The organism is Flavobacterium johnsoniae UW101 (genome assembly GCF_000016645.1).
Lineage (GTDB): Bacteria > Bacteroidota > Bacteroidia > Flavobacteriales > Flavobacteriaceae > Flavobacterium > Flavobacterium johnsoniae.
Genome location: NC_009441.1, coordinates 2709373 through 2767043, shown reverse-complemented (window position 1 = coordinate 2767043; position 57671 = coordinate 2709373). Strand labels below are relative to the sequence as shown.

General features: G+C 33.1%; 39 protein-coding genes and 1 pseudogene (2 of these 40 only partly in view). 18 read left to right on the top strand and 22 right to left on the bottom strand.

All coding sequences use genetic code 11. The features are described from left to right. From FJOH_RS11920 to FJOH_RS11900, 5 genes are all read left to right on the top strand, one after another. Positions 1 to 1286 carry the 3' portion of a hypothetical protein gene (locus FJOH_RS11920; RefSeq protein WP_012024356.1) on the top strand. It extends 169 nt beyond the left edge of the window, so the window shows 1286 of its 1455 coding nt (coding positions 170–1455); its start codon lies beyond the left edge, outside the window; the stop codon is at positions 1284 to 1286. 146 nt (positions 1287 to 1432) lie between these two features. After that, positions 1433 to 3739, top strand: coding sequence for a DNA topoisomerase 3 (locus FJOH_RS11915; RefSeq protein ID WP_012024355.1), 2307 nt, complete (start codon positions 1433 to 1435; stop codon positions 3737 to 3739). Positions 3740 to 4055: 316 nt separating this feature from the next. Then, entirely contained in the window at positions 4056 to 4535 is a 480-nt protein-coding gene (locus FJOH_RS11910) for a DUF6265 family protein (protein WP_012024354.1), read from the top strand. Positions 4536 to 4560: 25 nt separating this feature from the next. Beyond that, on the top strand, positions 4561 to 5286 hold the full coding sequence (locus FJOH_RS11905; RefSeq protein WP_012024353.1) for a hypothetical protein: 726 nt from the start codon (positions 4561 to 4563) through the stop codon (positions 5284 to 5286). Between the two features lie 63 nt (positions 5287 to 5349). Further along, the gene (locus tag FJOH_RS11900) at positions 5350 to 5859 is read left to right on the top strand and encodes a DUF6265 family protein (protein ID WP_012024352.1); all 510 of its coding nucleotides are present in this window, start codon (positions 5350 to 5352) and stop codon (positions 5857 to 5859) included. 58 nt (positions 5860 to 5917) lie between these two features. Here FJOH_RS11900 and FJOH_RS11895 read toward each other — a convergent pair whose 3' ends face one another. After that, on the bottom strand, positions 5918 to 7078 hold the full coding sequence (locus FJOH_RS11895; RefSeq protein ID WP_012024351.1) for an MFS transporter: 1161 nt from the start codon (positions 7076 to 7078) through the stop codon (positions 5918 to 5920). Positions 7079 to 7331: 253 nt separating this feature from the next. On the opposite strand from FJOH_RS11895, the gene FJOH_RS11890 reads away from it, so the two are divergent. The 6 genes from FJOH_RS11890 to FJOH_RS11865 all read left to right on the top strand — a co-directional run bounded on the left by FJOH_RS11890 (position 7332) and on the right by FJOH_RS11865 (position 17985). Continuing rightward, positions 7332 to 9635 carry a TonB-dependent receptor gene (locus FJOH_RS11890; RefSeq protein WP_012024350.1) on the top strand — a complete coding sequence of 768 codons (2304 nt, stop codon included), beginning with the start codon at positions 7332 to 7334 and terminating at the stop codon, positions 9633 to 9635. An 86-nt stretch (positions 9636 to 9721) separates the two neighbouring features. Further along, positions 9722 to 10870: a PepSY-associated TM helix domain-containing protein gene (locus FJOH_RS11885; protein WP_012024349.1), complete on the top strand. Its 1149-nt coding sequence runs from the start codon at positions 9722 to 9724 to the stop codon at positions 10868 to 10870. A gap of 104 nt (positions 10871 to 10974) precedes the next feature. Continuing rightward, complete coding sequence (locus FJOH_RS11880) at positions 10975 to 13404, top strand: TonB-dependent receptor (protein WP_012024348.1); 2430 nt, start codon at positions 10975 to 10977, stop codon at positions 13402 to 13404. Between the two features lie 138 nt (positions 13405 to 13542). Next, entirely contained in the window at positions 13543 to 14268 is a 726-nt protein-coding gene (locus tag FJOH_RS11875; RefSeq protein ID WP_012024347.1) for a DUF4198 domain-containing protein, read from the top strand. A gap of 236 nt (positions 14269 to 14504) precedes the next feature. Next, entirely contained in the window at positions 14505 to 16733 is a 2229-nt protein-coding gene (locus tag FJOH_RS11870; RefSeq protein ID WP_012024346.1) for a TonB-dependent siderophore receptor, read from the top strand. 103 nt (positions 16734 to 16836) lie between these two features. Next, the gene (locus FJOH_RS11865) at positions 16837 to 17985 is read left to right on the top strand and encodes an APC family permease (protein WP_012024345.1); all 1149 of its coding nucleotides are present in this window, start codon (positions 16837 to 16839) and stop codon (positions 17983 to 17985) included. A 165-nt stretch (positions 17986 to 18150) separates the two neighbouring features. Here FJOH_RS11865 and FJOH_RS11860 read toward each other — a convergent pair whose 3' ends face one another. Further along, positions 18151 to 20784 (bottom strand): valine--tRNA ligase, encoded by a 2634-nt coding sequence (locus tag FJOH_RS11860; protein ID WP_012024344.1) that lies wholly within the window; start codon positions 20782 to 20784, stop codon positions 18151 to 18153. A gap of 288 nt (positions 20785 to 21072) precedes the next feature. Here FJOH_RS11860 and FJOH_RS11855 point away from each other — a divergent pair, with 288 nt between their 5' ends. After that, entirely contained in the window at positions 21073 to 21453 is a 381-nt protein-coding gene (locus FJOH_RS11855; protein WP_044048295.1) for a DUF1573 domain-containing protein, read from the top strand. Between the two features lie 90 nt (positions 21454 to 21543). Here FJOH_RS11855 and FJOH_RS11850 read toward each other — a convergent pair whose 3' ends face one another. From FJOH_RS11850 to FJOH_RS11830, 5 genes are all read right to left on the bottom strand, one after another. Continuing rightward, complete coding sequence (locus tag FJOH_RS11850) at positions 21544 to 22029, bottom strand: hypothetical protein (protein ID WP_012024342.1); 486 nt, start codon at positions 22027 to 22029, stop codon at positions 21544 to 21546. Between the two features lie 144 nt (positions 22030 to 22173). After that, positions 22174 to 24303, bottom strand: a complete 2130-nt coding sequence (locus FJOH_RS11845) for an OmpA family protein (protein WP_052295222.1) — start codon at positions 24301 to 24303, stop codon at positions 22174 to 22176. Positions 24304 to 24313: 10 nt separating this feature from the next. Then, positions 24314 to 25240 (bottom strand): PorP/SprF family type IX secretion system membrane protein, encoded by a 927-nt coding sequence (locus FJOH_RS11840; RefSeq protein ID WP_012024340.1) that lies wholly within the window; start codon positions 25238 to 25240, stop codon positions 24314 to 24316. Positions 25241 to 25274: 34 nt separating this feature from the next. Then, positions 25275 to 27890 carry a gliding motility-associated C-terminal domain-containing protein gene (locus tag FJOH_RS11835; RefSeq protein ID WP_012024339.1) on the bottom strand — a complete coding sequence of 872 codons (2616 nt, stop codon included), beginning with the start codon at positions 27888 to 27890 and terminating at the stop codon, positions 25275 to 25277. Positions 27891 to 28025: 135 nt separating this feature from the next. Then, positions 28026 to 29360, bottom strand: coding sequence for a PDZ domain-containing protein (locus FJOH_RS11830; RefSeq protein WP_012024338.1), 1335 nt, complete (start codon positions 29358 to 29360; stop codon positions 28026 to 28028). Positions 29361 to 29483: 123 nt separating this feature from the next. Between FJOH_RS11830 and FJOH_RS11825 the strand changes: the two genes are divergently transcribed. The 6 genes from FJOH_RS11825 (at position 29484) to lgt (ending at position 34764) form a co-directional block, all read left to right on the top strand. Beyond that, entirely contained in the window at positions 29484 to 30680 is a 1197-nt protein-coding gene (locus FJOH_RS11825; protein WP_012024337.1) for a pyridoxal phosphate-dependent aminotransferase, read from the top strand. Between the two features lie 186 nt (positions 30681 to 30866). Beyond that, positions 30867 to 31538, top strand: a complete 672-nt coding sequence (gene folE, locus FJOH_RS11820; protein WP_012024336.1) for a GTP cyclohydrolase I FolE — start codon at positions 30867 to 30869, stop codon at positions 31536 to 31538. A gap of 36 nt (positions 31539 to 31574) precedes the next feature. Further along, positions 31575 to 31964, top strand: coding sequence for a four helix bundle protein (locus tag FJOH_RS11815; RefSeq protein WP_012024335.1), 390 nt, complete (start codon positions 31575 to 31577; stop codon positions 31962 to 31964). A 58-nt stretch (positions 31965 to 32022) separates the two neighbouring features. Continuing rightward, the gene (cysS, locus tag FJOH_RS11810; protein WP_012024334.1) at positions 32023 to 33501 is read left to right on the top strand and encodes a cysteine--tRNA ligase; all 1479 of its coding nucleotides are present in this window, start codon (positions 32023 to 32025) and stop codon (positions 33499 to 33501) included. Positions 33502 to 33523: 22 nt separating this feature from the next. Further along, on the top strand, positions 33524 to 33763 hold the full coding sequence (gene yidD / locus FJOH_RS11805) for a membrane protein insertion efficiency factor YidD (RefSeq protein WP_012024333.1): 240 nt from the start codon (positions 33524 to 33526) through the stop codon (positions 33761 to 33763). Positions 33764 to 33831: 68 nt separating this feature from the next. Further along, positions 33832 to 34764, top strand: coding sequence for a prolipoprotein diacylglyceryl transferase (gene lgt, locus FJOH_RS11800; protein ID WP_012024332.1), 933 nt, complete (start codon positions 33832 to 33834; stop codon positions 34762 to 34764). 192 nt (positions 34765 to 34956) lie between these two features. On the opposite strand, the pseudogene FJOH_RS11795 reads toward lgt, so the two are convergent. The 15 genes and pseudogenes from FJOH_RS11795 to asnB (FJOH_RS11725) all read right to left on the bottom strand — a co-directional run. Beyond that, positions 34957 to 35189 (bottom strand): annotated as a pseudogene (locus FJOH_RS11795) (hypothetical protein). Between the two features lie 492 nt (positions 35190 to 35681). After that, entirely contained in the window at positions 35682 to 36851 is a 1170-nt protein-coding gene (locus tag FJOH_RS11790; RefSeq protein WP_012024331.1) for a hypothetical protein, read from the bottom strand. A gap of 3 nt (positions 36852 to 36854) precedes the next feature. Further along, the gene (locus FJOH_RS11785; RefSeq protein WP_235023083.1) at positions 36855 to 38117 is read right to left on the bottom strand and encodes a hypothetical protein; all 1263 of its coding nucleotides are present in this window, start codon (positions 38115 to 38117) and stop codon (positions 36855 to 36857) included. A gap of 55 nt (positions 38118 to 38172) precedes the next feature. After that, the gene (locus FJOH_RS11780; RefSeq protein ID WP_012024329.1) at positions 38173 to 39366 is read right to left on the bottom strand and encodes a hypothetical protein; all 1194 of its coding nucleotides are present in this window, start codon (positions 39364 to 39366) and stop codon (positions 38173 to 38175) included. Next, positions 39353 to 41716, bottom strand: a complete 2364-nt coding sequence (locus tag FJOH_RS26810) for a peptidoglycan DD-metalloendopeptidase family protein (protein WP_012024328.1) — start codon at positions 41714 to 41716, stop codon at positions 39353 to 39355. Before FJOH_RS26810 ends, FJOH_RS11780 begins: the two co-directional genes overlap by 14 nt. Before the next feature lie 17 nt (positions 41717 to 41733). Then, a complete protein-coding gene (locus tag FJOH_RS11770) occupies positions 41734 to 42213 on the bottom strand; it encodes a DUF4280 domain-containing protein (protein ID WP_012024327.1) in 480 nt (159 codons plus the stop codon). A gap of 18 nt (positions 42214 to 42231) precedes the next feature. Beyond that, positions 42232 to 43095, bottom strand: a complete 864-nt coding sequence (locus FJOH_RS11765) for a hypothetical protein (RefSeq protein ID WP_012024326.1) — start codon at positions 43093 to 43095, stop codon at positions 42232 to 42234. A gap of 47 nt (positions 43096 to 43142) precedes the next feature. Beyond that, the gene (locus FJOH_RS11760; protein ID WP_012024325.1) at positions 43143 to 44141 is read right to left on the bottom strand and encodes a TssN family type VI secretion system protein; all 999 of its coding nucleotides are present in this window, start codon (positions 44139 to 44141) and stop codon (positions 43143 to 43145) included. A gap of 241 nt (positions 44142 to 44382) precedes the next feature. Then, positions 44383 to 44994 (bottom strand): acyloxyacyl hydrolase, encoded by a 612-nt coding sequence (locus FJOH_RS11755; protein WP_012024324.1) that lies wholly within the window; start codon positions 44992 to 44994, stop codon positions 44383 to 44385. An 85-nt stretch (positions 44995 to 45079) separates the two neighbouring features. Then, positions 45080 to 48055 carry a protein translocase subunit SecDF gene (secDF, locus tag FJOH_RS11750; RefSeq protein ID WP_012024323.1) on the bottom strand — a complete coding sequence of 992 codons (2976 nt, stop codon included), beginning with the start codon at positions 48053 to 48055 and terminating at the stop codon, positions 45080 to 45082. Between the two features lie 228 nt (positions 48056 to 48283). Then, positions 48284 to 49219, bottom strand: a complete 936-nt coding sequence (gene mdh / locus FJOH_RS11745) for a malate dehydrogenase (RefSeq protein ID WP_012024322.1) — start codon at positions 49217 to 49219, stop codon at positions 48284 to 48286. 108 nt (positions 49220 to 49327) lie between these two features. Continuing rightward, a complete protein-coding gene (gene gyrB, locus FJOH_RS11740; protein ID WP_012024321.1) occupies positions 49328 to 51268 on the bottom strand; it encodes a DNA topoisomerase (ATP-hydrolyzing) subunit B in 1941 nt (646 codons plus the stop codon). A 300-nt stretch (positions 51269 to 51568) separates the two neighbouring features. Then, positions 51569 to 54307 carry a M16 family metallopeptidase gene (locus FJOH_RS11735; RefSeq protein ID WP_012024320.1) on the bottom strand — a complete coding sequence of 913 codons (2739 nt, stop codon included), beginning with the start codon at positions 54305 to 54307 and terminating at the stop codon, positions 51569 to 51571. Positions 54308 to 54509: 202 nt separating this feature from the next. Further along, positions 54510 to 56123, bottom strand: a complete 1614-nt coding sequence (gene asnB / locus FJOH_RS11730; protein WP_012024319.1) for an asparagine synthase B — start codon at positions 56121 to 56123, stop codon at positions 54510 to 54512. Between the two features lie 314 nt (positions 56124 to 56437). Then, a protein-coding gene (gene asnB, locus FJOH_RS11725; RefSeq protein ID WP_012024318.1) for an asparagine synthase B crosses the window boundary here: on the bottom strand, positions 56438 to 57671 show its 3' portion. 443 nt of this gene lie beyond the right edge of the window; 1234 of the gene's 1677 nt are visible here — the last part of the coding sequence; the start codon falls outside the window, past its right edge; it ends in the stop codon at positions 56438 to 56440.

Here is a 57671-nt window from a genome sequence, read left to right as displayed (position 1 = left end):
AGACTCCTCCGCCAAATGAAGGACCAACAAGCGTATTTGCCAACAATGCTACGGTAACGAATTGTGACTTTCATCAGTGGTCATGGCAAAAATTTCTATGGCTGACTAATGAAGTTAATGGAAAACCTTTATTTATGACCAATCTAATTCAGGTGAACGCAGCAGGCCAGAAATTAGACCCAAGCAACGGAATTGTTTTAACAGATACTGCTCAGGCAAGTTCTAATACTGATATTTTACAAACTCCTAAATACCAATCAGGTGTTCCTAAACAAACTACAGTCTATTATTCTATATTTATGGACAAGCTTCTTTACGACACTATGATAAAATATGGCCCAATTGCCAAAAATGATCCTACAAAAGTAAAAGACATCACTTTTCCTGTAGGAGCATTAGAACTAAAAACTTCATGGATTGATGCGAGTGCTCTTAAAGATACTTCTACTTATTTTGTTACTCAGGGCGTAATAAACGGAGTAAAAACAAAAGTAGCACTTTTAGGAATGCATGTCGTGGGAATTGTAGAAAATCATCCCGAATTTGTATGGGCAACTTTTGAACATGAAAACCTTGCGCCTGCTTATGACTGGACTAAAGCTACGCCAACAGCTGATGCTCCAGTAACAAGTACAGTTGATTATCCGTTTTTTAATAAAAACAGCACAGCAACGGTTCAGAATATAACTACAGGAAATGGAAATTACACTGATGTCTTTTCTGTCTACAAATATGGCGTTCCTGTAGAAAAAGCAATGAAAGGTTCTTTTAATGTGCAGCTTTATATGGATACAAGCCAAAATGGTTCTGAAAACTTCAATAACATTCGTACTATTAACCAAAGCGTTAAAACACAGCTGAAAGGTATTTGGAACAATTATTTCTACAATGGTTCATTATGGATAAATACTGCAGGATACAACAGCACTCCGGCACAAGCGGCTTTATTAGATTCGTTGAGCTATAATCTTTCAAATTCTTCACCGGGAGATCTAACCAGAGGTTCTACTGCAGCTTACAATATTACTATGGAAACCTATGTTCAGGTAGGATTTGGTCCATCATCTATACATGGAAATACTGTAGACAATCTTGTTAATTGTTTCTCCTGCCACAATGCATCTAACAATTCTGCTGAATCGCCTCTTTTTATAAGCCATGTTTTTACAGGATATGTACAAAATCTACAGGGTTTGAACAGAAAACAAATCAAAGATGCACATGTTAAAGAAATCGTCAAACAATTCAATATACGTCTAAAATTAAAGCAGGCAAAAGCAAAATAACAACCGCTTTACTTTTAAATATATAAACATAAAAACCACAAGCTCTTGTTTGTGGTTTTTATGTTTTATTGCCCCTTTGTAACTAAGAACCTTTGTCCCTTTCTCATAAAAATCCTAACTTCGCTCTTCAATAAGAAAAGGAGAAAATGAAGGTATGTATTGCTGAGAAACCAAGTGTAGCACGTGAAATCGCATCTGTTTTGGGCGCCAATACCAAGCACGACGGATATTACGAAGGGAACGGATATGCCGTAACCTACACTTTTGGGCATTTATGCACCTTAAAAGAACCTAACGATTACAAACCGCACTGGAAAAGCTGGGATTTAAACAATCTGCCCATGCTTCCTGAAAAATTCGAAACCAAAGTTGTTCAGAATTCGGGAATCCAGAAACAGTTTAAAATCATCAAAACACTTTTTGATAAAGCCGAATTAGTCATAAACTGCGGGGATGCCGGGCAAGAAGGAGAATTAATCCAGCGCTGGGTAATGAACGAAGCGCATTACAAAGGCGAAATAAAACGTTTATGGATTTCTTCCTTAACCACCGAAGCCATAAAAGAAGGTTTTGACAACCTGAAACCTTCTGAAAACTATGATAATTTATTCTACGCCGGATTTTCGAGAGCCATTGGCGACTGGCTTCTAGGGATGAATGCAACTCGTTTGTATACCGTAAAACATGGCGGTTACAAACAAGTTTTGTCTATTGGACGCGTACAAACACCAACACTGGCAATGGTTGTAGACCGATTTAAAGAAATCGAAAACTTTAAACCGCAGCCGTATTGGGAATTGCAGACTTTATACAGAGAAACGCTTTTTAGTTATGAAGAAGGGCGTTTTCTAAAAAAAGAAGACGGAGAAATTCTGGCTGAAAAAGTAAAGGAAAGTGATTTTGAAATTGTTTCTGTTGATAAAAAAAACGGAAACGAATATGCTCCAAAACTATTTGACTTGACAGGTTTACAGGTGTATTGCAACCAAAAATTTGGATTTTCGGCAGAAGAAACGCTTAAAATTGCGCAGACTTTATACGAACAAAAAGCCATTACTTATCCCAGAGTTGATACCACTTTTCTGCCTGGAGATATTTATCCAAAAGTACCAGGGATTCTGCAAAAACTGACTAATTATAGTCATTTAACAGAACCGCTTTTAGGAAAAAAAATTAAAAAATCGCCTAAAGTTTTCAACGACAAAAAAGTAACAGATCACCATGCAATTATTCCAACCGGAATAGAAATTAATCTGCCTTATAATCAGCAGCAAGTTTACGATATAATTGTAAAACGTTTTCTTGCTGTATTTTACGACGATTGTCTTGTTGCCAACACAACTGTAATTGGAAAAGCTGCCGACGTAACTTTTAAAGCGACAGGAAAAGAAATCTTAAAGAAAGGTTTCCGTGTGGTTTTTGAAGATCCGAATGCGAAAGAAAAAGAACCGGATTTACTGCCGAGTTTTGTTGTGGGGGAAAAAGGACCGCATGAACCTTCATTTCTTCAAAAAGAAACCAAACCGCCTAATCATTTTACCGAAGCAACTTTGCTGCGTGCCATGGAAACCGCAGGAAAACAAGTAGACGACGAAGATTTACGCGAATTGATGAAAGAAAACGGAATTGGTCGTCCGTCTACACGAGCGAACATTATCGAAACGCTTTTTAAACGTCAGTATATTGTTCGAAATAAAAAACAGGTTTTACCAACTACAACAGGAATTCAGTTGATTGATACGATTCAGAATGAATTGATAAAATCGGCTGAGCTTACAGGTTCGTGGGAAAAGCAATTGAAAGATATCGAAAAAGGTACTTTTACAGCAGCTGCTTTTATCAGAAACATGAAACGCATGGTCGAAGCTTTGGTTACCGAAGTACGAAGTGAAACCAGACACGCCAATATTTCGCATGCTGCAACGATCCAGAAACCAGCTGTAAAAGCGGAGAAAAAGAAAGCCGCAGGAATTTTGGCAGAAACTTGTCCGAAATGCCAGAAAGGAAATTTTATAAAAGGGAAATCGGCTTTTGGGTGTTCTGAATATAAATCGGGATGCGATTTTGTACTTCCTTATGGTTTTCATGATAAAAAAATTACCGAAAGCCAATATTTACGATTAGTTCAAAAAGGCTCAACCGTAAACATAAAAGGTTTTAAAACCGATGCCGGAACAGTTGAAGGTTTAATTCGTTTTGAAGAGAATTACAAACTTAAACTTGAGCCTAAAAAAACGTATATAAAAAAGACAACTAAGGAAACAGCATCAGATTCTTTATCCTGCCCAAAATGCAAAAAAGGAAACATCTTAAAAGGAAAAACCGCTTACGGATGTTCTGAATATAAATCGGGTTGTGATTTTAAAGTTACTTTTGATGAAGTCCGCGCAAAACTTCAAGATCAAAAACCAACAAAGGAATTGGTCTACTCTATTTTAGAGGGAAGCGTTTAGTTTTTCTTGTCACAGATTAAAGGGATTAAAATGATTTTTGACTGTGTTTTTTTGCCACTAATTATACGAATTCTCACTAATTCATTTTTACACGCAGATTTTGCAGATTTAATTTATATTAGAATTAAAAAAATCAGCCTAATCTGCTAAATCTGCGAGAGACAAAAATACTTTTCACAGTCAATACCACATTTCTTTATCCACAAATTATTTCTGGAATTTTTTATAATTACTTCGTCAATTCCCTTCGGTCGAGTCGCAGCAAACATTTTTTTCATACTTTAGTAGCACATTACAAAACCAAATCTTATAAAATATGTTCCAGAAAATTACTCTTTTAACGCTTGTATTAGCTGCTGTTTCTTGCCAGAAGAAAGAATCTGTTGAAAAAGATAAAATTAAAATCGCCGACTGGATTATCGGAAACTGGGAAAACAAATCGGCTGAAGGTATTTTAACTGAAAACTGGCAGAAACTAAACGACAGTACTTTTAATGCGTCTTCATATTACATAAAAGGAAAAGATACACTGCATTTTGAAACAATAGTTCTGGCTCAAAAAGGCGAAACCCTAACCTATTTTGCAACCGTAAAAGGACAAAATGAAGATAAAGCCGTTGCTTTTGCATCAACCGCAGAATCTGACAAACAATTGGTTTTTGAAAATCCAAAACACGATTATCCGCAAAAAATCACTTATACCAAAAACGCTGATAATACTTTAACTGCTGAAATCTCTGGAAATTTACAAGGAAAACCTAGTTCAGAAAAGTTTGTAATGACAAAAATAAAGTAATATATAACTTTTTACATTTAATAAAATGAAATATAAATTACTCTTAATTACGTTTATTACTTCCATTTTTGTATCTTTTTCTTTTTCTAACCTTCAATCAAATAAAGATAACATTCAAAAATTATTAGAAATTAAAAAAAATGATTCGATTCAAAACAGAGAAATAATAGAATTAAAGGATAAAATTAAAGTTTACGAGTATAAAGATTCAGTATTTTCAAATCAATTGACAATATTAACTGCTATTTTCTCAACAATCGTAGCAATTTCTATTTTTTTAATCGGTTTTTTAATTCCAAAACTTTATAATAAAAAGAATAAAAATGAATTAAAAAAACTTCTTAATCAATTCAAAACCATCAGAGATGAAATAGAAATTAGCAGACAAAAACATATTGCTTTAGAAGCAAAAAATAATTTAAATCATTCAAAAACAATGTTTTTTAGCTGTCTAGATTCTAAACATAATAATGGAGCATTCCTTTGGTCTCTTAGACATGCTAAAGATATTTATGATTTTTGTCAGCTTTCTAGTAACGAAGATGTTGAATTCTACATAGATACAGCATTAAATATTGTTAATGAAATGACAACTGAAAATAATTTAAAAGAATCTGTAGATGAAGTCAATTCTTTAACATCAGAATTAATAAAAATTTATTCTGATTCAATAGAAGGGGTAAAAGAAAAATTAATTTCAATAAAAGAAAAATACAATATAATTGCTTGGTCACAAGAACTTGCAAAATAGTTTTAAAATTTATTTGTAAAAACAATAAGCATATCAAGGCTTGAATCCAAACACAAACTAATCATGAAATCAAAACACATTCTATTTCCCTCAATTTTGATTTTAACTTTTGCAATTCTAACCTCTTGCAAAAAAGAAACTAAACCAGAAACTCCCGCAAAAATCTATTCTAAACTTGCAAAAGCCGAATGGTTTATTGGCGAATGGAGAAATAAATCGGCAGATGGTGAACTTACGGAACGATGGAAAAAAGAAAATGATTCGGTTTATTTAGGAGAATCCTATTTTGTTGTGGGACAAAATGATACCGTTTTTGCAGAACACGTACGTCTTGAGGAAGCAAACGGAAAATTAGCTTATATAGTAACAGTTCCGGGGCAGAATCAAGAATTGCCCGTAAGTTTTGAAATGACCTCGGCTGCAGATAATCAGATTGTTTTTGAAAACCCAAAACACGATTATCCAAATAAAATCATTTACAATCTGGTTGAGAAAGATTCGCTAATAGCAGAAATTTCAGGTTTGAAAAAAGGCAAACCTTATACCGAGAAATTTATTATGAAAAAGCGATAAGATAGATTTACAAGCAAAGAAACTTAGAACCTCAGTAACTTAGCGACTTTAAAAAAAATCACTCATTCTCCCCTATCTTATTCACCATAAAAATCATCACAATTCCTAAAAGCGCCATAATCAAAAACGCCCATTTCATACTTAGATATTCTGATATAAAACCAACCATTGGCGGTACTAGTAAAAAACCAAGATAACCAATTGTAGATATAGAAGTCAAAGCAGATCCGCTGCTTAATTTTGAAGATCTTCCGGCAATACTAAACACCAGCGGCACCACACAAGAAACTCCAAACCCTATTAAAACATAACCAAAAATAGTTGGGTAAGCATACGGCAGGATAAAACAAAGACCAAAACCAGCAGTGATTAAAATTCCGCTGTAAAGCAGGATTTTTTTAGTTCCAAATTTCATTACGCCATAATCGCCAAATATACGTCCTAAAGTTACTGCCGATGCAAAAAACACAAAAGCAGCACTTGTTAATTTTGGAGAAGCCTTTAAGATATTCTCAAAATAAATACCGCTCCAGTCATACATCGTATTTTCACAGGCCATAGACACGAAACAAATCAAGGCAAACTTTATAAGATTCTTTTCCGGCATCGAGAAAAACTTCTTTTTAACCGGAACAGGTTCATTATGAATACTCATTGGGTAAAAACAAGCTGTAAGAGCCAGCATAAAAATACTTACTCCCAGTAAATGATGTGATGGAGCAATTTTCTGCGTTACCATTACATAACCTAAACCGGCTCCAGAGAAAACAGCAATACTCCAAACTGCATGAAAACGGGTAATAATCGATTTTGGATAGAGTTTCTGCACTTCAAGAGACTGCGCATTGATTGACAAATTGAAAATATTACGCGAAGCTCCAAAAAACAAAAGTATAATTACCAGCTGCCAGACAAATGCGGCTAAACCAGGCAAAGACAAAGCCACATTAAACATAACTGCTCCAAGCAGCATAATATAACGGCTGCTGTACTTGTTTAACAGCTTTCCGGTAAACGGCATTGTAAGCATTAAACCTATTGGAAAAGCAAATAAAACAGCTCCAAATTCAGCTTCAGATAAATGCAGCTGTGCTTGGATATGCGGAATTCTGGAAACCCATGAAGAATAACCAAAACCAGAAAGAAAGAAAAATACAGTATTTGCTATTCGATACCCTCTAGGCGTGTTTTGAATCTTTTTGAAAAAAGGTAAAATCATGAAGTCTTTTATTTCAGACTGCAAAAATAAAGCTTTTAAAACGAATTATTGTCGGTTTTACACTTTAATAAATACATACAATTTTTCGGTTTTATTTCAGAAAAAACAAAAGACTTTTCTTTCTTATTTAGTCTCAAAAAGCCTATAAACAAATGAATTTAAATATTATTTGTTAAAAAAACAATAATTTTTACATTTGCACTGTTTTTATTTATTCTAAATAAATTTTAATTACAAACCAATTTTTAAACCAATGAAATATTTTAAGCCGAAAACATTACGTTTTCTAATGACAATTAGTTTTGTCTTTACGTTCTTAACCATGTCTGCACAGCAAAATGGAAAAATTAAAGGAACCATCACAACTTCAGATGGTGAACAAGCTGCCGGAGTAAATATCATATTAAAAAACTCAAAATACTGGGCAGTTTCTGATGAGAGCGGAAATTTTGAATTTAACAGAATAAAACCCAACACTTATACTTTACAAGTTTCTTTAACAGGATACGAAACCCTGGAAAGTGAAGTAATTGTTGCCGAAAGCGAAACAACTACTGTAAATCTGCAGTTAAAAGTTTCTAACAAAGAATTAAAAGAGGTTGTCATAAACAACAAAAAAAGCATTTTGTCTAAAAAAACAGATTATGTTGCCAGAATGCCTTTAACAAATCTGGAAAATCCACAAGTTTATAACGTTATACATAAAGAACTTCTTTTAGAGCAGGTTTCTGTAGATATTAAAAGTGCAGTACAGAACTCACCCGGAGCAGTTCCTGTTACGTATCCTTCAGGAGGTGTTGCTGTAACTTTTAGAGGATTTACTACTGGAATTAATGCCAGAAATGGTATGGAAACCTCAACTAACCGTTCTTCTACTGATCTTGCTAACGTAGAAAGAATTGAGATTTTAAAAGGTCCATCCGGAACTTTATTTGGTTCTACTATTTCATCTTTTGGAGGTGTTGTAAACCTTGTTACCAAAAAACCTTTTGAAACAACTGCAACAGAGGTTTCTTATACTACGGGAAGTTTTAACTTAAATCGCTTTACTGCAGATATTAACACACCTTTAAATGAAGAAAAAACGGTATTATTTAGAATAAATGCTGCAGTTAACAGAGAAAAAAGCTTTTTAGATTATGGCTTCAATAATACGGTTGCCGTTACTCCAAGTTTAACTTTTAAAGCAAACGAAAAACTTACTTTTAATATCGATGCTGAATACATCAGTTCAAACAATACCAGACGTACTTATCATAGATATGATGCTGCTTCCGGAATTACAAACCCTGGTGATTTGAAAATTGACTACAAAAAATCATTATTCTATGATGATAATGATGCTAAAACTTCTGCAAATAAAGTTTTCGCTCAGGCAGAATATCAAATATCAGAAAATTGGAAATCTACTACTCTATTCTCTTTTATGGGAGAAAACGTAGATCGTAGTTATCAGACTTATACGCTTTGGTTAAACCCATACCAAGCGGCAAGAAGAGTTGGAAACTGGGGACCTATTTATGACAATTACACTAATATTCAGCAAAATATTAACGGCCAGTTTGCAACAGGCAGTATTAAACATAAACTATTAGTTGGTGCAAATTACAATTTTAATAAAAGCGGATTCTCTTCTGGAGCAACAGCGTATATTGATACTATAGACGTGAGAACTCCTTTTGATCCTATGAGAAGAAAAACGGTAGATGCTACATTAAAACAAACTGCATATCCAGTTACTACCAATAAGACTTTTAGCGTTTACGCTTCGGATGTTATTAATTTTACTGAAAGATTATCAGCAATGCTTAGTTTACGTTTAGACAACTATAAACTAGATACTGTTGAAGGTACAGAAGGTTACAATCAAACGGCATTATCTCCAAAATTAGGATTAGTGTATCAGGTTGTTAAAGATCAGGTTTCGATCTTTGGAAATTACATGAACGGATTTCAAAATTCGCCTCCTGCTACACAACCAGATGCTACTAGATTGATTTTAGATCCAGTATATGCCGTACAATATGAAGCTGGTGTTAAGGTTGAAGCATTCAATAAAAAATTAAGTACTACTTTAAGTTATTATAATATCAAAATTGACAATGCAGTACAATATGACAATAATGGTTTTGCTTATCAAAATGGAGAACAAGTCAGTAAAGGTTTTGACTTTGAATTAATTGCTAATCCAATTAACGGTTTTAACATTATTGTCGGATATGCTTTTAATGACAATACAATTCCTGCTACTGGCAAAAAAGCTGTTGGAGCTCCAGAAAACGTTGCAAATTTCTGGACAACTTATACCTTACAAAACACTGTAAAAGGTTTAGGAGCTGGATTTGGAATTAATTATGTTGGAAAAAGTTATATGTTTGATGACAATGTTTTTTACATTCCTTCTTATACTACGGCAAATGCTACTGTATTTTACGATCAGCCTACCTGGAGAGTCGGACTTAAATTCAACAATCTTTCAAACGAAAAATACTGGGATTTTTATGGAAACTCTCAAGCTCCAACAAACTTCTTAGTGAATTTGACATTAAAATTCTAAAGTCATTTTTTTTCTTAAAACAACACCTCTGTAATACAACGGAGGTGTTTCTTTTTGTTAAACATTTTATTTATAAATCTTAGTAAATGACTTTTAAAAAATTAATTCTAAAAATCCATTTATGGCTGGGATTATCTTCCGGTTTAATTGTAGTTATATTGGGTATTACAGGATGCCTATATTGCTTTGAAGAAGAATTACGTCCTATTGTTCATGATTATTATTACGTAGATCAAATAAAGGACAAAAAATTACCTTTAAGCCAATTAATTGAAATTGCAAAAAATGCAAATTCTGATTATCCTAAACAATCTTTTTCAGGATGCAGGACGTTTAGCGATGATGATCGTACTGTAGTTATCTGGTTTTATAAAGAATTAGACAAAGATGCGTTTTGGTACTGGAATCAATATCATAATACTTATCTCTATCTGGATCCTTTTACCGGAAATGTAAAAAAACAAGAAGATTATAATTTCGAGTTTTTTGTTTTTGTTCGAATGCTGCATCAAACATTATGTCTCAACAGCGATATTGGAGATCCAATTGTAGGAACGGCAACTATTGTATTTATTATTTCGCTTATTACCGGTCTTATACTTTGGTGGCCCAAAAACAAGCAGGCGGCTAAACAACGTTTTTCGTTTAAATGGAAAAACAGTACTAAATGGAAACGCAAGAACTACGATTTACATAATATTCTCGGATTCTATTCGATGCTTTTTGCTTTACTAATCGCCTTGACAGGATTAGTCTGGGCATTTCAGTCTTATGATAAAGGGGTACAATGGCTGCTTAATGGTGGGAAAACATTTGAAAACGAGAGATTCGTTTCTGATACTACTCAATACACTAAAAAAATGCCCACTGATAAGATTTACGCTTCCATTAGACAATCGCAGCCTAAAGCAAAAAGTTTTTATTTGTTTGTACCTGAAGAAAAAGATTCGCTGGCAACATTTAGCACATTTATAAGATACAATAATCGTTTTGATGATATCTCCATTGAATTTGATCGTTATACAGCCAAACCTTTAAAAATTGAGACTTATCACGAGAAGAATAATGGTGAGAAGTTTCGGTTTATTAATTACGATTTGCATGTTGGAAGTATCCTTGGATTTCCGGGAAAAGTACTCGCCTTTTTTGCCAGCCTGATTTGTGCAAGTTTACCAGTTACCGGTTTTTTAATCTGGTGGGGAAGAAATAACAAAAAAACTAACAAAACGAAGTAATTATAAGGGTTCACAGTATTGTTAAAAAAATTATAATTTCTACATTTGCGGTGTTTTTACCAATCTTACACATCCCCCGTAATCCACTTAAAAAGAAAAAAATCATGAATTATTTTAACCGCAGCATGAAGCGTTTTATGTACTTAACAGCACTGCTTTTTATTTTTACAAGCACTGTAAACGCTCAACAGACTGACGGAAAAATTAAAGGAAACATTACAACCTCTGATGGCGAACCTGCAATTGGCGTAAATATCATTCTAAAAAACTCAAAATACGGAACTGTTTCTGAAGAAGATGGTTCTTTTGAATTCAACCGAGTAAAACCAAATACTTATACTGTTCAGGTTTCATTATCAGGTTACGAAACTCTGGAACAAGATGTTACTGTTTCTGCAAGCGAAACATCGTCATTAAACTTACAGCTGAAAGTTTCAAATAAACAGTTAAAAGAAATTATTGTTACCAATTCCAGAGGCAAAGCATTTCCAAAACAAAGCAGCTTTGTATCAAAAATGCCTCTAAAAAACGTTGAAAATCCTCAGGTTTACAATATTGTTTCATCTGAATTAATGAAAGAACAGGTAATTACAAATTATGATGATGCTTTAAAAAATGTTCCGGGAATTCAAAAATTATGGCAGTCTACAGGACGTGGCGGTGATGGAGGTTCATTTTATTCATTACGTGGTTTTGAAGTTCAGGCCAATGTTGTAAACGGACTGCCTGGATTAACAAGAGGAAGTTTAGATCCGGCAAATATTGAACGTATCGAAGTCATCAAAGGACCATCTGGAACTTTATTTGGAAGCAGTTTAGTAAGCTACGGCGGTCTTATTAATACTGTTACTAAAAAACCATACAGCGGTTTTGGCGGTGAAGTTTCATATATAGCAGGAAGCTTTGGCTTAAACAGAGTTACTGCAGATGTTAATACACCGCTTGACGATAATGATAATGCAGCTTTTAGAATTAATGCGGCTTACCAGACAGAAAACAGTTTTCAGGACGCTGGGTATAGAACTTCAATTTTTGTTGCTCCTTCCCTTTCTTATAAAGTAAATGAGAAATTGTCTTTCTTGATTAATACTGAATTTATGGCTGAAGAAAAAGCAGCATCACCTATATTGTTTTTAGGCCAGTACTCAAAACTTCAGTATGCTGATTTAAATGATTTAAATTACAATACAAAATTATCTTTTTACAGCAACGATTTACCAATGAAAAATCCGAGATTTAATCTGCAGGCTCAGATGAATTACAAGATTTCTGACCAATGGACTTCGCAGACTATTCTTTCAAGAACTTCAACTAAATCAAAAGGATATTACTCTTACATGTCTGACAATGAAGACGGGAATAGAGATTTTGCTTTCTGGATCACAAAAGAAAATTCTCAAACTGCAACAACTGATATCCAGCAGAATTTTATTGGAGATTTCAAAATTGGAAAAATGAGAAATCGTCTTGTGGCCGGTTTAGATTATTTTGAAAGAAATTTAATGTTTGGAGGTTCAGGTTATGCACACCTTTATAACGTTACACCTCAGGGTGAAGTAAGACAGCTGGATCCAGCAAATTCTTACAATTTAAGCCAGACATCAGTAGATAAATTATTAGCTTCTGCACCGGGACCGGATTATAATTCCAAAGATGCAGCTTACAGCGCTTATGTTTCAGATGTTTTAAACATTACGCCTGCTTTGTTAGTAATGGCGAGTTTAAGAGTAGATTATTTTGATAATGAAGGAAATATCAAAAAAGATACAGATAATTATAATCAAACAGCACTTTCTCCAAAATTTGGAGTAGTTTATCAGCCAATTCAGGATCAATTATCTGTTTTTGCAAATTACATGAATGGTTTTAGAAATATTGCACCAGGATTGGTTTATGACGGAAGCGGAAATGTAATTGGAACAAAAACTTTTGAACCAGAACATGCTGATCAATTAGAAGCTGGTATTAAAGCTGATTTATTTTCAGATAAAGTAACTGCTGCCGCTAGTTATTATGATATTAATGTTGCTAATTTAGTTACCAGCAATCCAATGTATAGTTCACAAGGCGGTGAAGCAAGAAGTCAGGGATTTGAATTTGATTTGAATGCTGCAGTATCAAAAAATTTCAGCATTATTGCCGGATACAGCTACAATCAAAGTAAAATTACCAAAGGAGACATAAACAACGTTTGGTTAGATGAAGGAAAAAGACCTTTCTGGGCAGGGCCAAAAAACCTGGTAAATCTTTGGGCTACTTATAAATTTGATGAAGGTGCATTAGAAAACTTCGGACTTGGATTTGGTGGAAATTATGCCAGTGATAATGCTGTTTTAGACAGTGATGTTACAGGAAAATTTGTTCTTCCTGCTTACACTGTTATCAACGGATCTGTTTTCTATAACTCAAATAAATTCCGCGTAAGCTTAAATGTAAATAATATTACCAATAAAGATTACTTTAACGGAGGATGGTCTACAGTAAATCCGCAGAAACCAAGAAACGTTGCTGCTAGTTTTACTTATAAATTCTAAATAAGCTTAAAAATTTTAAAAGCCCCAAACCATATAATTATATGGTTTGGGGCTTTTTTTATTGTTTTATTTTTAATTATTCTAAATAAGACGTATGTTTGTGAAAAATATCATTTTAATAATTTTAAACCTGATCTTATGAAATCAAAAACTTTTAAATTAATAACATTTGCTTTTTTAATGTTTTTTACTGCACCTCAGCTTTTTGCACACGCACTTTGGATCGAAACTAAAGCAACAGGAACAAAAGGAAAAGCTCAGGAAATTTCTATTTACTTTGGCGAATTCTCAGATAATGATATTACAAAAGCAGATAAATGGTTCTCTGATTTAAAAGATTTCTCTTTGGTAGTAATTTCTCCTTCAAAAAAAGAAACAAAACTTACTTCTAAAGCTTTAGATAATAAATACCAGGCTTTCTTTACACCAACTGAAGACGGTGTTTACACAATTGTAATGCAGCACACAGTTAAAGATGTTTACGGTACAATGAAATTAGATTACAACTCAAGTGCAACGGTTGTTGTTGGAAACAAAGCATCTGGAAATAATATTACAGCAAACACTAATAAAATTGCTGTTTTCTCAGAAAATGCAGATACAGCAAAAAAAGATGCTAAAGTAACTGGAGTTGCTTCTTATGACGGAGCTATTGCTAAAGAGGCAAAAATCAAAGTTATCGCTCCAAATGGATGGGAAAAAGAATTATGGACAAACGATAAAGGAGAATTTTCTTTTACTCCAATCTGGTCTGGAAACTACATGGTAGAATATGCTCACACTGATAAATCAGCTGGTGAACATAACGGAAAAAAATATGATGAAATCTGGAAAATGGCTACTTACCAAATTGTGGTAAAGTAATCTTTTAAAACATATAATTAGATTTTCAATTAAAAAACCTTGCTTTCCGGCAAGGTTTTTTTTGCTTGAAATCCAACATTAATACAAAATTAAAATAGAATTAGAAAATTCTTAAGTGAATCTTAAGAAAAGACTAAGTAAGGTTTAAGGAAGAAAAGCACTTCTTAATTTCCTGTTAAAGAAGATGTGTATTTATATTTGCATTCGATAATTTTTATTGAATCTAAATAAATACCATGAAATATAATTTACTATTTGTCTTAGGATTATTAAGTTTCGTCTCTTACGGCCAGAGTTATTCAAATAATGAATCTGGAGCTTCTGTTACAGATACTGTAAAGGGCAAAAAAGGAGAAATATTAAACGAAGTAATTGTTACTAAAAACAAAGAGCCAAAACCGGTAACAGCAGTTCGCTCTGGATTAAAACCAATGGATAATCCGCAAACCATACAAGTTATTGGTTCTGAAGTTATCGAACAACAGCAGGCTATCAGATTAAGTGAAGTTCTTAAAAATGCCAACGGTGTTTATGTTGGTTCTGCGCGAGGCGGTGCTCAGGAATCTTTCTTTTCTAGAGGTTATGATTTATCTGCCAATAATATGTTTAAAAACGGATTCCGTTACAATTCTGGATCAATTCCTGATGTTTCTGGTTTAGACAAAGTAGAATTTCTAAAAGGAGGTTCTGCCCTATTATTTGGAAATGTTGCTCCGGGAGGAATCGTTAACCTGGTAACCAAAACTCCTCAATTTAAAAGTGGCGGCGAAGTATCGATGCAGATAGGAAGTTTTGCGTATTACAAACCTGCTTTTGATTTTTACGGTGGTTTAAGTAAATCAGTCGCTTTTAGAATTAATGGTTCTTACGAAAATTCAGAAAGCTTTAGAGATGTAGTAAAAAACGAACGTTTATACATTAACCCATCGCTGCTTTTTGTAATTAATCCTAAAACACAAATTACGCTTCAGGGAGATTATTTATCAGCAGACTGGACTCCTGATTTCGGAACAGGAATTATTGGAACAAAAATTCTAGATTTACCTCGTAATACTTTTTACGGATCACTTTGGTCAAATGGTACTACTAAATCTTCCAGCGCTTCTGTATTATTAAATCATGATTTTAATAAAAACTGGAAACTTAATTTCAATAGTTCTTTCCAAAATTACGATAGAGCTTCAAAATCTACAGCACAATTATCATCTGTTAAAGATAATGGAGAATGGACTAGACCATTGGTTCAAAACGAAAACCTGGAACAAATATTAGGAGATCAGATAAGTCTTCAGGGGAACTTTAACACTGGATCTGTAAAGCATCAGATATTTACAGGTGCTGACTGGGAAAACTCATTTGCAACAGCTTATACTTTTGCATTTGACCCTGCAAATTATGACACTATTAATCTTTTCAATTTTGATCCGTCAACGCAAAAAAATACTATTCCGGATGCCAGAACAACTCAAATTGCAAAAACAGAAACAAATCGTTTTGGGGTTTATTTTCAGGATTTGATTTCTATTACAGACAAATTCAAAGTATTGGCAGGTGTAAGATGGTCATGGCAGGAAGCTGAAGTTACGACTTACAAAGAAGTTTATGCCAATAAAGTGCAAAACGTTAAACCTGAAAATGCAGTTCAAACAGTTGGTGCTAAAAAATTAGACAACGCATTTTCTCCAAAATTTGGATTAATTTATCAGCCAAGAAAAGATATTTCTATCTTTGGAAGTTATTCTACTTCATTTACTCCAAACACGGGAACTACAGCTGATTTAAAACCAATTGAGCCATCTATTATTGATCAGTATGAAGCTGGTATTAAAACTGATTTCTTAGAAGGAATGCTAAGCACCAATGTTACAGTTTATCAAATCGTAAACAGCAATCTGGCGCAAACAGCTGAATTTAAAGCTGACGGAAGTTTAAACTCAGATACTAACGTAAAAGTATTAAGCGGAGAAACTAAAAGTAAAGGTATTGAAGTAGACGTTACTGCAAGACCAATTGAAGGACTTAGCATTATTGCTGGTTACAGTTACAATGATATGCGTTATACTAAAACATCTGGTTTAAACGGAAGTTTTATAGAAGGTGACCGTCTTGTTAGAACTCCTGCCAATACTGCAAATTTAAGTTTCTATTACCTAGTTCCTGAAGGTTTCTTTAAAGGAGTTTCTATAGGAGCGATTGGAAACTATATTGGTGACCGTTTTGGAGGCTGGAATGATCAATACAGCACAGATCTTGTCAAATATCCTGATGGTATCTACCACAGAGAAATACCTATTGATGGTTACACAACTATTGATGTTTCAGCTGGATATACATGGAGAAAATTCTCTATTCTTTGCAAACTATCAAACATTACAAACGAGTTAAATTATACTGTTCACGAAAACTACAGTGTAAACCCAATTGCTCCTCGCCAAGTTATGACAAGCCTGCGATACAAGTTCTAAAATATTGAATTAGAGTTTTGATTTTATCCCAAGATTTTCAGTTTCACTAGAAAATCTTGGGATTTTTATTTTAAGCTCAATTATAATTCAATTAACACTATTTTTGCCTGAAAATATCATCCTAAAAAACAAATTCAAGAAATGTCAGATTCTCCAAAAAATCAATGGCGGATCTTATAATTATATTAAAAGAGCTTTGGGTGATTATGCCGGATTTCTTTCAGGATGGTACGATTATATTGTAAATGCCATCCCTCCTGCTTTTTACTGTATTGTAATCAGCGAATACACCATTATTTTATTTCCGCAATTAGCACATTATTCTACCGTATTATCTATTTCTTTATTGGTTGCATTTGTATTATTGCATTTAAGCGGCGTAAAAAACGGAAGCGTCATTCAGCAGATTACCAGTTTCTTAAAAGTAATTTGCTTTGTAGCTTTGGTTACGGCTTGTTTTATGTATTCTGGAGTTGAAGTTCCGCCAATCAAAACAGATAATTCAATTTTTCAAATCGGACTTATTTTCGGATTCTTCAAATCTTTACAGCTTATTATTGGGACTTACAACGGCTGGAACGGTGTTTGTTTTTTTGCTGAAGAAAATGAAAATCCAAGCAAAAATATTCCGAAATCTTTGTACAGCGGCGTTCTGCTTGTTGTAGCCATTTATATTTTGGTAAATGCAGCTTTTTTTCACGTTCTCCCAATCGAAACTATAGCAAAATCGAATCTGGCTGCTGCCGATGTTGCAAAAATTCTTTTCGGTGACAGCGGAGCTAAAATCGTTACCATAATTTCTATTTTCTCCTTAATTAGTATTTTGAATGCGTTTATGATGATTCCGCCAAGAATTTTGTACGGATTAAGTCGTGACGGATTTTTTATCGAAAAAGGAACTCAAGTCAATAAAGGCGGAACACCAATTGTTGCGCTTTTGGTTTCATCATTTTTCAGTTTGTTTTTAATCTGCATTGGTTCTTTTGAAGTCTTATTTTCTTTTGCAGCTTTTATCTCGATAATCGTTTGGGGACTGGCCTATTATTCACTTTTAAAACTAAGAACTACAGAACCGGATCTACCAAGACCCTATCGTTCTTTTTGGTATCCGTGGACAACTATAATAGCGATTATATTTTCTATCGCATTACTTGCTGGATTCATTTACAGCGACCCTAAAAGCTTTATTATTATTGTTGGAATTGCAATTGTTTCTTATCCTTTGTTTTTGGTTTTGAAGAAACAAAAATAACATAATTTTGTCATTCCGAGGAACGAGGAATCACACATAAAACTCTGTACAGTGATTCTCCAATCTTTGTCGATTTCCGAGTGTGATTCCTCGTTCCTCGGAATGACAAAAACAAAAAAAGCTGTCCAACGTGGACAGCTTTTCTATTTTAAATCAATCTGATTCTTATTTCAAACCAGCTAAACTCTGCTCAATTGTAGCAATTTTTGCTAAAGCATCTGCTTGTTTTTGTTTTTCTAAGTTAAGGACTTTCTCTGGAGCTCCGTTTACGAATTTCTCATTTGAAAGTTTCGCTTCTACAGATTTCAAGAATCCTTTTGTGTAATTTAGTTCTTCTGTCAGTTTTGCAATTTCAGCCTCAACGTCGATGTTTCCTGTAATCGGAATGAAATATTCATTCGATTTTACACGGAAAGACAATGCCCCGTCTACTTTTTCTGAAACATATTCGAAAGCAGAAACGTTTCCTAATTTTGTTATAATTGAATCAAAATAAGTAGAAACATTTTCGCTGTTGATTCCTTTTAATTCGATCGCATCTTTAAACGGAATATTTTTGTCTTTTCTGATTGTTCTAATTCCAGAAATTACTTCAATTGAATTTTCAAAATCAGCAATTAATTTAGCATCAAATGGTTTTACTTCTGGCCAAGTCGAAACAATTAAAGCTTCTTCCGGAGTTCTTTCAGCAATTAACTGCCAGATTTCCTCTGTCAAGAATGGCATAAATGGGTGCAATAACTTCAAGTTGTTTTCTAACATTTCGATCGCTTTCGCAAAAGTTACGCTGTCAATTGGCTGTTGGTATGCAGGTTTAATCATTTCTAAGAACCAAGAACAGAAATCATCCCAAACCAATTTATAGATCGCCATCAATGAATCTGAAATTCTGTATTTCTCGAAATTATCTTCAATATCAACTAAAGTCTGCTGCAATTTAGCTTCATACCATTCGATTGCCACTTTTGATGATTCTGGCTGTGCGATAGTTTCTGAAACTTCCCATCCTTTAATCAATTTGAAAGCATTCCAGATTTTGTTTGAAAACGCTTTTCCCTGACTGCACAATTCCTCATCAAACATAATATCGTTTCCTGCAGAAGCACTTAAAAGCAATCCTACACGAACACCGTCTGCACTAAATTTATCGATCAAGTCTAAAGGATCAGGAGAGTTTCCTAATGATTTAGACATTTTACGACGTTTTTTATCACGAACCAAACCAGTCAAATATACATTTGTAAATGGTTTTTCGCCTGCATATTCGTAACCTGCAATAATCATTCTTGCAACCCAGAAAAATAAAATATCCGGACCTGTTACCAAGTCATTTGTTGGATAGTAATATTTAAAATCTGGACTTTCTGGATCCATAATTCCACCAAAAACTGACATTGGCCATAACCAAGATGAAAACCAAGTATCTAATGCATCAACATCTTGTTTTAAGTTGTCGGTTGTTAGTTGTTTGTTGTTGGTTTTAGCTTGTGCTAATTTTAATGCGTCTTCGATATTTTCAGCAACTACGAAATCTTCCTTTCCGTCTCCGTAATAGTATGCCGGAATTTGTTGTCCCCACCATAACTGACGAGAAATATTCCAGTCACGAATGTTGTTTAACCAATGCGCATACGTATTTTCGAAACGTTTTGGATGCAATTTAATTTCTCCTGTTTCTAAAACCGACTTAATTGCTGGTTTTACTAATTCTTCCATTTTCAAGAACCATTGGTCTGATAATCTTGGTTCGATTACCGCTTTTGTTCTTTCAGAAGTTCCTACTTTATTTAAGTGTGTTTCTGTTTTTGCTAAAGCGCCAATTTCTTCTAGTTCTTTTGCAATTTCTGTACGAACTACAAAACGGTCTTTTCCTTGATAATGTAATCCGAAACTATTTAAAGTTGCGTCTTCATTAAAAATATCAACGATTTCAAGATTGTGTTTTTCACCCAAAGTTTTATCGTTCATATCGTGAGCAGGCGTTACTTTTAAACATCCCGTTCCAAATTCAACATCTACATATTCATCTTCAATAATCGGAATTACTCTTCCGCAAATTGGAACGATTGCTTTTTTACCTTTTAAATGTGTAAAACGCTCGTCGTTTGGATTGATACAGATTGCCGTATCTCCAAAAATAGTTTCTGGACGTGTTGTTGCAATGGTCAAGAAATCTTCTGAACCTTCGATTTTATATTTTAAGAAAAATAATTTTCCTTGTTGTTCTTCATAAATTACCTCTTCGTCTGAAAGCGTAGTTTTTGCTTCCGGATCCCAGTTTACCATACGGTATCCTCTGTAGATTAATCCTTTGTTGTATAAATCTACAAACGATTTAATTACAGATGCAGACATATCTGGATCCATAGTAAATTTGGTGCGTTCCCAATCGCAGGAAGCTCCTAATTTCTTAAGCTGTTCTAAGATTGTTCCACCGTATTTATCGGTCCATTCCCAAGCATGTTTTAGGAATTCTTCACGGGTTAAATCGTTTTTATTGATTCCTTCTGCTTTTAATTTTGCTACTACTTTTGCTTCTGTAGCAATCGATGCGTGATCTGTTCCCGGAACCCAGCAAGCGTTGAATCCTTTTAGACGCGCTCTACGAATTAAAACATCCTGAATCGTATTATTCAACATATGTCCCATGTGAAGGACTCCAGTGACGTTTGGCGGCGGGATTACAATGGTGTACGGTGTTCTATGATCTGGTTCTGAATGAAAATAGTTGTTTTTCATCCAGTAATCATACCATTTACTCTCAATCGTCTTAGCGTCAAATTGTGCTGGAATTGTCATTTACTAGGGTTGTTTAATCGTTAATTTTGTTTAACCGTTATCGGTTTTGATCATCAAATTTCAAATTGATTTGTTTTCTTATTTCTGTTTAAAAAAATCATTTATAAATCAATCTCAACGATTAAACAAATAAACGATTAAACAGTTAAACAAAAAAACTGGTTCAATTTTTGTATTTATAACTGACAGCAAAAGTAAATAATTAAGTAGACTATAAAAAACGAATTAATAATTTGTGTGTTAATTAAAACAATGTATATTTACTTACAACTTAAAAACAATTTCAAAATGAAAAATGTTGCCTCTTTTATTGCTGTCGTATTGTTTAGCGCAATAGGTTATGCACAAAATGGCCCAAAGATTGAATTTGCAGCCCCGGACAATACGATTGATTATGGAAAAATTTCAAAGACTGATAATGGAGTACGCTCCTTTGAATTTACAAACACCGGCGATGCACCGCTTTTAATTGTTGGTGCGGAATCGACATTAAGTTCAATCGTTGTTACTAAACCTGCCGCAGCTATTATGCCGGGTAAAAAAGGAAAAATTGATGTAAAATACAACATGGCAAGTGGTCCAATTCGTAAAACAATTACGGTTGAAACCAATGCTGTCAATTATCCTGACGGGCGTGTAGCTCTAAAAATTAAAGGTGAAGTTTTATAAAAAAATAAAATCTAAAAATAGTAAAAGCCGTTTCTGAATTAGAAACGGCTTTTTTTATGATTATAAGTTAAACTTGGCAGGTTTAATATCTTATTTTTTGTCGGCACATTCTGCGCTGTCGAATTTATATTTTACACGATCAAAATCGATAGGTTTATCTTTTACTAAATAAGTAACTCCCATTGTAGTCTGCATGGTGCCGTTTCCTAAAATAAGCTGTTTATCTCGTTTTAAAAATGCCATTGGGTTTTTAAATGTTTTGTCTTTATTTACATTATCCTTAAAGGTGTAATCTATAAATAAGGTATCACCATGAAATTCTCCTGCAACTTCACCAGTTCTAACTGTAGAAGGAGCAACTTTCATAATCATATTACCGCTTAGTTTTCCGTTTTTTAAAGTATTCAGTTTTAAGGCAATTGTATCTTTTTCGTACACAGCTTGATAACACTCACTGCTCACAACTGTTTCTGCATCTGCTTTAGCTGCAGCTTCTTCTTTTTGTTTTTCGTCATTTTTACAGCTTTGAAATCCAATGCAGATTACTAGCAGACATGGTAAAACTAGATTTTTCATATTTGAACAATTTTTATTTCATGGTTATTCTATAAAATTAATAAAAAAGAACTCAAGAAAAAGATTTTTAAAAAATATTGATTACAAAATTAAACCCGACAGGTTTTTGAAACCTGTCGGGTTTATAATAGTATTTAAAAAGATCTATAAACTCTTAATCACAAATTCTGATCTTCGGTTTAATTCATGTTCTTCTTCAGAGCAGGCATCATCGGTTTTACATTTTATAATAGGAACTGATTCTCCGTAACCTTTTGCAGAAATCCTCTTAGCTTCAATTCCTGACTGGATTATAAATTCTCTGGTTGAATTAGCTCTTTTTTGAGATAAATCGGCATTGAATTTTTCATTTCCTCGTGAATCTGTGTGCGAGCCAATTTCGATTACCATTCCCGGATATTTTTTCATCAGCTCAACTACTCTGCCTAAAACCACTTTCGATTCTTTACGAATGTACCACAAATTATAGTCAAAATAAATAGGATCTGTTTTGATAATTAAACGGTCTTTATCTCTTATAACATCTTTTTCTTTCTCTAAAATTTCTTTTACTTTTTCATTCTTCCTAACCTCAGCAGCAGCGATTTCGGCTTCTTTGGCTTTTTTCTCTTTCTTTTTTAATTCAATAGCCGCAAGTTCTGTTTTCTTCTTATTTTCTTCTTCAATAATAATTTCCTGCTGCCTTTTCTTTTCGGCTTTTTCTTTTTCTTCTAATTTGATGACTTCTAAAGATTTTAATGCTAAAGAAGCATCATTGATCTTATCTCTCGTTTTATCTAAAGTTAAAGTTACAGACTCGTTTGTGTATTTCTCTTTAAAAGCCGAAACTTTATAAGATGTCTCACAAGCTGCTGTAAAACTAAATTTTCCATCGGCAGAAGTCGTAACAGTATTTAAGGTTTTATTTTCAGAATCCTGTAGAATTACGGTTGCACTTTCTAATGCCAGTTTAGTATCAATATCTGTAATAACCCCGGCAATAAACTGCTTACAGTCTTCTACAATTAGATCTTTGATTTCTTTAAATTGGTAAATATCGTCGTTCCCTTTTCCTCCTTCTCTATTGGATGCAAAATATCCTTCTTTGGTTTCTGAATTAATATTGAAAGCAAAATCATCTAAATTTGAATTTAAAGGCAAACCAATATTTACCGGCTTAGAATATTCGTTTCCGTTTATGTCAGAAACAAAAACATCTAAAGATCCGTACCCTAAATGTCCGTCTGAAGAAAAGTATAGTTTATTATCTGCAGAAGCAAAAGGAAATTGTTCTCTTTTATCTGTATTCACCAACGGCCCAAGGTTTTTTGGAGTATCAAATGCACCTTTATTAATATTTACAGAATAAATATCAAATGAACCGTAAGTTCCCGGCATATCTGAAGCAAAATACAACACTTTTTCATCGGCACTTAAAGCTGGATGTTCTACAGAATAATTTGGGCTGTTAAAAGGTAATGATGAAATATTAGTCCATTTTCCTTCTACCAATTCGGCTTTAAAAATCTGGAGGTTTGAAATCTTTTTATCATCTCTTTTTTTCGTTCCGTTTTTAGAATTGTTTCTGGTAAAGTACATTGTTTTGCCGTCTTTTGTAAAAACAGCATTTGATTCGTGCATTCCTGTTTTTAATTCTTTGGCAAAATAATGCACAATAGAATCTGCAGAATTGATGTTTTTGAGAGGGATTGTAACCAAATTTAAATACGTCGCATTATCCCATTTAAATTTTTTATCGAAAATTCCGGGTTTCAATTTAACGCCGGCAAAAACCAAATTACCTTTATATTCAACTGCTCCAAACTCTGAATTTGGTGTATTTATTGGCAGGTTTTTGATCTCGAATCGTTTACCAATTGCGGTTACATTTTCTAAAGTTTTAATGTCTTTTTCGAAATTGATAACATCTTCTGTATTTGAAGATTTTGCATAATATTCTTTTAAAACTTCATTTGCATCATCAAAACTATTGGTTGCTTTTAAAGTTTGAGCATATCTAAAATAGTATTCTCTGTCTAAATTGTTATTGTAGTTTTTTACTAAAAGTCGGTAATAACGCTGGGCTTTTACCAAATCATTGGTGTAAAAATACGAATCGGCTAAGTTTTTAATTACTTCCTGCGAAGGTCTGTCATCAGCCAGTTTTTGATACAAAAAGATTGCTTCGCTGTAGTAAGTTCTGTCAAAAAATTTCTTTGCTCTTATCAATTCCTGATCCTGAGCATTTATAAACTGTATTGAAAATACGAATATAATAACGAGTAGTTTTTTCATATTTTTCATTTTAAAAGAATCTTGGAGATTTATCAAACCCTTTTCCTAATAAATCAAGATCAAAGAGGAGCATAATTTCGTGAGTTCCTGAATTGAACTGACCAAAATTAGTAAGCGTATAATCGTAAGCATAACCTACTCTAAGCGAAGGAGTAACATTAATATTAAACAAAGCACTTACTGAATCATCTATTCTATATGCAGCTCCAAATTCAAATTTTTCATTATACAAAACATTTGCCGTAACGTCTAAAGTAATTGGAGCGCCTTTTACAAATTTTGACATAAAAGCAGGTTTAATTTTCCACATATTATTAACCTGAAAAACATATCCTGCGGTTAAAAAGGTATGTATTTCTTCGGCTCCAAAAGCATTAATTCCTGATTTTTCTTCAATGTATTTTGATTTCAATAAATTAGGAGCAGACAATCCTATGTAAAGATTGTCTCTAAAATAATAAGCTCCAACTCCAATGTTTGGCTTTGTTGCATTTATATTTTCTGAAAAAGCAAAATCAGTTTGCGGATCTGTAAAACGAAATCCGTTAAAATTACTTTGTATAGACGAAAAACCTGCTTTTAATCCAAGAGATAGTTTATTTTTCCCTCCCAGATTTAAAACGTATGCAAAATCAGCATAAATGTTATTTTCTTTTTTAGCACCGTCACCTATATCATCTGAAATAAAAGATAAACCTGCTTCTATTTTATCTGTAATGGCAGTATGTCCAAAAAAAGTGAATGTTTTAGGAGCACCAACAGCGCCTACCCATTGAGTTCTGTATAAGGCTCCAAAATTCATCATAGCCGGAACTCCTGTTGCGTATGCCGGGTTTACAACGCTCATATTATACATATAATGTGTATACTCGGGATCTTGCTGCGCAGAAACTGATAAGTAAAAGAGGAAATTTATAAGGAGTAGTATTTTTTTCATTTGAAAATTATATTAAATAATATAAAAAAGAGATTTATCGATTTAAATAAAGACGGCCTTGTTTTGGCGGTTTGTTATCTTTATTAAAATGCAATACATAAAAATAAACTCCATTTGGCGCAACACCGCCGGCAATACCGCTCTTTTCGTAATTCATTCCGTCCCAGGCGGGTTTATTTTTATCTCCTTTATACATTCCGTTTCCGTATCTATTAAAAATTTCAAGTGTATAATTTGGATATAGAAATTCAATATCTTTAATAACAAATGAATCATTTATACCGTCTCCATTTGGTGAAAACCCATCGGGAATAAAAAAGTCGTTCGGCACATTGTCACAATCTGTTAATGCAACAGTAACTTCAATATATTCTGAAGAAAAACAAGCCGAATTTGGAAAGTTAAATCCATAATATCTTCCCTGCTCAGTCAAACGAGTTGAAGCTGAAAGCAGATTGCCGTTATCAGGTGCATCATACCAGACTACTGTTGCAGGTATGTTGGTATTGTTTGACAAATCTCCAATAGTTGGATTAGTTAATCCGCAGAAATTCTGCCCGTCTGAATTTAGTACAGGAACGGGAGAATCGTTTATTGTAACCGGAACTTCTGCAGGTTCAGATGTACATCCAGCCACTGAAGTTTCTCTAACATAGTAATTCCCAGATTGTAAAACTGTTGTACCTGCAAGGGGCGTTGTCGCTGTTGCTGAATCGTACCATTTATACTGGTTTCCTTTTGGAGTTAAGTTTTCTACCGCTACTTCATCGACTTTACAAAATGACAATGGACTAACAGTTGGTTTTACCGGAATTGGATGTATTATAAAACTATCTAAAACGTTGTTTAGATTGACATCGCAATTGGTAATATTATTTTTCAAATTCAAAACCGATATAATTGTCGATCCTGTGTTTAAAAGCAAGCTGGCAGGTATTACAAAATCGGCTTTTCCGTTAGTGACAGACAGGGCAACAGATTCTAAAGTACTTAAATTACTATCCTGAAGCATATAAGATACTGTAACATCGGTCAATGTTCCTAATCCCGAAACTGTTACCGTAACCGGATCGTTTAAACAATAATCATTTACAACAACATTTACTGTTGCAGCATTGGGCAAAGGATTAATAATTAAGTCTCCTCTAATTGTGGCAGTATTTGTACAGCCTGTTGCTGTGTTTGTAATATTCGTAATAGTAATAGTTGATACACCGCTTTTTATATTTAAACTTCCCGGAACTATAAAAGTTGAAATGCCGCCCGCAACTGTAATGTTTGCCGTTTGGCCTAATGCCGAATTATCTCCGGTTATATTATATCGAATATTATAATTTCCGTCTCCTAAGCGTAAGGCATTGGTAAGATGTACTAATGCATTTTTATTTTGGCATGTGGGTTCCGGAGTTAAAACAGCTCCGTCTAAATAAGGCAGTGTATGAATTTCTAAATCTGTAGTTAAATTATTTATGATGTTACGGCAGGCTCCTTTACTATCTACAGCAACAATACCAGTAACGGTTACATGAAAAACTCCAACCTGTCTAAAGTAAGCAGAATTTACAGGAAAACTGAGTTTACCGTTTACAAAAAATGCTTTTATTGTTTCTGTTCCGCCATTTGGTCCGGACACGTTAAATGTAACGTTGTACTCATTATCTGGTATTGCTTCTGCTCCCTGCGTAATTGTTGCAGTATAGGTTGCAGTGTTTATTTCATCTTCGCAAATATTTTTCTCAATTTCAATTTTGGCTCCGGTAAAATCTAATCTTTTTTCGAGTGTGATTATCATCGTTGTTGTTTTATCCGGGCAATTATCATTGTCTGATAAAACAGTATAATTATAAGCATACTCGCCAGGTCCGTATGTTGCAAATACTTGTTTAAGATTAACAACCGGATTTGAAGGAGAGGTTATGCCTCTGCCGCTCCATCTTCCATCAGGGTCCTGACCAGATAATAAAGTACTGACATCAAAAGCAGTATAACCATCTAAATCAGTCGTGCCGCACAAAAGTAAATCTCGACCTGTTCCCGGTTGCGGCGCCCTGATAACAGTAAGTGTTATTGAAGTTGTTAAAGGTGCTGTATCGCATCCGGGAACAGGCGGTACAGTATAAGAATATTGAAAATTACCATTCATGTTGGTTATAGTAAGCAATGGAGGAATAACATTACCTGAACTATCTCTCCATGTTCCATTAGTATGCGGACTGATTACTGTACTATTAAATGCAGAAAACAAATTATAGGTGTTTTCATCACTGCATTTTGTTGCATATGGAGCTGGAAATCCTTCGAATGCACCAATTGTAACCAAAACTTTTGCCGTATTAGCAGCACATCCCGCGCCAGGAGCTGTATATGTATATTGATAGGTTCCCCCAGCCCTAATAGCTTGGGCATTTAAGATTCCTGTTGTAGTACTCAAACCTCTGGAACCATCATCATCAGACCATGTTCCGCCGGGTACAGGGCTTCCTCCTAAAAAAGAAAATAAAGAAACTGATCTATTCGCAATATTTTCGACGTCACAAATTGTGACAGAACCTTCATTACCAGCACATTGCGAATAAACTTTTGGAGATAAAACCGTTAAAAAAACAAAAAACAATAAAAATTGTAAGAAATTAATGTAGTTTTTGGCCATAAATTATTATTTTGGTTAAACATAATAAAATATGTGCTTACTTTCTAAAAAAACTTAATTTTCTTATTAATTTTTTAAATATATAGATATTAAGATGTAAATATTTTTTCGTATTGAAAAATCATAAAAAAGAAACTACAATTCATCTTCAAGCTTAAATCTAAACTTTAAAATCAGACTGTTTCTTTCTACTTCTATCGTGATCCATATATCATGTTCAGATTTTAAAAGCTGGTTAATCTGCTGTAAAGAATATTTATAAGGTCTTTCGTTGTTAATACTTACAATAATATCACCTTTTTGTAAACCGCTTTTTTCAGCCGCAGAAAATTTTCTAATATTAACAATTTCATAAATTGGTTTTAAAGAAAATTTATATCTGAAATTTCCTCCGCTGCCATTATTATTTGCTGCCATTTCGGCCTCGCTCAATGATCCTGCAACCTTGACAGTTTCTAAATGAACTGTTTCCTGAACCCATTGCAAACCGTTGTGCTGAATTGTTATACCGCTTTTATTATAGGTAAAAGGTTCAGAGAATTTATTATTTTTTTTCAAATACAGCTTCTGGTTCTTGTAGTCTAAAACAACTGTAAATCGTTTTAATACTTCGCCCCCTACTGAACCTATTCTATCCGGTACCATTTTTACATTTCGAATTGATGATGAATCCGGAAATGCTACTATTGGTTTTTTAAAATCAAACTCATCAATTGAAAACATTTTTATTCTGGCACGATGTCCTTCAATATCACCGCTGAAACCTTTTCCTAAAAAATCTGGAAAGTTCTTTTTTGGAAGCTTTATTTTATTGTTTTCAAAAATCCAGAAAGCATCACTATTGCCTATATCAATGAGCAGTTTAGCTTTAATATCTACACTGTCAACTACAGCATTTGTATAAATATAAGGTTTCGATTTTTCGATTGTAATAGGAATAGATTTAAACTTATTGTTGAGTCTTCTCCTAATAGATTCATTGTCGGTATGAACCGTAATTTTCTTTTTTTCGTAATTAACTTCAATCAAATTATTCTTAAAAAATTTATAGCCTATAATACCGTTAACCGGAATACCAATATGAGATGAAAGATTAAAACTCTGATCTAAAATTACAAACAACATATGATTGTCTGATCTTAACCCATGCGTTTCAAAAGTATTTTTTGTTGATTTCAAACCTTCAATTTCATTTTCAGATCCTAACCCTCTAAGTTTGATTTTTTCGACATTATTGAATTTAACTTCCTGCATTTCATCCATACTAAACAAAATGGTTTCTTCGACACCTGAATCTAATAGAAAATTCAGTTCTATTCCGTTTACTTTTATCGGAATAAAAATGAGGTTGTTTATCAATTTAAAAGGGATTACAGCCTTTTTTTTATTGTTCTCAATAGTGAAACTATCTTGAGCTTTTAAGCAAAAAGGCAGCAATAAGCCAAAAAACAGGGCTATATATTTTTTCATTGGCAATATTTTATTATAAAATTAGCAAATATATTTATTATTGTTACATTTTTATAAGTACTCGTATTGTTTACGTTAATTTCGAAAAAAAAATGCAAATTTGCACTTCAATAATTTATACTCATGCCAACAATTTCTCAAAAGGGCAGAAACATGCCTGAATCACCGATACGCAAGCTGGCTCCTTATGCTGATTTAGCAAAGAAAAAAGGACACAAGGTGTATCACTTAAACATTGGTCAACCGGATATCAAGACACCGGAAGTGGCCATCGAGGCGGTAAAAAATATTGATTTGAGTATTATAGAATACAGTCCGTCTGCCGGATATGAAAGCTATAGAAAAAAATTAGCTCATTTTTACCAGCGCCAAAATGTAAACGTTAACACAGAAGACATCATTGTTACAACTGGTGGTTCTGAAGCCTTACTTTTTGCACTGGCCACAATTACAGATCCAGGAGATGAAATCATTATCCCGGAACCATTTTATGCTAATTATCATGCATTTGCATCTTCTACAAGTGCAACTGTAGTGCCTCTTGTTTCTACTATTGAAACGGCTTTTGCACTGCCAAGTATTGACGAAGTAGAAAAGTTAATTACGCCAAAAACAAAAGCTATTCTGATTTGCAACCCTGGAAATCCGACTGGATATTTATATTCTGAAACAGAAATTAAACAATTAGCAGAATTAATTAAAAAACATGATTTATATTTAATTGCTGACGAAGTTTACCGCGAATTTTTATATGATGGAGATGATGTGCATTTTTCTGTAATGAATCTGGAAGATGTACAGCAAAACGTAATCATGGTAGATTCTGTTTCTAAACGTTACAGTATGTGCGGTGCCAGAATTGGATGTTTGATTACTAAAAATAAAGATGTTCTTGCAACTGTTATGAAATTTGCTCAGGCGCGTTTAAGTCCGCCAACAATTGAGCAGATTGCCTGTGAAGCAGCTATTGATACGCCGCAAAGTTATTTTGACGAAGTAATTGGCGAATATAAAGAACGTCGTAACACCTTAATTTCTGAATTAAATAAAATTGAAGGTGTCATTGTAACGAAACCAAAAGGTGCTTTTTACTGTATTGCCCAGCTGCCAATTGAAGATTCTGATGATTTCGCTCAATGGCTTTTAGAAAGTTATAATTTAAACGGCGAAACTGTTATGATCGCACCCGCAAAAGGATTTTATTCTACTCCGGGAATGGGATTGAATCAGGTGCGAATTGCATACGTTTTAAACAAAAAAGATCTAATTACAGCAGTAAACATCTTAAAAGAGGCTTTATTGGTGTACAACAATAGATAAAACAAACTAAACTTAAACTCTCAAAAGACAATAACGATTCCTGTTATTGTCTTTTGTATTTTGGAACAATTTTAAATTATATCTAAAAAGGATCGATTAAATAATAAAAACGATAGAAAAGGTTTCCCATTTATTAATTATCTTTACCGCCTTAAAAAGATATACCCATTATAATAGTAGTTTTTAATGATAAATAACGAAGATTTTTTAGACGAAATAGGTGACAGTCATTTCAGCAGTAATGCAAAAAACCCTTTAAGAGAGGATGCTTTTGATATAACTGATGAAGAAAAAATAGAAAAAATTAAAAAAGATGTTGAAAACATTCTTCAGACTCTTGGAATGGATTTAACAGATGACAGCATAAAAGGTACTCCAAACCGAGTAGCTAAAATGTTTGTAAAAGAAATTTTTGGAGGTTTAAATCCTGCAAAACAGCCAAAAGCCTCAACTTTTGACAATAATTACAAATATGGCGAAATGCTGGTAGAAAAAAACATTACCGTTTATTCTACCTGTGAACACCACTTACTGCCAATTATAGGACGTGCTCACGTTGCTTATATTTCAAGCGGAAGAGTTATTGGTTTATCAAAAATGAACCGTATCGTTGAGTATTATGCTAAAAGACCTCAGGTACAAGAGCGTTTAACAATGCAGATTGTTCAGGAACTTCAAAAAGCTTTAGGAACAGAAGATGTAGCCTGCGTTATCGATGCAAAACACCTTTGTGTTAACTCAAGAGGAATCAAAGATATCGAAAGCAGTACTGTAACTTCTGAATTCGGCGGAAAATTCAAAGATCCTCAAACAAAAAGAGAATTTCTTGATTACATTAAACTAGATACACAGTTCTAAAAGTTTATTGTTTTTAGTTAATAGTTTATTGTTCTTATGGCGAAAATTGAAAAATTTGAAGATCTGGAAATCTGGAGACTTGCTCGAGAAATTTGTCAGCAAATTGAATTTCTAATTCAAAATACGAATCTAAAAACAAACTATTCTCTTAAAGATCAAATTGACAGAAGTTCTGGTTCAGTTATGGATAATATAGCCGAAGGATTTGAGCGAAACGGAAATAGAGAATTCATTAATTTTCTAAGTATTGCGAAAGGATCTATTGGAGAAGTAAAATCACAATCATACAGAGCATTTGATAAAAAATTGATCAGCGAAGAACAGCATTTAAAATTAAATGAAATGGCTGAACTTGTAAAAAACAAAATTGGAGCAATGATGAACTATTTAAACAAATGTGAAATCAAGGGTCTAAAATTCAAATAAAATTTGCAACCAAAACAATAAACAATAAACCACGAACAACAAACAATTAAGTAAAAATATGCCACTATACAGCAGTCAGCCACTAAAAATATACAATTCACTTTCGGGTGAAAAAGAAAATTTCAAACCAATCCATGAAGGAAATGTTGGAATGTATGTTTGTGGACCAACGGTTTACAGCAATGTGCATTTAGGAAACGTAAGGACTTTTATGTCTTTTGACGTGATTTTCAGGTATTTTTTACACCTTGATTATAAAGTTCGTTACGTTCGAAATATTACTGATGTTGGTCATATTGTAGATGATGTTGATGAAGGAGAAGATAAAATTGCCAAAAAAGCACGTTTAGAGCAGTTAGAACCAATGGAAGTTGTGCAGCGTTATACTGTTGACTTTCATGACATTTTAAAAGCTTTCAACTTTTTACCGCCAAGTATTGAGCCAACAGCAACCGGACATATTATTGAACAAATCGAAATTATCAAAAAAATTATCGATACCGGAATTGGTTACGAAGCCAACGGATCTGTTTATTTTGATGTTGTAAAATATAACGAAACCAATAATTACGGCGTTTTAAGCGGCAGAAACATCGAAGATATGCTGGCGAATACCCGTGATCTTGACGGACAGTCAGACAAAAGAAATCCGCAGGATTTTGCACTTTGGAAAAAAGCAGAACCGGAACATATCATGAGATGGCCTTCACCTTGGAGTGATGGTTTCCCTGGCTGGCACTTAGAATGTACTGCAATGAGTACTAAATATCTAGGAAATCATTTTGACATTCACGGCGGCGGAATGGATTTGAAATTCCCTCATCACGAATGTGAAATTGCTCAAAACGAAGCCTGCACAGGACAATCGCCGGTAAATTACTGGATGCACACTAATATGCTTACGCTGAACGGAAAGAAAATGGCAAAATCTACCGGAAACAATATTTTACCGGGAGAAATTTTAAGCGGCGACAATACGATTTTAAGCAAAGCGTTTTCTGCATCAGTTACAAGATTCTTTATGCTTCAGGCACATTACAGAAGTATTTTAGATTTTTCTGATGATGCGATTACTGCTGCCGAAAAAGGATACAAAAGATTAATGGAAGCTCTTGAAGCTTTACCAGCAATAAAAGCAGGTTCTTCCAGCTCTGTTGATTTTGCAGCATGGAAACAAGCTTGCTATGACGCCATGAATGATGATTTTAACACTCCAATTTTAATTGCACAATTATTTGAAGCTGTTCGTTATATCAATTTACTAAAAGAAGGAAAAGAAACTATTTCTGCCGAAGATTTAAAATCTTTTTCAACTGCCATAAATGCGTTTGTTTTTGACGTTTTAGGTTTAAGCGATGAGAAAGCAGCAGACGGCAATAACGATAAATTAGAAGGTGTTGTAAATATGCTTATTGGAATGAGAAATCAAGCCAGAGCAGATAAAAATTTCGCACTTTCTGACCAAATCCGCGATCAGTTAATTGCGCTTGGAATTCAGTTAAAAGACGGCAAAGAAGGAACGAGTTTTTCAATTTAAGAAAGAAAAAATCTAATAAATCATGAAAGTCATTACGCCATTTGTTTTATTAGTACGCTTTTATCAAACTGCGATTTCACCTTTTACACCTGCTTCATGCAGATTTGAACCTACGTGTTCAACGTACATGATTCAGGCGCTGCAGATTCACGGATTATTTTACGGAGGCTATTTGGGAATGAAACGAATTTTAAGCTGTCATCCGTGGGGAAGGACAGGTTACGATCCCGTTCCAGAAAAGAAATGTTCACACAAACATTAACTTTTTATAAAGATTTGCTCCGCTTTTAATATCTATTTTTACAAAATATAATAAAAAAATTACCTTATATGACACATCCTTTAAACATCGTTTGGAATCCTTCAGAAGGAATTGATTTAGGATTTTTTATGATTCGCTATTACAGTTTAATGTTCGTAATTGCTTTTGGTTTAGGCTGGTACCTAATGAAAAAGATTTTCGAACGCGAAAATGAGCCAATCGACAAATTAGATTCTTTATTTGTCTGGACTGTTTTAGCAACGTTAATTGGAGCTCGTTTAGGACATGTTATATTTTATGACTGGGAATATTTTAGAAATCATTTACTTGAAATCTTTTTACCTTTCAAATTCGAACCAAAATTCGAATTCACAGGATTTCAGGGCTTAGCAAGTCACGGTGCAGCGATTGCTATTATACTGGCAATGTATTACTACAGCAAAATGATCTTAAAACGTCCGTTATTATGGATTTTAGACCGTGTAGTTATTCCGGTTGCCAGTGGTGCTATTTTTGTTCGTTTAGGAAACTTCATGAACTCAGAAATTATTGGCCACGAAACTACTTCTGCTTTTGGAATTCGTTTTTTACATGACCAGTTCAGCAAAGCAGAAGCTGTAAACGCAACACAAATTGCTAATCCAAAAGAGGCTTACAATGCCATTGCAACAAACCCAAAATTTGCTGATTTATTAGCTCAGGTTCCTGCCAAACACCCAACTCAATTGTACGAAGCATTCTGCTATATTTTTGTCTTTGCTATTTTGTTTTTCTTGTACTGGAAAACCAATGCAAGACTTAAATCAGGATACCTATTTGGATTGTTCCTTGTTCTTTTATTTGTAGTTCGATTTATTGTAGAATTTGTAAAAGAAAGCCAGGGCGGTATCGAAGAAGAATTAGGCTTATTCTCAACCGGACAATGGTTAAGTATTCCTTTTATTATAATTGGTCTTTTCTTTATCATTAGAGCACAAAGAAATCCTTTAGCAGCTTCATAGTTTACAATAGAAACTTTTAAAAATAATAAAGTCCAGTATATTTATTTATACTGGACTTTTCTTTTATAATAAATCTTAAAAGATATATCCCCTATTAACTATTATCTACGGTAATTTTTAAAGCATAAAACAAAACCTCTTTAATCTTAAAGATCAAAAAGGTTTTAAGTTTTAAAAACATAAATAAAACGATTATTCTACATCCAAATAGGGATTCAATATCTCCGCTAATTCATTAAGCCAATAGAAACTGTTTTCGAGTTTATTGATTTCTTGTTGAAGGGTTTCATTTTCCCTGATCAAACCTAGAGCAAGGACAAAATTAACTTGTCTGATTGCTTTTGCCATTTTTTCGGGATCAACTGTCGTGTTGAAAAAGTGAGTAATCTTTTTTCAGTTTCTTTTGAAAGGGTGTTTGTACTCATAACTCTGTAATTTAAGGAAATATAAAACCCGTACAGCTACAGGTGTCCTACGCTTACAGAAGCGTTGCAGTTGTTTCCAATACCGCCACCATATCGCACGGGCAAAAGTTTTTTCGATTTCATGATTCTGTAATTTAGGACTGCAAATATATCAAAAAAACGCCAGCTTCAATAAGTGAGAAAAGTATTCTGTTTTGTAAAAAGACTTTTATTTTGAATGGTCATAAAATTAAAAACCCTCGACTTTAAATAAGTTCAAGGGTTTTAAAATTTTAATTATTTGCACTAAAAAACTATGATTCTCATACTGGCCCGAGCGTATCCGCTCATGAACACAATCTAAATTAATTTTACAAATTAATCTAAAACTAATTATCACGAACGAGACGGTCGTTAGCGGTATTGACTATTTTTTCATCATTTACTTTGTCTTTGCAGCTTAAAAAAAAATGTAAAAAAACAAAGTAGTAGTAAGACATGTTTTTTCATAATCTAGAAATCTTCACCTCTTTTAATTTTATCTACATCAATTTCATTAATAGTATCCTCTAAAACCTGCTTCATGTTCTTTATACCAAAATAATTATTCTTTACAATAATATCTTCAATTTCGGGATGCTCAACAAGCAAATCATATAATGCAGATCCCGCATTACTCCATAATCTAGGATTTTCTGATTTATATTTCGCAATTGCCGGTACTTCTATACTTGCGATTACAGAAGCAATATGAGCTTTTTCAACATCATTAAACATTTTAAAAGGACTTTCGCTTCCAAATTTTTCGCTCAAATTTTTTTCATACAAAGCGAAGCTATAATAACTTAAAGCATATATAAATCTATTATCATTTACTGTCGTATTATTTTTAACATAATCAACTAGACCTTGTCTAATACAAAAATTATTATTTAAATCTTTTGTAAAAAAAACAGTACCAATAAATTGCTTCTCGGTAGGTTGAGAATCATTGTACATTTCATAATAATCTTCTAATAATAGCTTGTTTATTCTAGGTTCTTTATCATAACCTAAAGAATTAACCAAACTTTTTAAGAAATCCTGATCATTAACAAGAAGCCAGTCTAAATCAGCTTTACTATCATTAAATAGGTATTTGTTTCTTGCAATGATATTATGAGGTATAGCAATTGAGTAACTATCATCCTTATTTACTTTTATAACATCTCTCAAAAACAACATTGGAATCATGAAATTATATTTATTAATCACGAATTGATTGTCTGTTAAATCAAAATCAAATTCATGCTCATTAAGAGTATTGGTAGTCCTATCTAAAGTATTTGCAAAAATTGTAGTAAAAGCATCATATTTTTTGATTTTATTATTTTTTACTAACTCTTTTATTCTATTTTCAAACTCACCATTTGGTAAAATTTTATATCCTGTATTTTTCAAACCCCATTCTACAAACGGCATAAGAACAAGAAGATCTTTTTCTGTAGGAAGATAGGGATCGTCAGGGCGGTAATCTATATAGTTTGCATTTTTCTGGAGCTTTATTAAGTTTTTTATTTCTGCAACATCAATATTTAAAGTATCTTTTTTTTGAATGTAGACTATTTTTTCATCATTTACTTTGTCTTTACAGCTTAAAAAAAATGCAAAAAAACAAAGTAGTAGTAAGGCATCTTTTTTCATAATCTAGAAATCTTCACCTCTTTTAATTTTATCCACATCAATTTCATCAATAGTGTCCTCTAAAACCTGCTTCATGTTCTTTATACCAAAATAATTGTTTTTTATTATAATATCTTTTATTTCAGGATGTGCCACAAGAAGATTATAAAGTGCTGATACCACATTATTCCATAATTCCGGATTCTCTGATTTATACTTTACAATTGCAGGAACCTCAATACTTGCAATTACAGCAACAATATGAGCTTTATCTACATCATTAAACATTTTAGCAGGATCATCGCTTCCATAAATTTTATTCAAATTATCGCCATATAAAGCATAAGAATAATCGTCTAAAGCATATAAAAGTCTATTATCATTTACAGTAGTATTATTTTTCACATAATCAATCAAACCTTGCCTAATACAAAAATTATTATTGAGATCTATTGTAAAGAAAAATGCTCCTATTTTTTCTTTTTTAGAAGGCTTTGATGTACTAAGCATTTTATAATAATCTTCCAACAACAATTTATTTATTCGGGGTTCTTTATCATATCCTAAAGAATTAACTAAACTTTTTAAAAAATCCTGATCATTAACAAGAAGCCAGTCCAAATCAGATTTGCTGTCATTGAATAAATATTTATTTCTTGCAATTATATAATGAGGAACACTAATTGAATAGCTGTTATCTTTTTTAATTTTTATAACATCTTCCAAAAACAGCATTGGAGTCATAAAATTATATTTTTTAACAGCAAATTGATTATTTAAATCAAATTCAAATTCATTTAATGTTTTATCCGTCCTATCCAGTTTATTTAAAAAAATTGTAGTAAAAGAATTGTAGTTTTTGGTTTTATTATCTTTTACAAGATTTTTTATTCTGCTTTCAAACTGATTACTTGGTAAAGTTTTATAGCCCGCTTTTTTTAATTCCTGCTCCACAAATGGAATAAGAATCAGAAGATCTTTTTCTGTAGGGAGATAAGGATTATCAGGACGGTAATCTATATAATTTGCATTTTTCTGAAGCTGTATTATTTTTTTTATTTCTGCTACATCAATATTTAAACTATCTTTTTTTTGATTGTTGACTATTTTTTCATCATTTACTTTGTCTTTACAGCTTAAAAAAAATGTAAAAAAACAAAATAGTAATAAATTATATGTTTTCATAAAATATCTATTTTTTATCTTGTTTGAATATGTACCCAACAGTATACTCTCATGTGTTAATTGATGAAATCTATTAAGAATTCCAAAAATTAAAATCTTCAACTAATTCTTTGCCTTGAATAATCAATTACAACAATTTTACACTCATAAAGTTTATTTATCCCTTACACTTCTCTAAAATAGTTTCAGAATTATAGTCTTCAAATAAAATATTTCCGAAATTTTTCACTTCATAATTATAGCTTTTTTCGCTCTCATTTTCTCCACTCCTTGAAGTTTCAATTCTAGTATATTTATAAAGAATAATTTGATTGATCTCTCTAAAAAACTTAAATGTCGTGTATTCTTTAACCGTTGAATAACCATCACTATTTACTTGTTCTATTGTAAAAAAATTGTCTTTTATTTTAATATCATTAAACCCAACTGCAACATTACCTATATAGTGTTTTACAATAATATTTTTATTTTGATATAATTTTCCTAAAATAGAAACACAAACAATAGATTCTTCGTAATCACTTGGCTTGAAATTTTCAGCTAATTCATTAGAAAAAACAAGTATTTTATCTTGAATTTTATCATCATTAAGATCACAGTTCTTGTCAAAAATAATTTTGAACCCTTCCTTTTCGATTCTCTTTTCAAATTCTTCAAGAAAAGACTGATGATCAGAATTATCTTTTTCAAATAATAAAACTTTATCTATATATTTTTTTATTTCTGTTTCCTGTAATAGTTCATAAGATTTGGAGTTTTCAAAATTTAAGTTGGTCTTTTTTGAAGCATCAAAAAAAGTTAAAAAATATTTATTGGATTTTTTATTTGCTTCAAAAGAGCCTTTCTTCCATTCTTCATTTAATTTTTCAAAAGGTATTTTATTTAAATCTTCATTCTTTATATTGGAATTATTAGAATATGAAAAATGACTCTTATCAAATTCATAAACAATCAAATTAGGAAACTCCTCTGTATAACCTGGCAATAATAATAATCCATTAGAATTACTCTCATCAAATAATAATCTAATTCCATCATAGTTATCAGGCAAATATTCAAAATTGAATAAAATTTGTTTCCAATTAGAAACAATGTTATCATCTACAATAAATTGTAACAATGTAATGTCTTCAATAAATCTAAACTTAAGTTTAAAATTCTTATATCTAATATTTAATTCTTTTACACCATCTCTTTTCTCATATTTTTTTGTAAAAACCACTTCTTTATATTTTTTAGTAGTCTCTATTTTAATATTTGAAATCACACTTTTGTTATCATCCTTACAATTTATCATTGTAAGGAAACAAATAAATAATAAAGCAAATTTTATCAATTTAATCTTTTCCATTAATCTCTATGGTTTTTCCTTTTTCTGATATTTTCTTTTGTAAGTCTTTTTCTTGTTTTGATTGTTCTGATGCACCTTTAAAGTGCACATAAAACCCAGGATTACATCTGTAATTCAATCCCATTCCAACTGCATATACAGTAGTAAAAATCTCAAAATGTAAATGCGGTGCACATGTACCAGAATCTACACCTGAAACTCCACTATGGGCAATAATTTTCCCAGCTTCAACCTTTTGTCCTTTAGTTACCAATACTTTTCGCAAATGAGCATAGAATAGAAATATGTCTTGATTTTTATCAAAATATTCTCCCTGAATTTTTTCTCCTTCAACTGAATATAATATCTTATATTCTCTTCTGCGATTATAAAAAGCCTCCTTATCTGTTACTTTAATTGTAACCGTTTTTCCATACCCTGAATGGGTTTCAATTTTATATACTTCACCCTCAACGCAAGAATATACGTTACTTCCTAGTTCAACAAATAAATCCAACCCTTGATGCACACTACCATTTCTTGTATTTCCGAATAAGCCCCAATGTTCCCCAGATTTTCCACCATTCCCACTTTGTGTATAAAGAGTTGACATAGGATTATCTACTGGCTCATGCCATTTGCGTGATATATTTTTATTCCACTTACATGTATTTATTAAAAATTCTTTGGAAGTAATATTTGTAAAAACATCTTGTTTTTCTTCATAATTTGAAGAATCATTTCCATTTTTATCTTTTACTTTAACATTATTCCCAACTTGAGGGCAAATTTTTCCTTTTACATCCGTCGTCCCATTTGCAATTGTATTTAACCCCTTCCATTTAAAAAAAGCCATAGAAGATAAAACTGCAACTCTTATATCTGTTCCTACCAATTCTGGATAGTTAACAATATCAGATCCTATTTTTAATGTATAAGAATTTGCATATTCATAACCACCTCTTCCTGTCAATTGCAATAATCCTCTTCCTCTAAAATCCCATCCATCATTACCTCCTTTATTCCCTAAGCTCTTACCTGTTTTATAATCTGGCATATAAGCCCAATTAGCAATATTTTTTTCATTTTCTGGAGTAACGTCAACTGCTTGTGGATCTTTTCTATTTTTAATTTTTCGCCCCCATTCTTTTGCCTTTTTCTTGCCTTCCTCAGTTTGAAATTTGCCAAAAGTATCAATCAAGTCTTGAAAGTACCAATTAAAACTTTCTCCATTTTTTAGTTTCATTTGTAAGCCACTCTCTACAACTGCCTGCGCAAAAAAGTGCGCTTTGTTCCAGCAGGTATCCATACCCAGCTCTTTCATATACTTTGTATATATTGCGCCAACAGTTTCTAAAATAGTCAGATCTGTTTTTGTAAATATTTTTTTTAATTGTCCTGCCTTTACAGCAGCAATACAATTTGGGCATTCTCCATCTTTATGATTCTTATTCCAAATAGAATCCTCACCGCCCACCATCATAAAACTATTAATCTTTTCCCAGACAGGATTTTTTGAGATTTCATTTTTCACAACAATTTTCTGTTCATGATAATCCTGAACTTTTTTGTCTGACAGGGCTATCTTTTTGGTTTCTTTTTTAGACGGTCCTTTTTGCTCTGCCGGAGTTTGTTTTTTTGCTTCTGGTTCTTTTTTATAATCAGGGTTTGGCACATTGGTATTTTTACTGGCAATTCTTTTAGAGACTTTTTCAAAAATTTCTGCTGTTACATAATATTCATGAAATTCTCCTTCGTTTTCATCTCCGGGAGCCAGTTTAGCATTTGCAAGCCATTTATGACTTGGATCCAGATAAAAAGCAACATCGGCTTGTCCGTTTTTTACTGCTCCTTTTTTCTGTTCTATTTTTAGATTTGTTGTGTTTTTTTTGCCTTTATCGCCGTCGTCTTCCCATAAAGTTACCTTTACAGGCATCAGCTCCATATCAACACAATGTACACGCGCAATAATCCAGTCGCCATAAGCAAATGGTCTGGCGGGTTTGTTGTAATTGTTGTCTAATAAATCTACATGCAGTATTTTTCCCTTAGATGCTTTTTGTGTTACAATATCAAGGACAGCTTTTTCGCCATTGGCTTCAACAAGCATTCTAATGCCTTTTCTAGTTAAGCTTTTTTGAGAAAAAGTGTAAGGCACTGTTAAGCCGGTTTTATTATTTTCTGTAGCTTTTTTCCAGCTTTTTCCATACAATACCCAGATACTCCATTTTACCTGATTATCTGATATGCTTTCAAAATTTGGTTCGTTGAATTGAGTAGAAGCTGAATTTCCAAAAAGATCATTAATTGAATAAAATTCTTTAGTACCAACCACAGGATTGGCTTTTCCAAATATTTTTAGTTTTGCCATAATTTTTCTTATTTTATTTAAAAACAAATACCGTTTTCATCTAAATCGTCGGGATTTAACAGCGGATTTATTTGTTTTACTGCATCACGATCTGCTTTTTGCATCTGCCCGCTTCCTACTTCGGCTGTTTGTCCGTGTTTAAAAATTTCAATACAGCCCGGTCCGCCTATATTACATGCTGCTTTACTGTCTTCGGTTAAAATTTTACCCTGATTGCTTAGTGTAATTTTTTCATAAGGATTATCCCATTTTAGCGGCAATGCAACACAAGGAACATTCCCGCCTGATGTTGGCTGCAAAGTGCATTTGCCAAATGTGCCTTTCTTTAAGGTTTGATTGACTTCTTTGGTTGTGGCAATAAGTTTTTTATTAGCTCCTTTATCATTTGCAAAATGCTTTTTCTGCGATTTTACCAGTAAAATATCAGTGGCTTTTGTGTCTTCACTAAACTTACACTTGCACAAAGCACCGTCTACAACAACATATTTTGAACTCATAATGAATATTTTTTTATTTTATATTAAAAGTGATATACCTGAATCAACAAAAATTTCACTTTCGTCCAGATTTTTAACCTCTATTGTATTTCTTTGATCTATATCCTCAAAATCACATTCTAAATGCAAATACTCAATGATATAATTATTAGGATTTAAAAAATATCCTGCTGTATAGTTTCCATTCAAATATTCACTTTCTGATTCTCCTGTTTGAGTTACTTCTATTTGGTTTAAGTCATTTAAATAAGGATTTACTTTTTGAACAATCGAAAATTCAATATCCTCAACTTCGGCAGCAACAGGAAAATACAAGGTTCTTTCTCTTTCAAACTTTCGGGTATAGGCTCTGTGTATTCCATTAAAATAGGCTCTTAAAAACCAATTTCCGGAAATTAATCCTACTAGAGATTTGTCATCTTCGATAGCATTTTCGATATTTTGGGCTAACATCTCAAAGGTTTTTCCATCAAATAGTTCTTTAATGGCTTCTTTTTGATTTTCCCAGCGTTCTTTTAGTTTATAGTAACTATTTATGTCTACCCATTTTCCGTATTTGTTTACCACGATTCTTAAGGGATACAGCAGTTCGGCAGTTTTTTCAGCCACTTTGTAAGCTCTTGAATCTACGGGTTTTCCATCAACCAATAATTCTGATATTTTATCAATTTGAATAAAATGATATTTATTTTGACTGCTGTCAGGTTTTAATCTCCTTAAACTAAAATTTTGCTCAAAGGTTTCTTTTTTATCTCCTTTTTCGATTGTGTACAAAACTGAATACTCGTGATTGAGTTCAAGAGGCCGAAACGGCAGTATATAATCCTGGCTTACAAATAAAACCTGTTGTTTCTTTTTTTCTTTGTCTTCGTTTTTTTCCATATTCGTTAACGGCGGTTAAATTTTTAAATGTTTATTGATTCCAAAGATTATTTTATAGCTGCTTCCTTTTCTGTTTCTTTTAATTCGTCAAACTTTTCCTGATCAGCCCCCTCATTATGCGAATCGACACCATACAGTTTTTGATCTGTTTTTTTCTTTTTTTCCGGAGGTGCATTTTTCTCAATTTCACGCTGGCATATTACTACTGAGTTTTCTGTAATTTGATTCATTGCTCCATCGTATGCAGCATCTATATAGCGGGTGTTTTCATACCATTTAGACTGTAAATAAAATACCCAGTTATAGTCTTTTCCATCAGGCATCTGCAAATCGATATGTTCACCTTCGTTTTGCCTGTTATATCCTGCAACGGCAAGAAAAAACAAGCGTCCAAAACTTACTTTCACAGGGGCTTGTACTCTTATTGAAGTATATTCTGTATCATCGTAACTTTTCTTTATTAAAAAAGTAATCAATACAATAGCCTCCATTTCGTCGTCTTTTATTGCTGAATACGATTTTTCGGGGGTCCATGTAATATATTTTCTTGGCGGTATCAGCATCATAAAACAAAATACCATATAGATACAAGTTGGAATAACGAAGACCAAAAAATGCGCGCTCATTAAAAGCGTAAAATTTATTCCGTTTAAAAATGTATAAATAATGACAAATAAAATGCTTGAATACAGCGGAACGATAAAAGAAAATAGTAACTCAACACTATATTTTTTTAGATTAAACTCCTGAAAAAATTCACGATAGAACCATGCATGTAAACTTCCTAATAACAAAGAAGCTGCCTGATAAAAAATAAATTCATTTCTAAGTTCAATAAAGAGTTTATTGTATCCTAAAAATGCTATAAGGGTATAGATTAAAACAAATAATAAGATATATCCATAAAATTTCTTTTTGTACTTTTTCGCAAAATCTTCTACTTTATCACTAATCAGCAGGGTTAGAATAGCACACAGTGCCACAATTACAATTAAGAATACAATGAGCCTGATATCAATAAGACTCAATACATGTTTTTTTACCATTTCAAACTATCATATATAAATTCACTAAAACAAAATGTAGATTATAACCTACACTTTGTTATTGCGACTAATGTAGTCTTTTTATTTCATTTAAATAAAATAATTATAAATATTTTCTTTCATTTTAACATTATAGGATATAAAAAAAGACGGATAAAATCCGCCTTTATATTATAGTGCATAAAAATGTAAGCTATTTTCTATTTTAAACTATTAAACTTATTCTTTTAAAGAGTTTAATCTACAACGAATACGAAACCCCAAACTCTATATTTCTGGTATTATAACCAGAATTTGTACTGCTTAATCCTCCATTCGATACGTGTCTGATATTTGGGCAAATGTCAAATTGAATTTTATGATAGTTTAAAGAGAATCCCACTGCTAAAACATCGGCAAAAGCGAAACCTTTCGACATTCTTTCGGTTTCGGTATCTGTTATCATCGGGCCAATACTGCCGAGAATATAAAATGAACAAATTTCACTAATAGGTTTACGAACTAAAAAACCGCAGTTGACCACATATTCGCGAATATCTTTTAACTGTGTATATTGAGCTCTTTTTTGTTCATAATCCGGCGTTTCCGGCTTCACAAAATAGAAATTTAATAATTGATGTTCAGCAAAATTAATTTCCGGCTGAACAAGGATTTGATATTGAAAATGCTTTGTCTGTTTTAGTTTATAATAAAGCTGTATTTTATAAAAATGATTTGTAAACGTATAGTTCCGGTTGTTAAATTCACTTCCGAAGCCATAATTAAAACCTAGAGAAAAACGGGATTTATCTTCTTGTGCAGACATCTTTACAGCAAAAAGAAATAGTATACTCAAAAGTAATTTTCTATTCATAAATCGTTTTTAAATTCATTTAAATATAATACAAAAAAAAGATCCAGCTTTCACTGGATCTTTTTAATATAATTTAAGCTTTTAATTATGCTTTATTATGTTTGTCTTCGATTGTGTGTTTTTCATCACTTGAAATCGTATCTACCAATACCGGAGTAGCGATAAATAATGAAGAATAAGTACCTACAATAATACCAATTAACATTGCAAAGATAAATCCTCTGATTGACTCACCACCAAAGATAAACATCGTTAATAATACAATGATCATCATTAATGAAGTATTCAATGTTCTAGATAATGTAGTGTTAATAGAAGCATTTACGATATCTTCGAAACTACCTTTACGGTTTCCGATGATAAACTCTCTCACCCTGTCAAATACAATTACAGTATCGTTCATAGAGTAACCAATTACCGTCAGGATCGCAGCGATGAAGTGCTGGTCCATTTCCATGTGGAATGGCATGAACTTGTAGCATAAAGAGTAGATTCCTAATACGAAGATTACGTCGTGTGCAACAGCTGCAATCGCACCTAATGAATACTGCCATTTACGGAAAGATACCATTAAGTATAAGAAAATAACTGCCATTGCTCCAAGTACTGCCCAGTAAGAGTTTGTTTTAATATCTTCTGAGATAGAAGCTCCAACTTTAGAAGCTTGTAAAACTCCAACTTTTTTACCGTCAAAAGAGTTGATGAATTTATCATAAGAAGTATTTGGGTAATACTTTTGTAATGCTTTGTATAATTTTTGGTTCACTTCTTCGTCTATAGCTACACCGTCTTCTTTAATTTTATATTTAGTTGTGATTTTCAACTGATCGTCATCACCTAAAATTTTAGCTTCAACCGGAGTACCAAAAGCAGCAGATAATTCATCTGAAACTACAGTTGCATCGATTGGTTTTTCAAATTTAACCTGGAAAGTTCTACCTCCAACAAAATCTACACCTTCATCTAATCCGTTAATAAAGAAGATAGAAGTTAAACTTACTACTGTTACTATAGAAGAGAAAATGTAAGTGAATTTTTTAACTTTAATAAAGTCAAAGTGGAAGTTTGTAAACCAGTTTTTAGTAATACTTGTAGAGAAAGTTAAATCAGCTTTTCCTGCAATATTTCTGTCAATGAAAATTCTAGCAATAAAGATAGAAGTAAACAATGAAGTTACGATACCAATTAATAATGTTAACGCGAAACCTTTGATTGGTCCTGTTCCAAAAATAAATAAGATCGCTCCAGTTAAAACGTGAGTTACGTTAGCATCAATAATAGAACGCATTGCTCCGTGCCATCCGTAAGATGCTGCTACAGCTTCTGATAATGATTTACCTTCACGTAATTCCTCTTTTGCTCTTTCATATATAATGATGTTCGCATCTACCGCAGTACCTAATGTTAATACGATACCTGCAATACCCGGCAATGTAAGTACGAAACCAAAACTTGCCATAATTCCGAATAAGAATAGTAAGTTTAATAATAAAGCAAGGTTTGCATACCATCCAGCTTTACCATAATAGAATACCATCCAAACACAAACTAATAAGAAACCTAATACAGATGAAATTGTTCCTGCATCAATTGCTGCCTGACCTAAAGATGGCCCTACAACTGTAGATTGAATAATGTCTGCAGATGCTGGTAATTTACCTGCATTTAATACGTTAGCTAAATCTTTTGTTTCAGCAACATCAAAAGAACCTGTAATTTCAGATCTTCCTCCAGCGATTGGACCGCTTGTAACACCTGGCGCAGAATAAACGATGTTATCTAAAACAATAGCGATATAACCTTTTTGAGAGAAAGCTCTTCCTGTTAACTCTTCCCAAACTTTAGCTCCCTGGCTGTTCATTTGCATAGAAACAGCTGGTTTACCCATTTGGTCAAAAGTATCTTTTGCATCAGTTACAACACCACCGCTCATAGCTGGTACGTTATCTCTGTTTCCTTTTAAAGCGTATAATTCTACAGCTTCAACTTCTTTTGCTTTAGCATCTTTTATAGTAGTTGGTTTGCTCCAAACAAATTTTGCATTGTGTTGGTCAGCACCCAATAAAATTCTAATATCTGGTCTTTTGAAATAACCGTTGATTGCAGCAGTATCTTTAGTAGCGAAGTATCCTAAAACCGGACCACCACCCTGAACAATCATTTTGTCAAATAAAGGATTATTTCCTTTTTTAGCGTCAAGAGAATCTTTAGAGTTATCTGTTAATAAAGCATTCAATGAATCTTTAGCTACAGCTTTAGTTTCTGTTTTCTTAACTTCTGTCTTTTTTAAAGCTTCGTTAGCAGCAACTAAAAAGTTACCAACTTCTTCAATTTTAAAAGTTTCCCAGAACTCTAATTGAGCTTTTCCTCCTAATAATTTTTTAATTCTATCAACATCCTTAGCACCTGGAAGCTCTACTAAGATTCTTCCTGTTTCTCCTAATTTTTGGATGTTTGGCTGTGTTACACCAAATTTGTCGATACGCTCTCTTAATACTTTGTAAGCACTTTCGATAGACTCATCAACTTTTCTTTTGATAACTTTTTGAGCTTGTGCATCAGTCATTTGAAAATCGATACCACCGTCTCCTTGTAAACTTCTGTTTGCAAAAATATCTGGCGAAGCCAATTTTACAGTTCCTTTTGAGTTAGCTTCAAAAGCTTCGAAGAATTTATTTAAATAGGTCTTATTTCCTTCTAAATTCGCAGTTGCATCAGCTAATGATTTATTAAATACCGGATTTTTAGAATTATTCGCTAAACCTTTTAATACATCTTTAACAGAGATTTGAAGAATAACGTTGATTCCTCCTTCTAAGTCAAGACCTTTATTTAGCTGTTTGTTTTTTACTTCATTATAAGTGAAGTCTGTAAAACCAAGACTGAATACTTTTTCTTTACCGATAGAATCTAAATATTTCAGCTCTTTATCAGGATTATCTCCTGCAAAAGCTTTAGCTTCACCTTTGACATTATTTGCCACAAAAGTGAATGATAGTTGGTAAATACTTACCAATGCAAATAGAATTGCGAAAAATTTAATAAGTCCTTTATTCTGCATTATTACTAAAAATTAATTATGTTTTATTGTTTGTTTTTGGTTTTAAATTCCCTAAAAATAAGCCCTGACATGAGTTTTTAAAACTAAAAAATCGAGATCACGAATTACTGCATTTTTTTTAAATCGAGCAAATATATAATTAACGGAAAGATTAACCAATTTATTTATTAATTAATCTCAAAAAAAAGACTGCAAAAGTGCAGCCTTTTCCTTTTTTTCCTGTTTTTATTACACTAAAATCGATTTTAGAGCATCATTCATACCACGAACCGCATCTGCGCTTTTAGCAAATAAAGCCTTTTCCTGGTCATTTAAATTGATATTTACAATTTCTTCTACACCGTTTTTACCAATTATACACGGTACACCTATACATATATCATTTTGTCCGTACTCGCCTTCTACGAAAACTGAGCAGGCAATCATTTTCTTTTGATCGTTTAGGATACTGTCTACTAAATAAGCAACAGAAGCTCCCGGAGCATACCACGCAGAAGTCCCTAGAAGACCTGTAAGCGTAGCACCGCCAACCATAGTATCTGCTGCTACTTTTTGCAGTACATCTTCTGAAAGGAACTGAGAAACCGGAATTCCATTATAAGAAGCCAAACGTGTTAACGGAATCATGGTTGTATCACCATGACCTCCAATTACCATCGCAGAAATATCATTTGCAGGTTTATCTAAAGCCAAAGATAAATAAGTTCTAAAACGAGAGCTGTCTAATGCCCCGCCCATACCTATAATTCTGTTTTTTGGCAGTCCTGTAGCTTTTAAAGCTAAATATGTCATAGTATCCATTGGGTTAGAAACTACAACAATTATAGTATTTGGAGAATATTTCAGTACATTTTCAGCAACTGTTTTCACAATTCCTGCATTAATACCAATTAATTCTTCTCTAGTCATTCCTGGTTTTCTTGGAATTCCTGATGTAATAACCACTACATCACTTCCAGCGGTTTTAGAATAGTCGTTGGTAACGCCAGACACTTTTGTATTAAAACCAGTATTTGTCGCACATTGTGTAATATCCAACGCTTTTCCTTCGGCAAAACCTTCTTTAATATCCAACAATACAACCTCGCTTGCAATTCCTCTATAAGAAATAACATCTGCGCAAGTAGCTCCAACATTTCCTGCTCCTACAATGGTAACTTTCATATTTTTTACTTTATCGGTTATTAATAATTTGTTTGTTTTATAAATTAACAATTCGTTTAATCGTTTAAGTAAATTTAAACAATTAAACGAATTGAAAGTTATTTTTTATTAGGCATCGATATTTGCGTAAACTGCATTTTTCTCGATAAATTCTCTACGAGGCGGTACCTCATCTCCCATTAACATAGAGAAAACTCTATCTGCTTCTGCAAGACTATCGATTGTTACCTGACGCAAAGTTCTAAATTGAGGATCCATTGTTGTTTCCCACAATTGTTCTGCGTTCATCTCTCCAAGACCTTTATAACGCTGAATGTTTGCGCTTCCTCCCATTCTTTCATTGGCCTGATCGCGTTGAACGTCATTCCATGCGTATTCTTTTTTGTTTCCTTTTTTAACCAAGTATAAAGGCGGTGCTGCGATATAAACGTGACCTTCTTCGATAAGCTCTTTCATGAAACGGAAGAAGAACGTTAATATTAAGGTAGAAATGTGGCTTCCATCGACATCGGCATCACACATGATGATTACTTTGTGGTAACGAAGTTTTTCAATATTCAAAGCTTTACTGTCTTCTGCTGTACCAACGGTAACTCCTAAAGCAGTAAAGATATTACGAATCTCTTCGTTTTCGAACACTTTATGGTGCATCGCTTTTTCAACGTTCAAAATCTTACCACGTAATGGTAAAATCGCCTGAAAGTTACGGTCACGTCCTTGTTTTGCTGTTCCACCAGCCGAATCTCCCTCGACTAAGTAAACCTCACATCTTGCCGGATCCTGCTCAGAACAATCTGATAATTTTCCTGGTAATCCGCCGCCGCCCATAACGGTTTTACGCTGTACCATTTCACGTGCTTTTTTCGCCGCGTGACGAGCCTGAGCTGCTAAGATTACTTTTTGAATAATTATCTTAGCATCATTTGGATTTTCTTCCAAATAATTTTCAAGCATTTCTCCAACTGCCTGAGAAACCGGAGATACAACCTCTCTGTTTCCAAGTTTCGTTTTTGTTTGTCCTTCGAACTGAGGCTCAGAAACTTTTACCGAAATAATAGCTGTTAAACCTTCACGGAAGTCATCTCCCGAAATTTCAAATTTCAATTTATCTAACAATCCAGAAGCATCAGCGTATTTTTTAAGTGTTCTTGTTAAACCACTTCTAAAACCTTGCAGGTGCGTACCTCCTTCGTGTGTATTAATGTTATTTACGTAAGAGAAAATATTCTCAGAATAACTTGTATTATAGATTAAGGCAACCTCAACCGGGATTTCACCTTTTTCGTGATCCATGCTGATTACGTGAGAAATAATTGGCTCACGGTTTCCATCTAAATAGCGGATATATTCTTTAAGACCTTCATCTGAATGAAAAACTTCGCTTTTAAATTCGCCTTTGTCATCTACTTCTCTTTTATCTGTAAACGTGATCGTAATTCCTTTATTTAAGAAAGAAAGCTCACGCATACGAGCTGATAAAGTATCATAAGAGAACTCTGTAGTCTGCTGGAAAATAGTATCATCTGGAAAAAAGGTCTGACGTGTACCTCTTTTATCTGTTTCTCCAATTTGTTTTACCGGATATAATGATTTTCCTCTTTCGTATTCCTGCTCATAGATTTTTCCTTCTCTAAATACAGTCGATTTCATGTGAACCGAAAGTGCATTTACTACAGAAACCCCAACTCCGTGAAGTCCTCCGGAAACTTTATACGAATCTTTATCGAATTTACCTCCGGCACCAATTTTAGTCATTACAACCTCAAGTGCTGAAACTCCTTCTTTTTTATGTAAATCAACTGGAATACCACGACCGTTATCTTCAACTGTAACCGAACCGTCTTCGTTTATTGTAACACCAATAGTATCACAATGTCCTCCCATCGCCTCATCAATAGAGTTATCAACAACCTCGTAAACCAAATGGTGAAGCCCTCGAACTCCTACATCTCCAATATACATCGATGGACGCATTCTTACGTGCTCCATTCCTTCTAATGCCTGAATACTATCTGCTGAATAATTGTTCTTCTTGATTTCTTCGCTCATATAATTTATTCTAAAAAATGTATTTACTGTCTAACACGCAAATATATAAAAACGCGGGGTATATACCCATAAAATTCCGACTTAAAGCACTTAAGTTATTAACACAATTGTCTGAAAAACCAAAAAATAATTCCAAAAGTGAATTTTAAATTCCAAATTCATAAATTCCAAATTCTAAAAATAGGAATAACACAAAAATCAATTTTGAAATCCCAAATTCAAATCCTAATAACAGCATAAAAAAACCGAAATGACATTGTGAAATGCATTTCGTTTTTTTTACATTGAAATTTTCCTTCTTTAGTTTTTCTTATTAAAATCTCCAGCATACACTGAAGTCATTTTATCTAATGAAAGATATTTCTTCAAAACACTATTTACATCTTCAACTTTTAAAGCTTTGATTTTTGTTTCCAAAGTATCATAATCTTCTAAAGGCACTCCGTATTGTAAATAATTATTTGACAGTTCCATTAATGTACCGTCAACTCCTAATCTTGTTTTTCTTTCGTTTTGCCAGCTGGTTAGATTAGATTTTAGTTCTTCTGCTGTAAATCCATCTTTTATTGCTTTTGCAATTTCTTCTTTTGCTGCAGTTTCAACAGCGCCTTTTTTCGTTGGATTTAAAAAAGCATAATAACTCCATGAAGCCGCATTGTTTGTAATTGGAATATCTGCAAAAGAGCCTGCACCATAGCTGATTCCTTCTTTTTCTCTTAATCTCATCGGAATTCTGGCACTTAAGAAACCACCGCTTCCTAACATCTCATTTGCCATAACAAATGCAGGATAATCAGCACTGTTTCTATCCATCTTAAAACTGATTCTTCCTAAAGCAACCGCATTTTCTTTGTCTGGAGTAATAATGTCTTTGTCTAATTTTTGTGTTTCAAAATAAGTTGGCAAAGCAAGTTCATATTTCGCCTTAGAATTCCATTTTCCAAATGTGCTTTCTAAAATTTCTCCTGTAGTTTTAGCATCTAAATCTCCTACTACACTTCCTACACCATTATTTCCGCCCAAAACATTTTTATAAAAATCAACAATTTCTGATTGTTTTATTTTTTTGAAAGCATCTATCTGTTCCTGAATCGTTGGTGTATAAAACATATTTCCTTTTGGATATTTTGTTGTTGACCTTGTAATTTCAGTAAATGCCACAGCCTGCGGATCGTTTAAACTAGACTCTAAATAAGTATTATACTCACTGATTGTTTTGGTAAGTTCATTTTCAGGAAAAGTTGAATTAGCCAGCAAGTCTGCTAAAATTCCCATTACTTCCTTAAAATTTTCTTTATAAGTATTGATATTGACAGTTAAAGTTTGTCTCGAAAAATTAAAATTAATTGAAGATTTCAATTGATCTAATCGATCCTGGATCTGCTCTTTAGATTGTGTTTTTGTTCCTGTTTTTAATAACTGAGCAAGAATACCGGCAATATCGCTTTTATCTGTTAAATCTTTTTCGTTGCTCACCGGAAATCTAAAACTTGCCTGAACTTTTCCGCCTTTGATTTCTTTTTTAATTAATCCGTATTTAATGCCGTTGCTTAATTTGCCTTCGGCAAAATTTTGTTTTAAATTTTTAATAGAGGCTTCAAACGGCGCAGCTTCTTTTTCAAGTGCTTTTCCTTTGTAATCTTTAATTAATGCTGATAATTGCTCATCAGTATATTCGTTTGGTTTTACTCTTACTTCATCTTTTGACGGAATAAAAATACCAACTGTTCTGTTATTTGCTTTAAAATATTTCTCGGCTACTCTTTGAACATCTTCTTTTGTAAGGTTTTCAATTGCATCTCTATATAAAAAACCAAGTCTGTAATCTCCGGCTCCAACAATTTCTGTCATGTTTACAGCATACGAAATTGTATTGTTTTTTACTGCCTCAATCTGCTTAATAATTTTAGCTTTTGCTCTGCTAATATCCTGATCTGTATATTTTGTTGATGCAATTTTATCCAGCTCAGTTCTAATAAGTTCTTTCGTTTCTTTTACATCTTTATCATTCGGCAATGCAGCTCCAAAATAAATAAATCCGGCATCTCTTACTGTAGGCTGCCAAAAATAAATACTGGATATTTTTTGTGTTTCGACTAAAGATTTATACAAATAACCTGATGGATCTGCTGTTAAAATTTCGCCTAACGCATCAATTGCTGCGTAATCTTTATCTGCATAAGATGCTGTGTGGTACAAAGCTCCAACATTTTTGCTGTCTCCGGCTCTTTTAAGCTCAACATATTTTTCTCCATCCTGAGCCGGCTCAATTGTATAGGTTTTATCTAAAACTCTTTTTGGTCGAGGGATTGCTCCAAAATACTGACCTGCATACTGCAGCGCTTTCTTTTCATCAAATTTTCCTGCAATTATAAGAGTTGCGTTATCCGGCTGATAGTATTTTTCATAAAAAACTCGCAGCGTATTTGCTTTTACTCTTTCAATATCTTCTTTACTTCCTATGGTACTGTTTCCGTAATTATGCCACAAATAAGCTGCAGAAAGAATTCTTTCCTGCAACACTCCATCAGGATTATTTTCTCCTATTTCAAACTCATTTCTAACTACAGAGAATTCTTTGTCAAGGTCTGACTGTAAAATGGTAGCATGAATCATTCTGTCGGCTTCCATTTCGATGCTCCATTTTAAGTTTTCATCGCTTGATGGAAAAATCTCGTAATAGTTTGTTCTGTCTAACCAGGTGGTTCCGTTTGCATTTCCTCCTTTGTCTGACAACATTTTTTTAATATCGCCTAAATTCTTAGTACTCTTAAAAAGCATGTGTTCCAGCAAATGCGCCATTCCTTTTTCACCATAGCCTTCATTTCTGGAACCTACATTATAAACGATATTAACTATCATATTGCTCTGAGAAGCATCTGGAATTAAAAGAATTTTTAATCCGTTGTTTAAAGAATATTCTTTTACACCTTCAATATTGGTAATGTATTTAGGCACTTCGACCTTTTTTTGGGCATAAACAGGACTCAATGAAATTAATGTACAGCATAAAATTCCACCTAGTAATACGTTTTTCATAGGTTGTGATGGATTGGTTATTAATTTGTTAATGATAACCAAATATAATATTTTTCCTAAAGTAAAAACCTACATTAACTAAGATTTAGGAATTACAAAAAAATCTTAATTCCACGCATAAAAAAACCGAAACGAGATCCTATTATCTGTTTCGGTTTTATGTTTTGAAATTCCGTCTGGAATTTATCTTTTAAAATACTTTTTAAACGGCTACAGATTTCACATTCTCAAAATTTCCTTTTAAGTGTGCTGCATTAGCTCTTCCGCTTGGATCTTGATTTTCCTGCCATTTTGGAATCCATTTACGAACGGTTTGCGCCGCACTGACCTGTGGATAATATTTATGAAAAATCGATCTGTAATAATACGCTTCTTTTGTTGTTGGCGTATTGTATGGAAATTCTGCACTTGCACCAGCCAATTGTTCATCTGTAACCTGCGAATCACAATACTCTATCAACTCATCAACCCAGTTGTATCCTACTCCATCAGAAAACTGCTCTTTTTGTCTCCACAAAACTTCTGCAGGCAAATAAGGATCTTCGGGAGTATCAAATGCTTTTCTTAAGATATATTTTTCAACTCCATCGTAAGTTTTAGGTTGTTTTTCTTCGGTTTTAATTCGAATGGTAACATCTAAAAAATCTTTATCAAGAAACGGAACTCTGGCTTCGATTCCGTTAGCCATTGTTGTTTTATCCGCACGAAGTAAATCTGCTGTAAATAGTTTTTGGACTCTTTCGATAGTTTCGTCCTGAAATTCTTCTGTCGAAGGCGCATTTCTAAAATACAAATGTCCTCCAAAAATTTCATCGGCGCCTTCTCCTGACAAAATTACTTTTACGCCTTTTTCGCTGATTGCTTTAGACAATAAATACATTGGAACTCCTGAACGAACAGAAATAATATCATAGGTTTCTATAGATGCAATAACCTGCTCTAAAGCTTCTACTCCTTCTTTTACAGTAAAATGTATTTCATGATGATCTGTACCTAAAAATTCTGCTGCTTTTCTAGCCGAAATATTATCTGGGGCATCAGCATCTAAACCGATAGAAAAAGACGGCAGTTTTTTACCATTTTCTTTTAGCAGTCTTGAAGCCACAGAAGAAATTAAAGAAGTATCTAAACCACCGGATAATACAACTCCAACAGGAACTTCGCCTATTAAACGTTTGCGTGTGGCTTCGATTAAACTTTTGCGGATTAATCCAAAATCAAGCGGCTGATCAGCCTTTAAATGATCTTCGTATTCCGGATGATAATATTTTACGAAACCGCTTTTTGCTGTATAATAATGCCCTGGAGGAAAAGTTGAAAATGATTTACACTGATCGGCAATTGATTTCATTTCTGAAGAAAAATAAATTCTCCCTCTTTCATCTAATCCATAATATAGAGGTTTTACTCCAATTGGATCTCTTCCTGCAATGTAATTATCACCGTCAATAATTACGAAAGCAAAATCACCGTCAAGTTTGTTGCAAAAATCATATCCAAACTCTTCATATAAATGCACGATAACTTCTGAATCTGAATTGGTTCTAAAAGTATGATCTTTTAAAATTGTGTTTTTTAATTCCTGATAATTATAAATTTCACCATCATGAACCATCCATGCTTTGTTCGTTCCCTGAATAGGCTGTTTTCCCGAATGCAGATCGATAATAGACAGACTTTCATGACAAAGTATACTTCCATTTTCCATAATATGCAAATCGCTTTCATCCGGGCCACGGTGTGACATTCTGTTAGAAAGTTCTTTTACAAGCTGCGGGTCTTTTCCTTTACCAATAACGGCCAATAATCCAGACATACTAATCTATTTTATATTTTTATTCTTCTGTGTCAACTTAAAATAAGCTGAACATTAAAAAATCATTAAAATTTTCTATTGCAGGCAAATCTAAATATTATTTTTTTCTTTCCTGCCCTTTTCAATACTAAAATCAAGCGGCTTTAACTTTATTCCGGCGAATGCCAAATATAAAAAAAGTAAGTCAATTAATTATTGATTCCATTTTATAAAGAACTGAAAATATAGAATTTAACAATTTAAGACAAGAAAAACGCCCTCGGTAGAGAACGTTTTTCCAGCAATATATATACTAATTCTAATAATTAACTCATTTATGCTTTTACATAAGCATCGTCATGCACATTTGCAACTGCTCTTCCTGAAGGATCGTTTAAGTTTTTAAACGCTTCATCCCACTCTAAAGCAATTTTTGTACTGCAGGCAACACTTGCTTCCTGCGGAACGCATAATGCTGCAGCATCGCTTGGGAAATGTTCTGAGAAGATAGAACGATAGTAATATTCTTCTTTTGAAGTTGGAGTCTGTAATGGAAATTTGAATCTTGCGTTTGCTAATTGCTCGTCTGAAACTTCTCTTGCCACAACTTCTTTTAAAGTATCGATCCAGCTGTATCCTACTCCATCAGAAAACTGCTCTTTTTGTCTCCATGCCACACTTTCAGGAAGCATATCTTCAAAAGCTTTACGAACAACCCATTTTTCCATTGGATGTTCTTTGTTGATCATTTTATCTTGTGGGTTGATGCGCATTGCAACATCCATAAATTCTTTATCTAAGAATGGTACACGGCCTTCGATTCCCCACGCTGCTAAACTTTTGTTTGCACGTAAACAATCGTACATGTGAAGTTTTCCTAATTTACGAACGTTTTCTTCGTGGAACTCTTTAGCGTTTGGTGCTTTGTGGAAATATAAATATCCTCCAAATAGCTCATCTGCTCCTTCTCCGGAAAGAACCATTTTGATTCCCATAGATTTGATAACTCTAGCCATTAACCACATTGGAGTTGAAGCTCTTACTGTTGTTACATCATACGTTTCAAGGTTGTAAATTACATCACGAACGGCATCTAAACCTTCTTGGATTGTGAATTTAATTTCGTGGTGAATAGTTCCAATATGATCTGCTACTTTTCTAGCTGCAGCTAAATCCGGAGAACCTTCTAATCCAACTGAGAAAGAGTGCAATTGCGGATACCAGGCATCTGTGGTATCATCTGACTCAATTCTTTTTTGTGCAAATTTTTTGGCTACAGCCGAAGTGATAGAAGAATCTAAACCTCCAGAAAGTAAAACTCCGTAAGGAACGTCACTCATTAATTGTCTGTGAACCGCTGCTTCTAATGCTTTTCTAATTTCTGGAATGCTTGTTTCATTGTCTTTTACTGCATCATATTCTGTCCAGTCTCTTTTGTACCATTGTACAAACTCTCCGTCTTTGCTTGATAAATAATGTCCTGGAGGGAATAATTCAATTTTTGTGCAATATCCTTCTAAAGCTTTTAACTCAGAAGCTACATAGAAAGTTCCGTGCTGATCCCATCCA

Coding starts and splice junctions, on each gene's coding strand:
- FJOH_RS11915 (WP_012024355.1), top strand. CDS start 1,433: ATGAAGGTATGTATTGCTGAGAAACCAAGTGTAGCACGTGAAATCGCA.
- FJOH_RS11910 (WP_012024354.1), top strand. CDS start 4,056: ATGTTCCAGAAAATTACTCTTTTAACGCTTGTATTAGCTGCTGTTTCT.
- FJOH_RS11905 (WP_012024353.1), top strand. CDS start 4,561: ATGAAATATAAATTACTCTTAATTACGTTTATTACTTCCATTTTTGTA.
- FJOH_RS11900 (WP_012024352.1), top strand. CDS start 5,350: ATGAAATCAAAACACATTCTATTTCCCTCAATTTTGATTTTAACTTTT.
- FJOH_RS11895 (WP_012024351.1), bottom strand. CDS start 7,078: ATGATTTTACCTTTTTTCAAAAAGATTCAAAACACGCCTAGAGGGTAT.
- FJOH_RS11890 (WP_012024350.1), top strand. CDS start 7,332: ATGAAATATTTTAAGCCGAAAACATTACGTTTTCTAATGACAATTAGT.
- FJOH_RS11885 (WP_012024349.1), top strand. CDS start 9,722: ATGACTTTTAAAAAATTAATTCTAAAAATCCATTTATGGCTGGGATTA.
- FJOH_RS11880 (WP_012024348.1), top strand. CDS start 10,975: ATGAATTATTTTAACCGCAGCATGAAGCGTTTTATGTACTTAACAGCA.
- FJOH_RS11875 (WP_012024347.1), top strand. CDS start 13,543: ATGAAATCAAAAACTTTTAAATTAATAACATTTGCTTTTTTAATGTTT.
- FJOH_RS11870 (WP_012024346.1), top strand. CDS start 14,505: ATGAAATATAATTTACTATTTGTCTTAGGATTATTAAGTTTCGTCTCT.
- FJOH_RS11860 (WP_012024344.1), bottom strand. CDS start 20,784: ATGACAATTCCAGCACAATTTGACGCTAAGACGATTGAGAGTAAATGG.
- FJOH_RS11855 (WP_044048295.1), top strand. CDS start 21,073: ATGAAAAATGTTGCCTCTTTTATTGCTGTCGTATTGTTTAGCGCAATA.
- FJOH_RS11850 (WP_012024342.1), bottom strand. CDS start 22,029: ATGAAAAATCTAGTTTTACCATGTCTGCTAGTAATCTGCATTGGATTT.
- FJOH_RS11845 (WP_052295222.1), bottom strand. CDS start 24,303: ATGAAAAAACTACTCGTTATTATATTCGTATTTTCAATACAGTTTATA.
- FJOH_RS11840 (WP_012024340.1), bottom strand. CDS start 25,240: ATGAAAAAAATACTACTCCTTATAAATTTCCTCTTTTACTTATCAGTT.
- FJOH_RS11835 (WP_012024339.1), bottom strand. CDS start 27,890: ATGGCCAAAAACTACATTAATTTCTTACAATTTTTATTGTTTTTTGTT.
- FJOH_RS11830 (WP_012024338.1), bottom strand. CDS start 29,360: ATGAAAAAATATATAGCCCTGTTTTTTGGCTTATTGCTGCCTTTTTGC.
- FJOH_RS11825 (WP_012024337.1), top strand. CDS start 29,484: ATGCCAACAATTTCTCAAAAGGGCAGAAACATGCCTGAATCACCGATA.
- folE (WP_012024336.1), top strand. CDS start 30,867: ATGATAAATAACGAAGATTTTTTAGACGAAATAGGTGACAGTCATTTC.
- FJOH_RS11815 (WP_012024335.1), top strand. CDS start 31,575: ATGGCGAAAATTGAAAAATTTGAAGATCTGGAAATCTGGAGACTTGCT.
- cysS (WP_012024334.1), top strand. CDS start 32,023: ATGCCACTATACAGCAGTCAGCCACTAAAAATATACAATTCACTTTCG.
- yidD (WP_012024333.1), top strand. CDS start 33,524: ATGAAAGTCATTACGCCATTTGTTTTATTAGTACGCTTTTATCAAACT.
- lgt (WP_012024332.1), top strand. CDS start 33,832: ATGACACATCCTTTAAACATCGTTTGGAATCCTTCAGAAGGAATTGAT.
- FJOH_RS11790 (WP_012024331.1), bottom strand. CDS start 36,851: ATGAAAAAAGATGCCTTACTACTACTTTGTTTTTTTGCATTTTTTTTA.
- FJOH_RS11780 (WP_012024329.1), bottom strand. CDS start 39,366: ATGGAAAAGATTAAATTGATAAAATTTGCTTTATTATTTATTTGTTTC.
- FJOH_RS26810 (WP_012024328.1), bottom strand. CDS start 41,716: ATGGCAAAACTAAAAATATTTGGAAAAGCCAATCCTGTGGTTGGTACT.
- FJOH_RS11770 (WP_012024327.1), bottom strand. CDS start 42,213: ATGAGTTCAAAATATGTTGTTGTAGACGGTGCTTTGTGCAAGTGTAAG.
- FJOH_RS11765 (WP_012024326.1), bottom strand. CDS start 43,095: ATGGAAAAAAACGAAGACAAAGAAAAAAAGAAACAACAGGTTTTATTT.
- FJOH_RS11760 (WP_012024325.1), bottom strand. CDS start 44,141: ATGGTAAAAAAACATGTATTGAGTCTTATTGATATCAGGCTCATTGTA.
- FJOH_RS11755 (WP_012024324.1), bottom strand. CDS start 44,994: ATGAATAGAAAATTACTTTTGAGTATACTATTTCTTTTTGCTGTAAAG.
- secDF (WP_012024323.1), bottom strand. CDS start 48,055: ATGCAGAATAAAGGACTTATTAAATTTTTCGCAATTCTATTTGCATTG.
- mdh (WP_012024322.1), bottom strand. CDS start 49,219: ATGAAAGTTACCATTGTAGGAGCAGGAAATGTTGGAGCTACTTGCGCA.
- gyrB (WP_012024321.1), bottom strand. CDS start 51,268: ATGAGCGAAGAAATCAAGAAGAACAATTATTCAGCAGATAGTATTCAG.
- FJOH_RS11735 (WP_012024320.1), bottom strand. CDS start 54,307: ATGAAAAACGTATTACTAGGTGGAATTTTATGCTGTACATTAATTTCA.
- asnB (WP_012024319.1), bottom strand. CDS start 56,123: ATGTCTGGATTATTGGCCGTTATTGGTAAAGGAAAAGACCCGCAGCTT.